Annotated in this window: 46 protein-coding genes and 1 riboswitch (1 of these 47 running past the window's edge); of the genes, 34 read left to right on the top strand and 12 right to left on the bottom strand. The window is 49.3% G+C overall.

The window, feature by feature from the left end; genetic code table 11:
* A protein-coding gene (locus D328_RS0110955) for a hypothetical protein (protein WP_018885050.1) crosses the window boundary here: on the top strand, positions 1–4,268 show its 3' portion. 157 nt of this gene lie to the left of the window's left edge; only the last 4,268 of its 4,425 coding nucleotides appear in the window; the start codon falls outside the window, past its left edge; its stop codon occupies positions 4,266–4,268.
* 10 nt (positions 4,269–4,278) lie between these two features.
* Here D328_RS0110955 and D328_RS0110950 read toward each other — a convergent pair whose 3' ends face one another.
* Positions 4,279–4,971 carry a response regulator transcription factor gene (locus tag D328_RS0110950; protein WP_018885049.1) on the bottom strand — a complete coding sequence of 231 codons (693 nt, stop codon included), beginning with the start codon at positions 4,969–4,971 and terminating at the stop codon, positions 4,279–4,281.
* 158 nt (positions 4,972–5,129) lie between these two features.
* Between D328_RS0110950 and D328_RS0110945 the strand changes: the two genes are divergently transcribed.
* The 5 genes from D328_RS0110945 to D328_RS0110925 all read left to right on the top strand — a co-directional run bounded on the left by D328_RS0110945 (position 5,130) and on the right by D328_RS0110925 (position 12,195).
* On the top strand, positions 5,130–6,473 hold the full coding sequence (locus tag D328_RS0110945) for a sugar phosphate nucleotidyltransferase (RefSeq protein ID WP_051091133.1): 1,344 nt from the start codon (positions 5,130–5,132) through the stop codon (positions 6,471–6,473).
* A 203-nt stretch (positions 6,474–6,676) separates the two neighbouring features.
* Positions 6,677–7,384: a hypothetical protein gene (locus tag D328_RS0110940; RefSeq protein ID WP_018885047.1), complete on the top strand. Its 708-nt coding sequence runs from the start codon at positions 6,677–6,679 to the stop codon at positions 7,382–7,384.
* 267 nt (positions 7,385–7,651) lie between these two features.
* On the top strand, positions 7,652–10,624 hold the full coding sequence (locus tag D328_RS0110935) for an S-layer homology domain-containing protein (protein WP_018885046.1): 2,973 nt from the start codon (positions 7,652–7,654) through the stop codon (positions 10,622–10,624).
* Positions 10,625–10,816: 192 nt separating this feature from the next.
* A complete protein-coding gene (locus D328_RS0110930; protein WP_018885045.1) occupies positions 10,817–11,398 on the top strand; it encodes a LysE family translocator in 582 nt (193 codons plus the stop codon).
* A 20-nt stretch (positions 11,399–11,418) separates the two neighbouring features.
* The gene (locus D328_RS0110925) at positions 11,419–12,195 is read left to right on the top strand and encodes an AraC family transcriptional regulator (RefSeq protein WP_018885044.1); all 777 of its coding nucleotides are present in this window, start codon (positions 11,419–11,421) and stop codon (positions 12,193–12,195) included.
* Positions 12,196–12,301: 106 nt separating this feature from the next.
* On the opposite strand, the gene D328_RS0110920 is transcribed toward D328_RS0110925, so the two are convergent.
* From D328_RS0110920 to D328_RS0110900, 5 genes are all read right to left on the bottom strand, one after another.
* On the bottom strand, positions 12,302–13,078 hold the full coding sequence (locus tag D328_RS0110920; RefSeq protein ID WP_018885043.1) for a hypothetical protein: 777 nt from the start codon (positions 13,076–13,078) through the stop codon (positions 12,302–12,304).
* A gap of 7 nt (positions 13,079–13,085) precedes the next feature.
* A complete protein-coding gene (locus D328_RS0110915) occupies positions 13,086–14,249 on the bottom strand; it encodes an FAD-dependent oxidoreductase (protein ID WP_018885042.1) in 1,164 nt (387 codons plus the stop codon).
* A gap of 78 nt (positions 14,250–14,327) precedes the next feature.
* Positions 14,328–15,050, bottom strand: a complete 723-nt coding sequence (locus D328_RS0110910; RefSeq protein WP_018885041.1) for a methyltransferase domain-containing protein — start codon at positions 15,048–15,050, stop codon at positions 14,328–14,330.
* Complete coding sequence (locus tag D328_RS0110905; protein WP_018885040.1) at positions 15,037–16,197, bottom strand: type III polyketide synthase; 1,161 nt, start codon at positions 16,195–16,197, stop codon at positions 15,037–15,039. Before D328_RS0110905 ends, D328_RS0110910 begins: the two co-directional genes overlap by 14 nt.
* Positions 16,198–16,525: 328 nt before the next feature.
* On the bottom strand, positions 16,526–16,972 hold the full coding sequence (locus D328_RS0110900; RefSeq protein ID WP_018885039.1) for an Lrp/AsnC family transcriptional regulator: 447 nt from the start codon (positions 16,970–16,972) through the stop codon (positions 16,526–16,528).
* A 219-nt stretch (positions 16,973–17,191) separates the two neighbouring features.
* On the opposite strand from D328_RS0110900, the gene D328_RS28895 reads away from it, so the two are divergent.
* From D328_RS28895 to D328_RS0110805, 19 genes are all read left to right on the top strand, one after another.
* Positions 17,192–17,830, top strand: a complete 639-nt coding sequence (locus D328_RS28895; RefSeq protein WP_018885038.1) for a YitT family protein — start codon at positions 17,192–17,194, stop codon at positions 17,828–17,830.
* A gap of 399 nt (positions 17,831–18,229) precedes the next feature.
* Complete coding sequence (locus tag D328_RS0110890; protein ID WP_018885037.1) at positions 18,230–19,021, top strand: sulfite exporter TauE/SafE family protein; 792 nt, start codon at positions 18,230–18,232, stop codon at positions 19,019–19,021.
* 59 nt (positions 19,022–19,080) lie between these two features.
* Positions 19,081–19,184: riboswitch (SAM riboswitch) on the top strand.
* Between the two features lie 206 nt (positions 19,185–19,390).
* Entirely contained in the window at positions 19,391–20,788 is a 1,398-nt protein-coding gene (gene mmuP / locus D328_RS0110885) for an S-methylmethionine permease (RefSeq protein WP_018885036.1), read from the top strand.
* A 67-nt stretch (positions 20,789–20,855) separates the two neighbouring features.
* Complete coding sequence (gene mmuM / locus D328_RS0110880) at positions 20,856–21,794, top strand: homocysteine S-methyltransferase (RefSeq protein ID WP_033412872.1); 939 nt, start codon at positions 20,856–20,858, stop codon at positions 21,792–21,794.
* Positions 21,795–22,194: 400 nt separating this feature from the next.
* On the top strand, positions 22,195–23,424 hold the full coding sequence (locus D328_RS0110875) for a trans-sulfuration enzyme family protein (RefSeq protein ID WP_018885034.1): 1,230 nt from the start codon (positions 22,195–22,197) through the stop codon (positions 23,422–23,424).
* 152 nt (positions 23,425–23,576) lie between these two features.
* Positions 23,577–24,323, top strand: a complete 747-nt coding sequence (locus D328_RS0110870; RefSeq protein ID WP_018885033.1) for a FadR/GntR family transcriptional regulator — start codon at positions 23,577–23,579, stop codon at positions 24,321–24,323.
* On the top strand, positions 24,324–25,535 hold the full coding sequence (locus D328_RS0110865) for a M20 metallopeptidase family protein (RefSeq protein WP_018885032.1): 1,212 nt from the start codon (positions 24,324–24,326) through the stop codon (positions 25,533–25,535).
* Positions 25,532–27,094 (top strand): ABC transporter substrate-binding protein, encoded by a 1,563-nt coding sequence (locus D328_RS0110860; protein WP_018885031.1) that lies wholly within the window; start codon positions 25,532–25,534, stop codon positions 27,092–27,094. Before D328_RS0110865 ends, D328_RS0110860 begins: the two co-directional genes overlap by 4 nt.
* Before the next feature lie 95 nt (positions 27,095–27,189).
* Positions 27,190–28,107 carry an ABC transporter permease gene (locus tag D328_RS0110855; RefSeq protein ID WP_018885030.1) on the top strand — a complete coding sequence of 306 codons (918 nt, stop codon included), beginning with the start codon at positions 27,190–27,192 and terminating at the stop codon, positions 28,105–28,107.
* A 16-nt stretch (positions 28,108–28,123) separates the two neighbouring features.
* Positions 28,124–29,044 carry an ABC transporter permease gene (locus tag D328_RS0110850; protein WP_018885029.1) on the top strand — a complete coding sequence of 307 codons (921 nt, stop codon included), beginning with the start codon at positions 28,124–28,126 and terminating at the stop codon, positions 29,042–29,044.
* Positions 29,045–29,074: 30 nt separating this feature from the next.
* Complete coding sequence (locus D328_RS28890) at positions 29,075–31,837, top strand: S9 family peptidase (protein ID WP_018885028.1); 2,763 nt, start codon at positions 29,075–29,077, stop codon at positions 31,835–31,837.
* A gap of 454 nt (positions 31,838–32,291) precedes the next feature.
* Positions 32,292–32,837: a GNAT family N-acetyltransferase gene (locus D328_RS0110840; protein WP_018885027.1), complete on the top strand. Its 546-nt coding sequence runs from the start codon at positions 32,292–32,294 to the stop codon at positions 32,835–32,837.
* 628 nt (positions 32,838–33,465) lie between these two features.
* The gene (locus D328_RS28885) at positions 33,466–34,026 is read left to right on the top strand and encodes an RDD family protein (RefSeq protein ID WP_018885026.1); all 561 of its coding nucleotides are present in this window, start codon (positions 33,466–33,468) and stop codon (positions 34,024–34,026) included.
* Positions 34,027–34,099: 73 nt separating this feature from the next.
* Positions 34,100–34,690 (top strand): RDD family protein, encoded by a 591-nt coding sequence (locus tag D328_RS28880; RefSeq protein ID WP_018885025.1) that lies wholly within the window; start codon positions 34,100–34,102, stop codon positions 34,688–34,690.
* 264 nt (positions 34,691–34,954) lie between these two features.
* Positions 34,955–36,655: a molecular chaperone HscC gene (locus D328_RS0110825; RefSeq protein WP_018885024.1), complete on the top strand. Its 1,701-nt coding sequence runs from the start codon at positions 34,955–34,957 to the stop codon at positions 36,653–36,655.
* On the top strand, positions 36,655–38,877 hold the full coding sequence (locus D328_RS0110820) for a tetratricopeptide repeat protein (RefSeq protein WP_018885023.1): 2,223 nt from the start codon (positions 36,655–36,657) through the stop codon (positions 38,875–38,877). Before D328_RS0110825 ends, D328_RS0110820 begins: the two co-directional genes overlap by 1 nt.
* A gap of 80 nt (positions 38,878–38,957) precedes the next feature.
* On the top strand, positions 38,958–39,539 hold the full coding sequence (locus tag D328_RS0110815) for a DUF1266 domain-containing protein (RefSeq protein WP_018885022.1): 582 nt from the start codon (positions 38,958–38,960) through the stop codon (positions 39,537–39,539).
* A gap of 37 nt (positions 39,540–39,576) precedes the next feature.
* Entirely contained in the window at positions 39,577–42,024 is a 2,448-nt protein-coding gene (locus D328_RS0110810) for a J domain-containing protein (protein WP_018885021.1), read from the top strand.
* Positions 42,025–42,055: 31 nt separating this feature from the next.
* Positions 42,056–42,709: a DUF1266 domain-containing protein gene (locus D328_RS0110805; protein WP_018885020.1), complete on the top strand. Its 654-nt coding sequence runs from the start codon at positions 42,056–42,058 to the stop codon at positions 42,707–42,709.
* A gap of 158 nt (positions 42,710–42,867) precedes the next feature.
* Here the strand turns inward: D328_RS0110805 and tlp are convergent, their stop codons facing one another.
* Entirely contained in the window at positions 42,868–43,089 is a 222-nt protein-coding gene (gene tlp, locus D328_RS0110800; protein WP_018885019.1) for a small acid-soluble spore protein Tlp, read from the bottom strand.
* 194 nt (positions 43,090–43,283) lie between these two features.
* Between tlp and D328_RS0110795 the strand changes: the two genes are divergently transcribed.
* Positions 43,284–44,114 carry an aldo/keto reductase gene (locus D328_RS0110795; protein ID WP_018885018.1) on the top strand — a complete coding sequence of 277 codons (831 nt, stop codon included), beginning with the start codon at positions 43,284–43,286 and terminating at the stop codon, positions 44,112–44,114.
* Positions 44,115–44,390: 276 nt separating this feature from the next.
* On the opposite strand, the gene D328_RS0110790 is transcribed toward D328_RS0110795, so the two are convergent.
* Positions 44,391–44,648, bottom strand: a complete 258-nt coding sequence (locus tag D328_RS0110790) for a hypothetical protein (protein WP_018885017.1) — start codon at positions 44,646–44,648, stop codon at positions 44,391–44,393.
* Positions 44,649–44,830: 182 nt separating this feature from the next.
* On the opposite strand from D328_RS0110790, the gene D328_RS0110785 reads away from it, so the two are divergent.
* From D328_RS0110785 to D328_RS28875, 3 genes are all read left to right on the top strand, one after another.
* Entirely contained in the window at positions 44,831–45,601 is a 771-nt protein-coding gene (locus D328_RS0110785; RefSeq protein ID WP_018885016.1) for an RNA polymerase sigma factor, read from the top strand.
* Positions 45,602–45,615: 14 nt separating this feature from the next.
* The gene (gene clpP, locus D328_RS0110780; RefSeq protein WP_018885015.1) at positions 45,616–46,197 is read left to right on the top strand and encodes an ATP-dependent Clp endopeptidase proteolytic subunit ClpP; all 582 of its coding nucleotides are present in this window, start codon (positions 45,616–45,618) and stop codon (positions 46,195–46,197) included.
* A gap of 193 nt (positions 46,198–46,390) precedes the next feature.
* On the top strand, positions 46,391–46,588 hold the full coding sequence (locus D328_RS28875; protein ID WP_018885014.1) for a hypothetical protein: 198 nt from the start codon (positions 46,391–46,393) through the stop codon (positions 46,586–46,588).
* Positions 46,589–46,789: 201 nt separating this feature from the next.
* On the opposite strand, the gene D328_RS0110770 is transcribed toward D328_RS28875, so the two are convergent.
* Both D328_RS0110770 and D328_RS0110765 read right to left on the bottom strand, forming a co-directional pair.
* Positions 46,790–47,809 (bottom strand): LLM class flavin-dependent oxidoreductase, encoded by a 1,020-nt coding sequence (locus D328_RS0110770; RefSeq protein WP_018885013.1) that lies wholly within the window; start codon positions 47,807–47,809, stop codon positions 46,790–46,792.
* 47 nt (positions 47,810–47,856) lie between these two features.
* Entirely contained in the window at positions 47,857–48,816 is a 960-nt protein-coding gene (locus D328_RS0110765; RefSeq protein WP_018885012.1) for an acetylxylan esterase, read from the bottom strand.
* Between the two features lie 231 nt (positions 48,817–49,047).
* Here D328_RS0110765 and D328_RS0110760 point away from each other — a divergent pair, with 231 nt between their 5' ends.
* Positions 49,048–49,806 (top strand): S-layer homology domain-containing protein, encoded by a 759-nt coding sequence (locus D328_RS0110760; protein WP_018885011.1) that lies wholly within the window; start codon positions 49,048–49,050, stop codon positions 49,804–49,806.
* Between the two features lie 235 nt (positions 49,807–50,041).
* Here the strand turns inward: D328_RS0110760 and D328_RS0110755 are convergent, their stop codons facing one another.
* Positions 50,042–51,655, bottom strand: a complete 1,614-nt coding sequence (locus tag D328_RS0110755) for an alkaline phosphatase (protein WP_026281121.1) — start codon at positions 51,653–51,655, stop codon at positions 50,042–50,044.
* A gap of 386 nt (positions 51,656–52,041) precedes the next feature.
* Between D328_RS0110755 and D328_RS0110750 the strand changes: the two genes are divergently transcribed.
* A complete protein-coding gene (locus tag D328_RS0110750) occupies positions 52,042–52,299 on the top strand; it encodes a GlsB/YeaQ/YmgE family stress response membrane protein (RefSeq protein WP_018885009.1) in 258 nt (85 codons plus the stop codon).
* A gap of 140 nt (positions 52,300–52,439) precedes the next feature.
* On the opposite strand, the gene D328_RS0110745 is transcribed toward D328_RS0110750, so the two are convergent.
* Complete coding sequence (locus D328_RS0110745) at positions 52,440–53,693, bottom strand: MFS transporter (protein WP_154659029.1); 1,254 nt, start codon at positions 53,691–53,693, stop codon at positions 52,440–52,442.
* Between the two features lie 273 nt (positions 53,694–53,966).
* On the opposite strand from D328_RS0110745, the gene deoB reads away from it, so the two are divergent.
* From deoB to D328_RS0110730, 3 genes are all read left to right on the top strand, one after another.
* Positions 53,967–55,148 (top strand): phosphopentomutase, encoded by a 1,182-nt coding sequence (gene deoB, locus D328_RS0110740; RefSeq protein ID WP_018885007.1) that lies wholly within the window; start codon positions 53,967–53,969, stop codon positions 55,146–55,148.
* 151 nt (positions 55,149–55,299) lie between these two features.
* The gene (gene deoD / locus D328_RS0110735) at positions 55,300–56,007 is read left to right on the top strand and encodes a purine-nucleoside phosphorylase (RefSeq protein ID WP_018885006.1); all 708 of its coding nucleotides are present in this window, start codon (positions 55,300–55,302) and stop codon (positions 56,005–56,007) included.
* A gap of 57 nt (positions 56,008–56,064) precedes the next feature.
* Positions 56,065–57,366 (top strand): pyrimidine-nucleoside phosphorylase, encoded by a 1,302-nt coding sequence (locus D328_RS0110730; RefSeq protein WP_018885005.1) that lies wholly within the window; start codon positions 56,065–56,067, stop codon positions 57,364–57,366.
* Positions 57,367–57,671 lie beyond the last annotated feature (305 nt).

Genomic DNA, 57,671 nt, shown 5'->3' with positions numbered 1-57,671 from the left:
TCATGGGGGTATGGAACGAGCGTTGGTCCACCTCCACCTTGTTCAATGCCCCCCGTATCCTGTATATTTTGCCGTTCTATGGGCTGTCCTTGTTATTTGATGAGAGCGGGCCGGTGCTACTGAAATCCTTCATCACGGGCTTACTTTTTACATCAGCATTTTCGATGTATGCCTTTGCCAAGCGTCTCGTGAGCGTGTATTACTCACCTAGCTTCACGAAGACCCGTATATTTGCTATTATGATCGGCGCATTGTTTTATGCGCTGAATCCCTGGGTTATTTTCCGCATCCAGCACATCTATCTGCTCTGCGGGTATAGCTTGTTTCCGTTAATGCTGCGCTTCTTTTTTAGCGCGTTTGATCCTAAATTTCAAATTCAGCTCATTGCCAACTATAATCCGCACAAGCTGTACCAACGAAACTGGATTGATCTGTTTCTGCTGGCTGCGGTATTCACGGTCAGTGCAGCTGCCATTCACTATTTCTTCTTCGGGATGATCTATCTGGGCTTATTCGTGATGCTGTTGTTGATCAAGCTGACCTGGACGTACCGTAAAGCCGGACGAGCTTACATACAGGCGCTATACGGCAATTTTATACGCAAGGGCCTCATTTTTGGTGTGTTCTTTGGCCTGCTTAGCTTCTATTGGTTGTCCCTCTACGTGGGTAGCATCCTGATGAATGCCCAGGCTTCCCAGCACAATATCAATGTAGTAGATACGTTGTCCTTATTCAGCCGGAACAGCGGTCTGTCGAATGTAGCTTACTTGTTAAGCTATTGGTGGCCCATGTTCTCCTTCTCCTTACTGCCTGCAGTATTTTATATTGGCGGAGGCTTTTTGTTACTGCTAATCGGCTACGCCATGATGACCAGATCGCATAAGAATCCGATCATATTGATCTTCTCACTACTTACGATCTTGTTCTTGATTGCTGCGACCGGGACGACGTTCCCGTCTATTGCAAAGTGGTTTGTTATTCTGGTAACGAAGACACCCGTGATTGGTTCTGTATTCCGTGATCCTAACAAATTCATTGGGCTACTGGCGCTGAACTTTGGGGTATTGCTGACCTTTGGTGTGATTCAGTTCATGGAGTGGTTCGGCTCATCTCCTTTGCAGCGTACATATAAGAGGCTGGCAGTGGTCATTGTTGTCGTATGTCTCGGTGTGTATGTGGCTCCCTTACGTACTCAGTTCATTGAGGGCTACTACAAGCCGGTTCAAGTTCCACAGGAATACAGCCAAATGGCTGACAAGCTGACAGACCCGGAGCGCTTTGACAGCAAGGCATTGTATTTCCCGATTGCCGACAATATGATCCAGAGCTACAACGGAGTAGCCACGCCAAGCTGGAATAAAGGGAAGACGGCTAACGAAAAAGCAACTGGAGATTTTCAGGTGTATTCTTCTCCCAAAAACACAATTTTCCATCATGAAGGGAACGACCCCGGAATCACCTATTATCTGAATTTCCTGCAATATGTAATGGATCATGGTCTAAGCTCCCGCCTCGGCAACCTGTTTTCAGCCTTTGGGATCAACCAGCTTGTCTACCATGACGAATATGTGGGGCAGGAGAAGCGACAGGATTTTCACCTGTCTCAGCTACAGGCTCAGAGCGGATTGAAGAATACCTACAGCAATGATATTTTCTCTATATTTAATCTGGACCAGGCACCTCCATATATGAACATTCTACGGAGTAAAATTGTGACCCCGTACGGGTTCAGTCGACTGGAGAGCTATAGCCATCTACCAGGTTTTGATTTCAGTCGCTTCGGTGTCTTGTTCAGTGCATTAAAGCCAGAGCTGAACACCATTCAGACGGTAGGCAAGGACGACTATGTGGAAGCCATGTCCTTTAATGATCTCCTGCTATCCCAGCTTCCTGCGGAATATTACCTGCGTCCTTTTGATGCGATCGAGGATGGCAATGCTTTTTTGAAATGGTCCAAGACCTTTACCTCGACAGGGGAGTGGCTGTGGTACTTATCGTCGCAGAACATCAAGAACTTTCCATTTGATATGGAGCTGGATGCAGGAGTTGCCGTCACCTTTGCTACCCAGAAGCTGGATGTGGCTCCTTATCAGATGAACAGTATTGAAGGGAAGACCGTTCTGGATTTTGACTCCATGCTGCGAACGGAGACCTTCTTCAAGCCTGATAATCCACAGTTGTTCAGTGTACAAGCTAATCCTCGTGAGGAATTAAATGATGTACCGACGCTGCAGGGCGAGATCATGAAGGGGGACCCGAGCAATATATGGCAGGTAGCCAGATCGGGCTTGCTGGAGGCCGAGGAGAATAATCCCTATCAGTTCAACATTACGGTCTCTGGTCGCGGGACGAACAAGATGCACGTGAAGATGAGGTTTTATGATAAGGATATGCGTGAGCTGGGGGTCAGCTATGTGGTTGCACCCTCGGAGGGATATGATTTTGATAGTGTCAAATTTTATGGAGAATATGTATCGCCGCCCGGCAGCTATTGGATGCGTATGGATCTGCTGACGCTCCAACGTCCACAGCAAAAAAACTATTGGTGGATTCATGACATCCAGCTGCGAGATTTGGGGCAATACAGCAAGCCTAACTCGTTCACGATGCACAAGAAGCTGGATCAGCAGCAGAGCTCACGTGTGTATGCCAGAGTGCTGATGAACAGAGCCGGCGGGAAGCTGCAGGTTACATTACCGGATGGAGTAGTTGAGATTGCTACTCATGATGAAGGCTTGAACCAATTCCAATGGGTAGACCTGGGAGAGCACACCTTCCCCGAGGGGGATTCTTCGATTACGGTATATAATCTGCAAGGCTTTAATGCCGTTAACCAATTTGCGATTGTACCTGTGGACCAGTTGGATATTCTGTCGTTTCCAGTAGAGCAGGCACTGAAGCGTGGCAAGCTCTTCTTCACCCTGGAGGCCGAGAATGATTTTGAGCTGCAGGGGAATGTACAGACACAGCGAGCGCTGCCACGGCTCAGTATGGGACGAGGAATCAGCTTCCAGAAGGGAGTCTTGAGCAGGGACGTGGAGGTCGTCAAATCAGGAACATACTCCACAGCCATCTTGGCCGATTTGCCCTCAGGCTATCAAGGCGAGCTGACGATGGAATGGATGAATAAGGAGACAGGTGAGCTTCTGACCCGAAAGATTCGCACAGATGAGTCGTATAGGCGCTTACCGGCTACCTCTGCATCAGAGCTGCAGGTGATGGAGACTGTGCCTTATCAGGATGGCTTCTCGAAGCAGATCATAGAGGTGCCCGGTGTCTTGAGTAATTATGGACGAATTGAATTCAAGGATCTATTTTTCCCTAAGGGGCAGTACCGATTGTCTCTAAAGCTGGATAGCCAGGTCCCAGCCTTGAGCACCTTTGCAGATATTCACCGCATGGCGGGGCAGGAAGTGAAGTTGATGCCGGGGGGAGATACAGAGGAAGCTGTAGCAACGAATGTAGGCTGTGTACCGGATTTCCGTCCGGGTCAGACAGAGCTGTCTTTGACGGATAAGGAGTTGTCGATCCGCTATGCAGCAAGCTATTCCTGTGACTGGAACATTTATGCATCTCACAAAATCGAGGTGAAGCCTCTTCAAGAGTATTCTGTTCAGTTAGATGCGCGGTCAGAGCAAATTGGCAGTCGGCATATGAAGATCATTTTCCTGAATCAGGAATCTCAGATTCTCCAGACCTCATACATCGACGAGGTAGAGGAGCGGGATAAGGAGCAATGGAATCATTATGATCAGATTGTGACGGCCCCTAAGGGAGCCATTTATATGCAATTTCAAATTTTGGCCAATGCAGACAAGAAGCAATCCGGATTATTTCAAATGAAAAATTATTCTATCATTCCTTATCAAGCGATGATTACCGTAGATCAATTCACCCTGTTTGAGGGGAACGATCTGGATACCTTTCTTGTAGCTCCTAATGCTACCGAGAGCATTCAGACCAGTCGATGGAGTGCCATGGAGTATGGCTTCACCCTCTACAACCCGACGCATCAGGAGGTACTGATCCGTGCAACCCAGTCCCCCAACCCCCTGTGGGAGTTCAGGTTGGAGGGGGAGCAGCAGCGAGCCCGTTTGTCTGTAAATGGGGTGACAAGCGGTTTTCTGACGAACGGTAGTGGCAAAGGTGAGGTGGTCATCATTCTGGCCTCCGCCTACCGATTTGGCTGGATCCTGTTCTTCATCGGGCTACTGGGTGGAGTAGCATGTATGCTTCCTTATCGTTACTGGAGAAAGCGCAAGCGATGATGGTCTCGACCTAGAGCTCATATTTGTAGCCTCTACCCCAGACGGTACGAATGTGCTGCGGATTTTTCGGGTCACACTCGATCTTTTTGCGAAGGCTGGAAATGTGCACATCAATGGTGCGATCCAGGTAGGCTCTTTCTCCCCCTTTGATGCGGTCCATGAGCTCGCTGCGAGTATACACCTTGCCCGGATTGCTGGACATCTCTTTTATAATGTCAAATTCGATCTGAGTCACTCCGATTTCCTGATCATCGACGATCAGACTATGGCGGTAATCGTTCACCCAGACTCTTAGCTTTTTGTGCTTGGGGATTACCGTCTGCGCTTCATTCAGACTGCTGCCAGATCGGCGTAGCAAGGCTCTGATCCGGGCATGTAGCTCTATCAGACTGAAGGGCTTGCATAGATAGTCATCGGCTCCGTCATCCAAAGCCTTGATCCTGATGTTCAATAGATTGTTACTAGAGATGATAAGTATAGGAACCATGGAGCATTGGCGAATCTCGCTAATCAACGAGGACTCGGCCTGTCCAGAGAACATCAGATCGGTCACGATGATATCCGGCTTAAAACGCATCAGGGCAGGAAGAGCTAGCTTGTAGTCAAAAATCAGATCGGTATGATACCCTTCCTCCTGAAGATGGAGGGCGATCATATCTGCCAAATTTTTTTGATCTTCTATGATGAGTATTCTAGTAGGCATAACTAACATCTCCTGTGTGGACAAGTTGAAATACGTTGCACAACTATGTCACTGTTGCGCTGCTTCATACTTATGTATTCGGCAAAAATGTTAAATATAAATAGCTTCACATAAGTAAAAATGATCCAATTATGGGAAAGGTGGTTTCGTCTTTGCGAATGATCTTGTTATCTGGAGGCTCAGGCAAGCGGCTGTGGCCTTTATCCAATGTGAACCGTCCGAAGCAGTTTCTATCTATATTACGTCATCAAGAACGACCGGAAAGCATGCTCCAAAGAATATGGCGCCAACTGGAAGAAGCAGATTTGGCTGCCTCAGCTTATTTCTCAACCAGTGGGACCCAGGCTGAGCTCATTCGAGGGCAAATTGGTGGAGAGGTAGTCGTCATAGAAGAGCCTGCTCAACGTGATACCTTTCCAGCAATAGCGCTTGCTGCGACCTATCTGCATGATGTAGCTGGTGCCTCGCAGGACGAGATCGTATGCGTCATGCCAGTGGATGGCTATGCGGGCGATGATTTTTTTGAGCATCTGCGCAGACTTCCTTCCGTGCTGAAGCAATCCGGGAGCGATCTTGCATTAATGGGCGCTGTTCCGACCGAGCCGTCGGATAAATATGGATATATTATGCCCGTGGCGAATGCTGACCCTGATCAAGCCTTCTATCATGTCAGTTCGTTTGTTGAAAAGCCAGATCTCATCCGCTCTGAGGCTTTAATTCGTGATGGGGCGCTATGGAATTGTGGTGTATTTTCGTTCCGGCTCGGCTTTTTGCTGGACACACTACAGCAGAAGGAATTGCCTACGGATTACGCATCTCTTTCGACAATTTATGCAGAGATTCCAAAAACTAGCTTTGATATTGCGGTTGTGGAGCAGACACGTCAGATCTCGGTGCTTCCATTTACCGGAGAGTGGCGGGATTTGGGGACCTGGGATTCAATGGTACGGGAGATGAGCTCTGAGCTTAGTGGACCTGGATTCATTTCAGAGGCTTCATATGATTCGCATATTATTAATGAATTGGACATTCCAGTGAGCATCTGGAACGTTCCTGGGATTATTGTCGTTGCGGGACCGGATGGCGTATTGGTGACAGATCGACAATCTTCTACAGGCATTAAGGATATGGTGGCGGAGATTGAAATCGGCCCTCGATTTGAAGAACGCTTCTGGGGAAAACAAACGGTATTATCTCATCAGCAGGCGGCAGATGGGTTACAGACGCTGACCAAGCGTGTTGTTATAGCAGAAGGTAGAGCGATCAGCTATCATGAGCACCAATTCCGAAAGGAGATCTGGACCATCGTCTCAGGAACAGGCAGCGTCTGTATAAATGATGTGACACAGCGCGTCAGTCCTGGTGAGCTGATCGTTGTAGAGCCTGGGGTAAAGCATTCCATTATGGCGCTTGAGGGGGACTTGGAATTCATTGAGTCGCAGATCGGACATATCGTGTCAGAGACAGATATTTGCAGATATGAATTTACACATCAGGATTAAATCCATTTTTGTCAACAATAGGACTCATATATTGATTCAAAGGACTGAAAGTGGAAATAGAGGAGAAGAGAGAACTATTTTTTGGCGCATGCCTTTCTTCTAAATTTTAACTGTCAGTATAATTAGTGAATCGCTATAATGCATTGTATAATGCGTCTTAATCGAATTATGCAAATGGTTACGCAGGAGAAGGAGAAGGTATAATGCTGAAGAAATGGCCATTACTATTCCTAATGGGGATAATCGTATTAGCGTCTGCAGGCTGGACCAACGGTGTAGCACATGCAGGCTATTATTACGAATACACTTGGGATAAGTACAAGGGGACTGAGCTCAGGACGTTCAAGCTGACACCTGTGCCTGGAAGAGAAGGCGTCATGGAGCGGACAAAATCTCTTGCTGCTATTAGCAAAAGCGCGAATGTATATGGGGACTTCAACGGCTTCCTGACAGGGGGCAACACGGGAGTGGCAGTTAAGAGTGTAACGGATGGCGTGTATACATATTCAATTACGGATTCTGTATATCATACAGAGCCGCTAATCGTAGATTACGCTAGCCCAACAAACGAAGGTCATACCGGGTGGAACGGGACGGAGTCTATCCAGATTTTTATGAAGGGATCTGAGGCGGCAGCTCTGGCAGAGCAGTTTTATGAGGGGACCGCAACGGAAGGACGCTATCATTTTAATACAGATGAGGTCTATCTGATTCATTTCTGGCCTAGCACGGGACAGTCAACTGCGATTGGGATGACGGCTGAAGCACTCGTGGAGGAAGGCACGGCTACATTGATTAACCGAGTATGGGTCGGTCAAGTCAAAGACAGAGATCCTGCGGCTTTCCCCCAAAATGGGATTTTAGAAGATCACTATTATATCTATAAGGGATCTGAAATTAAAAAAGACTAAAGTCGTGCGGAAATATCTGCAGGTCAGAATGAAATAACAAACGAAATAACATTTGTATTCTTCGAACCACTTGAGGAAACAGGTGTTATTTCTTCTTTTTTACACTCCATATTCAATTCTGGAGAAAAGATTCCGATAACTCAAGTATATACAGTGTGGTGTATGGAAGTTATGAAAATCCGTTCTAACCCAAGAGAATCATTACTATGGAGACTCATGCAGAGCAGCTTAGTGCGAACTCGTAAGGAGGTGCAATGATTCCCAATAATGAGTAGTGAAAAAAAGTTGAAAGAAATGAAGCATTACATGGCTGGGTTACTGGCTGTCTGGCTGCTCTGTATACATAGTGCAACTATTTATGCCGACAGGTCCTTTAACGATATCGAGCATTCCTACGCAGCTGATGCCATTGAGACGATGGCTGCGCAAGGATATGTTACGGGCTATGAGGATGGGAGCTTTCGACCTTTATATTTTATTTCGCGTCAGGAATTTGCCAGCATTTTTGCCAAGACCCTGCAGCGAACATCGAATAACAGCAACGCAGCTTCTTTTCGTGATGTATCCCTCTGGGCTCTGCCTTATGTACAGGCATTGCAGGAAGAGCGTATTACGAAAGGAATAAGTGAACAATTATTTGGTGCCAGGCAGAATTTGACTCGTCAGGATATGGTCGTTTGGTATGCCAGGTATTTTGGCGTCTCTGAAGATACCCAAATGACCAGTATTCCAAGCTTCGTGGATCAATCGGAAATATCAGATTATGCACGAACTAGCGTATGGTTGATGGAGCGTTTGGAATTAATAGAGGGCGATACGAGTAGCTACTTCCATCCGAAGCAATATGTGACTAGGCAGGATGCCACATTGGTCGCTTATCGGATCTGGCTAGGTGGGAATAAGGTGAAGGAACGTGCCCAGCGCTTACTCGCAGGGGATGAGGCTGAAACGACGGATCAGCCTAACAATCCATCGGAGTCGGACACTGGGGCCACCAATGTCAAGCCTCTGAATCCGGACACCGGGAGGTCCAAGGATCGTGACTCTAGGCCAGTGACACCAAGGCCCCCGGTGACACCACCGGGTCCAGATCCAGGACCACCGGTGACACCACCGGGTCCAGATCCAGGGCCACCGGTAACACCACCGGGTTCAGATCCAGGGCCACCGGTGACACCACCGGGTCCAGATCCAGGACCCCCGGTAACACCACCGGGTCCGGATCCAGATCCACCGGTGACGCCGCCGGGTCCAGATCCAGGACCCCCGGTAACACCACCGGGTCCGGATCCAGATCCACCGGATGATGAGGGGGATTTTGTTGTAGATGAGGTTGTCATTAAGGCACCTGAGCTGGTGAACGACACGAATACGTATCCTTCGTATCAGCTGTCATTTGAGCTCTACAATAATGGACAATTGATCAGCATTCCCCCTGACAGTGTCACCAGTGTTACCTACACATTTAGTGATACATTAGGTGTGTTCGATCATCAGGGCAGAATAGCACATGCCAATCATATTCCGTCAGCAGGTAGCGCTATTCCTGTAGAGATGCGTCTAACCATCGGCCAACCTTATCAGGTGCTGGTAGCCCAGACCCTTCTGATTGTGAAGGAGAAGGAGCCTTCACCCGAGCCTCCGAATGTAATCAGGTCGGTATATTTAGATACGTATACCATTGCGGAGGCTGCTAACCTAGATCCTGCTGCCTGGGGGATGTCCTTCGTCTTTCATAATGCTCAAGGAGAGGTTATAGACCCTGGCTCGTTACCATCTGATTTGAAGATTCGGATAGAGGAATCTACGGGCGTGTTTGATGAGAATGGGAAAATCGCCAATCTACATCTCATTCCCCCAGTGAACTCGGTTATTCCGTTCAAAATCAAGGTGGATTCAGCCTCCCAGGGAGTAAGTCTCATAGCGGATGGGGAATTAGCGGTAGTACCTGGAGCAAGCCAAAAGCAGTATTTTGCTGTTTCCATCATGCTACAGGGTAGCGCGACAACGGTAGCACAGATCGAACAAACCCGTCAACTGCTGGCGGATCGCTTTGGTCCCAACATTAAAGTGACATGGGCTATGGAGAATGGCTTTGTGTTTGTAGATGCCAATCGACCACAGCTTAGCAAGGTGTTGGAATATGTAGATCAATTCGACGATGAAGTCGGAATTCTGGACGGGTATCCGAACAATCTATACGAGCTTCCTATCTGGGAAATGCGTATGGGTGAATGGCTGTACATGTATCGGTATAATGCACTCAATAATCTGCATCAGTCCGGGACAATGGGATCGCCATCCGTGTTCGAAAGCATGGACACGGACCAATATCGCAAATATCTGCCAAGATCTCTGACCAGCTTCACGGTCAATCCCGAACAGACCCAATGGCTTAAGGATAACTACAGAATTACTTCTGCCATGGGATGGTCAGCTACACAATATAATGTGAACGGGATGTACGGTGAGGGCTCGCCTTTGATGCCGTACTGGTCCCATGAGAAAAATCCTATGGTTCCTGCACAAGGGATTGGCGATAATAGCGGTACCGTATTTATGAACTCCATCACGATTGATCCCATTGGTTCAAGGTATACAAGTGATTCTTCACGCTGGACGCTTCATCCAGGTGATCCTTACGTGACAGAAACGGATGCAGCACCACAACTGTATATAGCACAGCAATATCTGGATAATCCTTATCAGCGTCTGAATACGTTGAATTACATGTCCATTATTCTTGATATTCATTCGCTAGCGAACAACAACAATATGGCTCAGATTTGGCAAAACTTCGTGCAGCACTTCCCGGCTGACCGCGAGATTGAAATCGTGGGCGTGGATGGGCTCAAACAGGCTTACACCTCATTAGCCGGATCGAATAATAGCCAAACGGAGTTTACTCTTATGTTTAGAGGCTCCGGTATTCAAGCAGCTATGGATTCCAATCATTCCCCGGCGAATCTGCGTTACTTGTGGACTGAAAATGCTTCACAGCGGATCATTTTATCCAAGGAGGATGGGGACACGGCGTGGACGATCATTGATTTTACAGATTATACCCGCAGTCCGGTTCCTGTTACACCGTATAACCTGGATAAAGATGAGGATATAAGCTATGTTACGGGGAGAAATTTCAAGCTACAGCCTACAGCGCCATTAACAGCCGAAGAAATTCAGCGTATCAAGGAACGTTTGCAGGATATCTACTTTGCTGAAGATGTGAATTATCAATAAGCTTACGGGCTACTTACAGTAGACCCTAGTAAGGATAGACAAGAATCGAGAGCGAATTGCTGTCGGTTCTTGTTTTTTTGCATTGTTTTTTGTATGAAGCACTATGAGCAAGAAGCCTATGCTGCAATAATGTACTATAGCCAGTTCTTCGCTTGGCGTAAGATTCGGGTAACATCATAACCGGAGGGTACCATGAATCTTATTTCCTTTATAATCTATTGTATAGTCGTCACTTTCACCCCAGGACCGAGCAACATTGTGATTCTATCCTCAGCCAGACATTATGGGGCAGGTAGAACCATGAATTATGTATGGGGAGCTACGTTGGCCTTTGGCCTCCTGCTTGCTAGCTCGGCGGGGCTAAGTCATTTGCTCCGCGAGAGTCTTCCATATCTATTGGATGGCATGCGTATTGTAGGAAGTATCTATATGGTGTATCTGGCTTATCTCGTCTATAAAATGGGCAATGTCGAAGGGGGCTCAGGGGCGCGCCCCGGCTTTTTTACCGGCTTTATCATGCAATTTGTGAATCCGAAGGTCATTCTGTTCACGTTCACCGTGTTACCTGGATATGTCCTGCCTTACTATGATTCGGTGATCGCTTTGAGCCTGTTCGTGCTGCTTGTTACGGTAATCGGCTTCATGGCCTATACCAGCTGGGCTGTATTCGGGGCTCTGCTAAGACGGATGCTGAATCGACATCTCAAGCTTCTGAACGTGGTAATGGCTGTTTTTCTAGTCTATTCGGCTATTATGGTATCAGGTCTTATCTAGCAGTGGAGGTATACATCGACATGGAAATGTTCAAATACAAAAAATCCGCAGATATTCTCTCGCTGTCTGCCAGCTTTACTGATTTTACCTATAAAAAGCATGCGCACGAGGAATACGCCGTTGGCGTCACGCTACGGGGAATTCAGCAGTATCATCTGGACGGCCATTATCAGGCTTCGCATAGAAGTGGAGTCATGCTGTTCAACCGCGAGCAGTATCACGATGGCAGCTCCTTCGATCGGGAGGGCATTGATTATGTCATGCTGTACATCCACCCTGAATTGTGCTCTGAAATTCTGGGGGCCAAGGAGCTCCGCTTCAGCACACCTATCGTCTATGATATCCGTCTGGCACGTCATATTCTCAACCTGAACCGAGCGATCCATAACGGTAGAGAAGAATCGCTAGTTAGTGAGCTGACGTATCGTCTATTGCATACGTTGTCTGGAGTCGATGGAGAAGCAGTATGGAATCGGGCCAAGGATACGATGTTCGTAAGCCGCGTGAAGGACATGATGCATGCCAATATACATGATGTACTGCATTTGGAGACGGTTAGCCAGGAGTTCGGGATGTCCAAATATCAATTTATCCGCGAGTTCAGGTCGCAGACGGGAATATCCCCCTATCAATTCTTTCTGAACATCAAGGTGGAATATGCCAGGCAGCTCATTGAACGCTCCAGGGATGTGTATACTGCTGTGGCAGGCTGTGGATTCGTGGATCTCACCCATATGAACAAGCATTTTAAACGGATGTTCGGCGTCACAGCCTATGAATATAGCATGCAGCTATAATAATACGAAGTCTGAACACCATGAACGCGAGTGAAAGTAGAGTGAATCAGCATCAGGAAAACAAATGAAGTTAAAGCGCAGCTAATCGGCATGATTCATCTTCATCTTATCGACGTTGTTCTATTCGAACTGTAACGTCACGGGTTATATGCTGTTCATCCTCGAACCAGGATTGCACCGCTTCATAGGATGGACTTGATAGTGAAGCGATCTCGGCTTTGAATTGCTCGTTGTCGACCCATTCATACGATCGTATCGGCCAAGTTACTTCTTCCATCAGTTCTTCGGCATCCTTGGTCAGCACAGGTGAAAGGAACTCCCAGCGCTTAAGGTCAACGGCAAATATGCGATGGCGTGTGACCAGCCCGCCTTCGTGATCAGCGTAACGAAGCAGCAATTGCTCTTGATTGGGGGACAGCCGAGTATCCTGGAAGATACCGTCTGGCATCGGAAGGGTGCGAACCCCATCGCTGCTGATGCTGATGAGTAGCGTGGAGCATGCCTTGTTGCCACAATTATACTTGAGTAGCGCGAAGGTTCCGGTGGACGGAATACCCAGATCAAGGCTAACGAGCGTAGAGCGACTCCATTCCGTCCATGGGTTCTGTTGCTCTGACAAATATTCCTCATAGATAGGCAGATCATGAATATCAATAGACAAGCTGGCACCATCCGGTGTATGCAGCTCCAATGCTCGCGGAGCCGAAGCTACATTTGATGCTGAAGGTACTGAGGATAACGGTGCACCTGCATACGTCTGTTCTTGTGTCTTACGGTTAGCGTTCGTGTCTTGGGCATGCGGCCCTGGAGTAACCTCTCCTGCACAGGCCCCGATCAAGGCTGTAAGCAGCAGGTACAGGCAGGAGATCATAAGCTTTCTCATGTTCTGATTACCTCTTATTCGTGATGGCTCCAACCCGATATCCTTTTTCACTCAGCCGGGTAGCTTTGACGATATGAGTCGCCAAGCTGGGGAGAAGGCGGACAAGGCCTGGATAGAGTCGATTCATGGGGGCAAAAGCTAATTTCTGCATATGGCGTGCTCTTCTTAGCAGCGCGGAGAATTCCAGTTCGGCTTCCTTGGTGTAGCCCTGCTGCCATTCCGTAGCATTAACAGTACCACGCAGATAAGCTTCGGTCCAGTGTGCGCATAGCAGGGCAGAACGTAGCGCGATGGACATTCCATCCCCGCTAAGAGGCGGAATCATCATCAGTGCATCCCCGACGTGCGGAAAGTCTGACCAAGGCTGTGGTTGCACAGAGACGCGGAGAGGGGCCACAGAGACCTGAGTACCGTTGATCGGCACTCCTTGGGCAAGTCGGGCTCCCAGTGAGGCATTACCTTGTGCGGCGGCTGACAGAATGTCTGGCACAGATGTACCGCTTCCTCGAACAGCCTGTAATGGCAGCAATGCAGCAATGTTGACCCGCCCTTCCTCAATCGGAGATATCCCTACATAGCCGCCTCCGTTGAAATATAGCTCCACCCGATCAGGAATATCTATTCCACTGTAATGGGATTTCACTCCTACATAGACGGTTGAATCCCGGAAGGAATCGGAGCCAGAGCAGTTCTTAGGCTGCTTGGTCCCATATGCGCCTATGACTGCCTTTGCCTCATATCGAACCTCCTCCGGGCCTTGTCTGACGGTCACCTCATATCGCTGAGAACCCAATCTGCGAATATTCTGGACCGTCCCTGTTACTATCTCTGCTCCGGCAGCAGACAGCTGTGCGTGCAGAAGGCGGTCCAGATGGTAACGGCTGATCCCGATGGCCTTACCTGGTAAAGGCGCTTCGATCTTTCCGCCGTCTGGTAAAATGATTCTGGCATGACTCATGTGGCTTGGCTCGGGGGCGTGAGCATGAATGTGTACATCCAGATAATCCAGCATTTCTCGTGCTTCTGGTGACAGGAATTCTCCACACGTCTTATGGCGGGGAAACTGTGCACGATCCAGAACCAAGGTCTGAAATCCCTGACGTGCAAGCTGTAGCGCACAGCTGCTCCCCGCGATACCAGCGCCTATTACAATCACTTCTCTGAACACCATCCGCTTGCTCACCTTTCTTTCCAGTGGTATATGCATTTGTGAACGGTCAGCCGCTAGCCTACAAAATACGATTGTATGTCATTTCCGCATGTGTGCAGGAATGACGACAGAGTACCGAAATAGGGGGCGCCACTCGTAGCTCATCGTTTCATGCTGGAGCTGTCTTTGCAGCTTTTCCCAATCCTCAGCTCGGAAGCCTTTCGCTACCGACAGTGGACCATCATGACGAATAAAACGGTTTCTCGATAGGATACGGGTCGTCAGCCAGACTGCTGTGTAGGCTATCGGATGCCGATGAATGTCGTTAATAACAACCCCGTAGCGGGACACCCTCAGCATATGAGCTACCATTGTCAGGAGCTGTTCACCGCCAAAATGATGAATGAACTGCGAGCCTGTTACGATATCCGCAGCCCTGTCTTCAAGCTCGCGTAGGTCGGCTTGGCGTACCGTAATGCGGGGTTCCTCCCGAAATAACATTCGTGCTTCCCCGCAGGCCTCTGCTGTAAGGTCCACCAGTGTAATTTTTAGCATAATATTGTGTCGATCAGCCCACTGCAGCAGCTTGTGATTGACATCACCGGAGCCAGCTCCTACATCCAGAATACTGAGCTTTGGAGGGCGGCCTACGGCATTCCACAGCTTCTGTACACCGACGAGAGTGGGCCCAGGGGCTGCAAAAATACGATTCAGCCTTCTCAAATGACGCAGGGCCTCATGTAGCTCCTCACCCCCCAGTGAGAAATCATCCATCAGCTCCTCTTCCTGAGCTCGTTCAGACAAGCTTCTAAAGAACGGCATGATCCGGCTCCCGTATAGATGGCGTGCTGCTGGGCACATACGTGAAGCGCATCAGCTCAGCTGTTAAGCCCGGACCAAAGGCCATCGCAACGCCAGAGGTTGCATTCTGCTGCAAAGACTTCATCTCTTCACGCATGGACTGTAGCACGAACATAATCGTGGCTGAGGACAGATTGCCAGCAGTTCTCAGAATCTCCCGACTGAATTTGGTCTGGGCTGCAGTCAGTTGGAGGACGTCCTCTACCGCATCCACGATACCTCGTCCTCCCGGATGAATGGCCCACAGCTCAGGCAGGGAATCGCCTTGCAGCAAATTCTGCAGCTCATTCTCCAGATAAGCAGCGAGCAGCTTCGGAATACGTGGAGAGAGGTACAAGTCAAAGCCTGTATTTCCCACCTCCCAGGTCATATCTGAGGTTGAATCTGGCAGCAGGACAGCGTAACCGCTCCCTAGCTCCAGATAATGCTCATGGCGATCACTTGGCGCACCGATGATGCAAGAGGCTGCACCGTCACCAAAGAAGGAAGCAGCGAACAGAGCCTCCCGATTCAGAGCAGGCTGGAAATGAAGGGTGCACAGCTCAACACATACAACCATGACACGAGATTCGGGGTGTCCCTGAACGACATCCCTGGCCATCTGAATGGCTTTCAGCCCAGCTGCACAGCCTTGAAACATTAGAGGTAGACGATTGACGCGTGCTGACAGTCCCAGTTCACGGATCAGCATCACATCGAGCCCAGGCAGATATTGTCCGGTACAGCTGACGGTAATGAGGTGTGTGATCTCAGCGGCTTGATGTCCAGCGTCTGCAAGGGCTTTTACGGCTGCTTCCATCGCAAGTGGTAGTGCTGACTGCTGATATTTTTGCATGCGCTCTGCAGTGGTCGGGACCTGAGACGAATCCTCGGCAGGCAGATAATGACAATGTTGGGCTTCGCCCAGATAGCTGGCATCACAGGTATATCGAGTCTCTACGCCACAGCTTCTGAAGATTCGTCTTGCGAATCGGGCCAGATCAGGACGGTCGTGCAGACTGGAGGCAATTAATTGTGCAATATCCGACTGGGGCACAAGATGGGCTGGCAGGGCTGTGCCTAATCCAAGAATGGCTGTAGCAGGTTTTTCGCTACTCATAACGGTCATAGGGGACCTCCTCATGGACAAAAGATGATGAAGAGCGCGCAGTCAAGACTATGAAGTCATGGGCTACGCGGCTTCAAATAAGCATGTTCCATATTTACCCTCAAGTGTTCTGCGGGAATCTGATCCGTAATGAGAAGGCGCTGTATATCACAATAGGCTGTGTGGAGTGTGATGTATTCCATATCCATATGTAGTGCGAGTCCGATGGAGTTAGAACAAAGGAAGCCCTGAGCTCAGTTTGAGCAAGCAAGAGGGAGGGGAGGGGGATGCAGGAGCGGCAGTGGGCAGAGCTGACGTTATCTGCTGACGCTCGCTGCACCGGTGAGCGTTATTCGGCGGGTGCTTCAGGCAGAATGGCGCGGTGCGGAACAGGGGAGGTTAACACAATGGAGGTGTTGACATAGCTGTAGTTCATAAGACGGTCCACCAGTTGACGTAGCTCGTCCATTCCATGCACGGCTGCCTTGATGATATAACCGATATGACCTGTAACCCGGTGGCACTCGATCACATCCTTTTCCGTGGCGACCATGCTCTCCCATTCTACTGGGGACACCTTCAGGTCACTGATCTGAATGATGAGCAATATTCCTCGCCCAACAGCAGCAGGGGATACCTTCGCCGTGAAGCCTTCAATGACACCTCTTTCCTGCAACCGATGCAGCCGCTCTGTTACACTTGGCCGACTTAGTGCCATTTGCTTGGATAGCTCACTGACTGTCATGCGTCCATCCTCCTGAAGTAATCTCAAAAGCTGCATATCGATGTGATCCATGTGTTAGCTCCTTCAATATGAAATTATTTAAAGTGAAAAACGTACATTTTACCAGGTGAACCTCGCGAAATTCATGCTATTTAGCATGTGTTTTGCTTATTTCGTATTATATCATGTAAATATGAAAATTGAACGGCGTAGCCACGGCAACGGCCAACTGATGGCATACAGCAATCCAATGGGGACTGTTGTGTTCATATGAGGAGTGAAGGATGGAAGATGAAGCTGGATGTGAAAAAATATTTGTACTTGGTATTAGGCTGTGTGCTGGTGAGTGCGGGACTGGTTCTGTTAAGACATTCCCATGTTATGACGGGGGGAACAGCGGGGCTGTCGCTGACGATTAGCTATATCCTGAATGCACCGTTTTCCTGGGTGTTCTTCTTGATCAATCTCCCGTTCTATGGTTTCGCTATCGTTAGAATGGGCTGGAACTTTACCTTGCATACGGTGCTTTCGGTCACGCTGGTGACGCTGCTGTCAGGACTCGACAAATTCCTTCCCGTATTTGAGCTGCCTGTATTCGTCGGCACCGTGGCTGGCAGTATACTATGTGGTCTGGGGCTCTCCGTGCTGTTTATGAATCGGACTTCACTAGGTGGAGTAAGCATTTTTGCTCTCTATATGCAGCAAAAGCGGAATTGGAATCCGGGTGTGATCAATGGGGTGCTGGATACAACGATTGTACTCCTCGGTCTCTATTCTGTAGGGCTGCTAGAGGGAATTCTCTCCGTTCTGTCGGTAGTGATCGTGTCCGCTATTATTAGCTATTTCAAGAAGAATTTCAAGCCGACCACGGCCCCAAAACATCAGCAGCAAGCAGTGCCCTATCGTGGAGGGCGCGAAGCGGAGGCTTGAGGATCAGGTCAAAGGATTATTAACCGTGGCTTAGTAATTTAAGATTAGTGATTCAAGGATTACTTAGGCTTCATTACAATGAATAGGCATAGAGAATCGGGCAGCCGATCCTTTATGCCTATTCGTCTGTTCGTTGTGGCAGGGTTGGTGTCAACAGTGACATTTGCTAGAATGATATCAGGCTAATTTTGGGTACTTCGGTAGCCACGTTAGCTGTGTTAGCTGCGTATAGCTGTACAGCAGAATCGCATTAGACTGACATATCATCCAGTGTTCCATCCAGCGCGTAATCAAGCATGTACTCAAGCATGTGACACGACAAGGAAGCGTAGCCTTTCGGGTGGCTGGTTATATTATAGAAGCTGCAGGAGAAAGCAGAGGAAAAAAGGAGAATCATCAATGGAGAATCTTGTACTGTTTCTAATCGGCATGCTCGCTGCAATTAGCGGAGCAATCGCTGGTCTTGGTGGTGGATTTATTATCGTGCCTGTACTGGCATTCATGTATACCCTGCCTGTATATAATATTTCAGGTACAGCGATGGCGGTGCTGCTCGTGAGTGCAATCTCAAGCACCATCTCTTATGCCAGGCAGAAGCGAATTGATTATCGCAGCGGACTGATCTTTTCCATTGCCATGATCCCTGGCTCAATTCTGGGGGCATGGACTACGGGCGTAGTAGCCAGTCGCGTGTTTTTCATAGCCCTGGGTCTCTTTTTACTGCTGATGGCTGTTATGATTAATTTTAGACCGACCAGTAGTCGAGGAGGCTTCCTGAAGCCTACCACCTCCAGAATATTTGTCGATGCTACTGGACTCGAGCACAGCTATTCCTTCAATATTACCTTTGGATCTGTCGTTGCTTTTTTTGTCGGCTTTCTCTCCAGCCTGTTCGGTATAGGGGGAGGCTCCGTCATGGTGCCGACGATGATTTTGTTCCTGGCTTTTCCGGCTCATATTGCGACAGCGACGTCCATGTTCACGATTCTGTTGTCTTCTCTGGTTGGTACGGTCTCGCATGCTGTATTGGGACATGTATTGTGGGGAACCTTCGTCTGGCTGGCGATTGGGGCCTTGCTGGGAGGTCAGATTGGCGCACGGATCGCTTCCAGAATCCCGGCCAAGCTGATTATTCGGGTGTTGTCTATTTGTCTATTCATTGTAGCGATCCGTTTGATGTTCAAGGGATAGGATGAAGAAAAAAGTTGACACTGCACGTTATGCCCGCTATATTAAAATACAAATTCTTGAACTTATCCAGAGAGGTGGAGGGACTGGCCCGATTAAGCCTCAGCAACAGATCTTTATGATACTGTGCTAATTCCAGCAGACACAAGAGTCTGACAGATAGGAGCGGTTGTGTTAGGGAAATTAATGGCGCACTCCTGTTTTAGGAGTGCTTTTTTGCGTGCTTAGACTATGCTCGGCCCCCCTTGGAAAAAGGATATGAAGAATCGGGGCATCTCTCACAGCGATCGGAGAATGATTCTGACTACATAGTGAATTCGTGCAATAGTATGTAATTCAAATTTACAGATAGATAAACGAAGGGGCGACACAATGAACACGGACAGACCAACTACAGGTAGCTTTCAACGCAAAATGCAGGCGCGGCATGTGGTCATGCTCTCACTTGGCGGCGTCATTGGTACGGGGCTATTTCTTAGCTCAGGCTACACGATTCAGCAGGCAGGTCCCTTGGGCACGATTCTATCCTACCTGATCGGTGCGCTGGTCGTATATCTCGTCATGCTCTGTCTAGGCGAGCTGGCGGTACATATGCCAGAGACCGGAGCTTTCCACAGCTATGCCTCTCGATATATAGGACCAGCTACGGGCTACACGGTGGCTTGGCTGTACTGGCTTACATGGACCGTGGCGCTTGGCTCGGAATTCACAGCGGCCGGCTTACTGATGCAGCGCTGGTTCCCTGAGGTCAGTGTCTGGGTCTGGAGCGGGATATTTGCGCTACTAATTTTTCTTATGAATGCCCTGACTGTCAAAATATTCGCGGAATCTGAATTCTGGTTCTCCTCCGTGAAGGTGCTGACCATCGTACTTTTTATCGTAATTGGTGGTGCAGCGGTAGTAGGGATTGTACCCATGGCAGACTCTTCGTCAGCACCGTGGTTCGGTAATATTACAGCCTCTGGCTGGTTCCCGAACGGAGCTACTGCCATCCTGATGACGATGCTGGCTGTGAATTTTGCGTTCTCAGGCACGGAATTGATCGGTATTGCAGCCGGGGAGACAGCTGATCCGCACAAGACCATTCCAAAGGCGATGCATACTACGCTATGGCGGCTTGTCATTTTCTTCATTGGTACGATTATCATTCTGTCGGCACTGCTCCCAATGGATGATGCAGGTGTGCTGGAGAGCCCCTTCGTAGCCGTAATGGAGCGCATAGGTGTTCCTTATGCCGCAGATATTATGAACTTTGTCATCCTGACAGCCATACTATCTGCTGCGAACTCAGGCCTGTATGCTTCGGCACGAATGCTGTGGTCGCTGGCTGACAAGCAGACGATCTCTCCCTGGTTCGCCAGATTAACCACTCGCGGTGTGCCGCTCAATGCCATGATCTTCAGTATGCTGGGCGGAGGGCTCGCATTGCTGTCCAGCATCATAGCACCAGATACCGTATACATTACCCTTGTGTCCATCTCAGGGCTTGCCGTCGTTGCGGTCTGGATGAGCATCAGCGCTTCTCAGTTCATGTTCCGCAGAGCCTATCTTCGTGAAGGAAGAGCGCTTCAAGACCTGGCGTATCGTACCCCTTGGTACCCGGTAGTACCGATTCTATCTTTCTTGCTCTGTCTGGCATCCTGCATAGGGATCGCATTTGACCCTACCCAGCGGATTGCGCTATATTGCGGAGTTCCATTCATAGCGATCTGCTATGGCGTATATTACGTGCAGCATCGCACGAAGAGGAGAGGACAAGCTAATGACTAATCGTAATCTCGTTGATAACACTAGTACGCAAGCTCAATTGAATTCGGCTGAACCGAATCCGGTTAAAATGAATCCGATTGAAGCCATTCTAAGCCGGTATCCTGTAATTATTCTGGATGGCGCCTTAGCTACGGAGCTGGAGCAGCATGGCTGTAACCTGGATGATCCACTATGGTCTGCCAGAGTATTATTAGAGCAGCCTGAGATTATATACCAGGTACACGCTGAATATTTTCGCGCTGGCGCTGATTGTGCGATTACCTCAAGCTATCAAGCGAGTATCGAGGGCTTCCGTCAAAGAGGGCTTACGGAGGAGGACGCGCTTGCACTGATCAAGAAGACGGTTGAGCTGGCCCGACAAGCGAGGGACGATGTGTGGGCTGAGCTTGATACCGATGCGAAGCACCGCCCCTTCCCATTGGTAGCTGGCTCTGTAGGGCCTTATGGGGCCTTTCTCGCGGATGGCTCTGAATATGTTGGGCATTATCAGGTGTCTGATCAGACGTTAGCTGAATTTCATCGTCCGCGGATGGCTGCATTACTGGAGGCAGGGGCAGATGTATTGGCTTTTGAGACCATTCCTTCCTTGCAGGAAGCGCAGGTTCTCATACAGCTATTGAAGGAATTTCCTCGTGCCTATGCATGGTTGTCCTTCTCACTCCAAGACGGCACAGCGATCAGTGAAGGCACTTCCCTAACGGATTGTGCGAGACTGATGGCGGACGAGCCACAGTTGGTTGCCATAGGCCTGAACTGTGCTCCGATGGAGGTGGTGACGGAAGCTGTGACGCTGTTAAAGCAATCAAGCGACAAGCCAGTCATCATTTATCCGAATTCGGGTGAGACCTATGATGCAACGACCAAGACATGGAGTGGGCATGGTAGCTGTGGCACTATGACCGAGGCTTCCGAAGCGTGGGTAGCTGCCGGGGCGCAGCTAGTTGGTGGCTGCTGCCGGACAACTCCCCTTCAGATCAGCAATCTGGCGAAGAAGTGGCGGACGTAGCGATACGATGATATGAATCAGCATGTTATATGAGATAGCCTTACATGAGTTAGCCTTGCATAAGATAGTCCTTCGTGCTCTCGTCGTACCAGAAATGGACGAGTCAGTACGAAGGATATTTTTATGGGCAGAAACCTATTCAAGAGCTTTGACGACGGGAATGTCAGACGGCCAGTGGGGGAAGGACTATGATGCATGCACCAAGTATTCGCGTATAGATGTCTGTACGACTTGCGAGTCCATTCTTGTCCCCCGATAAAAATGTTTTCTCGCTTTTGACGTTAATATTGTTGACGTGAAAACAGGGCAGATATATAGTATTTAAAAAGTTTGAAATGGTTCATAATATATACCTTTATAAATATAGAATACAGAAATGCAGAAAATGGAGAGATTATAGATGGATAAAAAGTGGAGATTCGACACCGCAGCGGTTCATGTGGGGCAACAGCCTGATGGCAAGACCAGGGCGGTATCCCAGCCTATTGTGCCAGCCGTAGCATATGCTTTTCCTGATACAGATACAGCTGCTGCTGTAGTTGCAGGACAAGCCGAGGGAACCTACTATGGGCGCTATGGCAATCCTACTACCCGTACACTGGAGGAGAAAATAGCGTATCTGGAGAAGGGGGAGGACGCCATTGGTCTCAGCAGTGGGATGGCTGCCATCTCTTCGGCTCTGCTTGCTTTTCTGCAGCAGGGAGATCACGTGGTAGTGACCAAGGACATCTATGGGGGGACCTATAATTTCGTCACACAGATGGGACCACGCTTTGGGATCAGCTATGATTTTGTGGACTGTACGGATCTCGCTCTGATCGAAGCTTCTATCAGACCTAATACAAAAGCAATTTATGTCGAGACGCCTTCCAATCCGCTGCTGACGGTACTGGATCTGCGTAGTATTGCTGATCTTGCCCGTGCGAAGGGGATTCCAGTCATTGTGGACAATACCTTCCTGACGCCATGCCTGCAGCGCCCATTGGAGCTTGGAGCCGATGTGGTTGTGCACAGTGCGACCAAGTATCTCAACGGTCACGGAGATGTAGTGGCAGGCTTTGTTGTAGGCAGGGCAGAGGTCATTGATTTTATACGGAAAAGAATTGCTGGGGATCTTGGTCAGAACCTCAATGCCTGGGAGTCCTTTCTGATTCTCAGGGGCCTCAAAACCTTGGGTTTGCGGGTGCGTACCCATTGCGCGAATGCCCGCATCGTAGCGGAATTTCTGGATTCGCATCCTGGAATCATCGCACTGCATTACCCTGGACTACCAAGCCATCCCCAGCATGAGCTGGCTATGTCCCAGATGGATGACATGGGAGGTATCGTATCCTTTGAAGTCGCTGGAGGCATGGAGGCAGCCAAGTGCTTCATGAACAGTCTGGAGCTGGCGATGATCTCCTTCAGTCTGGGTGATCCGGAGACGCTCGTGCAGCATCCGGCAAGTATGACGCATTGCTCGATTCCGCAGGAGGAACGGCAGAAGTTCGGTATCACGGATGGTCTGATTCGCTTGTCCGTCGGCTTGGAGGACCCAATGGATATCGTGGCTGATCTGGAGCAGGCATTGGAGCAGGTGAAGCAGCAGGGGCTACTATCCAGGCCTGCTGTGAAGGAAGAAGTTAATTGAGGAAGAGCAAGATATTCGTATTTATACGTGCTATTCATTAAAATAATCAAAAATATACAAAAAAACTATTGCATATAAGTTTAGTCGGAATTATATTATGAGTATAAGCCTAATGGTATAAGGTCTAGACATTATACGATCGGAGTGTTTACATGCTTAACCAGCTGCCATTCCAATTTGAGAAAGTATCCTCCATCAAGGTGAGTGAATTCATTCGAGAGCAACTGGAGGAAGCGATCATTCTCAAGGAGATCATGAGTGAGGAGCAGCTTCCATCCGAACGTGAGCTGGCGGAGATATTCAATGCAAGCCGCATCACGGTTCGGGAAGCACTGGCTGTGCTGGAGGCGAAGGGGCTCATCGAGAAGCGGGTTGGAGCCAAGGGCGGTACCTTCGTCCTGCCGATTACCGGCAATGCCCATAGGCGGACGATCGCTGAGATAAAGAGGGATTGGGAGCACATGCTCCAGGTGTTCGAATATAGAACCATCGTGGAGCCTGAGGGCGCTTTTCTGGCCGCTGAGCGGATCACCGCAGGCGAGCTGCAGCAGCTGGAGGATTACATCCAGCAGAGCATCGAACCAGACTGCACCCGCGAGTGGTTCCGGGCGCTCGATGTCAAGTTCCATCTTACGATTGCAAAAGCCTCAGGCAATTCCTATCTGGAATCCGCGGTTCGCCAGATCCGTACCCAGATCAATCCTGCACTCGACTTGATGCCTTACAATGAGCAGATTCGTTCGATCAATTATGGGGTGCATTCGGAAATTCTTGAAGCGCTGAAGGCGCATGACCCTGAGCGGTCACGGGAGCGAATGAAGAACCATATCAAGTTCTCGGCAGAAGCAATCTATGCGAGATTGATCGCCAAGGAATCTCAGGAAGGAGAGGAACACTAGATGGTACATACGCAATTGTTGGAGCTTGGGCAGTCACTCCAGTCACGCCTTACGACGTGGAGAAGAGATTTCCACCAGCATCCGGAGATCGGATATGAGGAGGTGCGAACCTCGGCTATCGTCGCTGAGCATCTGGAGCGTCTCGGGCTGGAAGTGACCCGTAATGTAGGACAGACAGGGGTTGTCGGACTACTACGAGGAGAGAATGACGGACCGACGATTGCCCTGCGGGCTGATATGGACGCGCTGCCGATCCAGGATCAGAAAACGGCTACGTACAGCTCCCAAACGGAGGGCAAAGCACATTTGTGCGGGCACGATGCCCATACCTCCATGCTGATGGGTGCGGCTGAGTTGCTCACGGGATTGGGCAGACCGAAATCCGGCAACATTAAGTTCATATTCCAACCAGCAGAGGAAGGTCTGGCCGGTGCGCGTGCCATGATACAGGATGGCGCTCTACAGAATCCGCAGGTCGATGCAATTGCAGGTCTGCATGTGACACCAGGCATGGATACAGGCACCGTTGGTGTAACCAAAGGAGTAGCCTTTGCCTCGGCAGATCCCTTGGTTATCCGGATATTTGGCAAAGGAGGGCATGCTGCACGGCCGCATGAAGGGATTGATGCGATAGCCGTATCGGCTCAGGTCATTACGGCGCTGCAAAATGTCGCCAGTCGTATGGTAGATCCGCTGGAGCCTGTCGTTGTGACCATCGGCAAGATTACCGGGGGTTACATGGGGACAGCCATTGCTCCAGAGGTCGAGATGATCGGTACGGTGCGTACCCTGTCACCAGGGCTACGTGCGAAGATGCCTGAGCTGATTGAGCAGGTGGTCAGCGGTGTCTGTGCTTCATTTGGAGCAGGACACGAGGTTGTCTATGGGGATGGCTACCCGCCTGTCGTCAATGATGACGGAATGGTGGATTTCCTTACAGACACGATCAACGGTCTGGACTGGGCCAAGGGCTGGAGCAGTATCAAGCCGTCTACAGGCGGTGAGGATTTTGCTTTTTATGGAGAACAGATTCCGGGAGTGTTCTTCCGTCTTGGCTCCGGCAATGATGAGGAACGGACTCGTTATCCGCTTCATCATCCCATGTTCGATCTCGACGAATCGGTCATGCCTTATGGCGTCGGCCTGTTGTCAGCTGTTGCACTAGAGTTTTTGGCAAGACATACCACACCTCAGAAGGAGCGTGCAAAATGAAAAAGAGACAATGGGCAAGCTTATGGTTAACAGTATTGGCATTGGTGGTCGTCCTGAGCGCTTGCGGCGGTCAAACGACAAGCCCTGCTACAGATTCAGCAGCGACGGATTCGGGCAGTAGCGAGACAAGCAAGACGCTGACGATTGCTACCTCAACGGACATTGAGAGCTTCGATCCGCACAACAATAACAACACAGCTAGTGAAGCGGTACTGGTTAACGTTTTTGATTATTTGGTGAAGAACGACAGCGAGCAGAAGAAGGTACCGGGGCTTGCTGAATCCTGGGAGCAAGTGGATGATACTACATGGCGCTTCAAGCTGCGTCAAGGCGTAACCTTCCACAATGGTGATCCGTTCACTTCTGCAGACGTGAAATTCACAATTGAGCGTGTAGCCAAGGACAGCGCTTTGAAGCAGAACAGCTACTTCAAAAATATCGTTGAGGTCAAGGCTGTAGATGAGTACACCGTAGATATCATCACAGACGGACCGGACCCGATCATGCTGAACCGTCTGTCCAAGATGGGCGCAGGCATTTTGCCAGCTAAATATATTGAAGAAAAAGGTATGGACGAATTTCTGAAGCAGCCAGTGGGTACAGGCCCATACAAGTTCAGCAAATGGAACAAGGATGACCGTGTCGAGCTGGTGAAGAATGAGAATTACTTTGGCGATGCGCCTAAATGGGATAGTGTAGTCTTCCGTGTCATTCCTGAAGCATCCACTCGTGTATCTGAATTGCTGGCAGGCGGCGTAGATGTAGCGGCAGGCATTCCGTCCACCGACGTAGCTCGCATCGAAGCCGAAGCAGACAAGAAGATTGTCAAAGCGCCAATCCAGCGTGTATTGCAGTTGATCTTCCGCCAGACCGAAGGAAGCATTACAGCAGATCCTAAAGTACGCGAAGCCATTGAACTGGCAATCGACAAGCAAGGCCTGGTAGACAGCATTGCTGGTGGAGCAGGTATTGTGACCCGTACTTCCGTGACACCAGGTAACTTCGGAGCGGACCCTTCGCTCTACAAGACAACACAATATGATCAGGACAAAGCACGTGCATTGCTGAAGGAAGCAGGCTATGCCGAAGGACAAGCTGAGATGACGATCTCTGTATCTACGGTATACAAGGAGCAAGCTGAGGTTGTAGCAGCCATGCTGGAGCAGGTTGGCTTCAAGATCAATCTGGATGTATTGGAACCAAGTGCTTTCAGTGAGCGTTACAGCTCCAAGTCCTTCAAGGAAATATTCATGATCGGAATCGGTAACTCCCTGTTCGATGCTTCCAATAACTACAACCGTTATATGCTGGAGGAAGCGAAGGGTGAGTCGGATTATAACAACCCTGAGGTAGAGAAGCTGCTGCAATCTGCACTGGTGAATATGGACCCTGCTGCTCGTGAGAAAGAGTACCAGCAAGTACAACAAATTTTCTCCGAAGAGCGTCCAGCAGTCTATTTGTACCAAATGGAAGGTGTGTACGGTACGAACTCCAAAGTGAACTACCAGCCGCGTGTGGATGAAATGTTCTATGCGGACGAGATTACACCTGCACAATAATAGCTTACATTACAATTGCATGAATGGCTGGAACCGGGACATTCCTGTTCCGGCCGTTCCTTTTTTTCTTATGAGGATAGGAGGTGAACCGGTCTTTGGGGAGATATATTGTAAAATCACTGCTACAGGTCATTCCGGTTCTGCTGATCGTATCCCTGATCGTCTTCGTTCTGGTGAGGGTAACAGGTGATCCGGTTGCCTTGATGCTGCCAGAGACAGCTACGGCTGAGGATCGGGCGGTGCTCACTCAGGCGCTGGGGCTGGATCAGCCGTTGCATGTGCAGTATGTCAAATTTCTAGGAGATGCCCTGCAGGGGGACTTCGGACAATCCTTCCGTTATGGTGAGCCTGCTCTTCGCCTGGTGCTGGAGCGTCTGCCAGCCAGCTTTGAGCTTGCGGCGGCGGCGATGGTGCTGGCGGTGATCATGGCAATTCCATTAGGTATTATCTCAGCCGTGAAACGCAACACCTATACGGATTTGTTGATCTCTACTCTGTCGGTCATCGGTAAGGCGATGCCGAATTTCTGGGTCGGGATTATGCTGATTTTATTGCTTTCTGTCATGTGGGGCGTCTTGCCTGTATCTGGCAGGGGTGGCGTATCTCATCTGATTTTGCCCGCGTTCACGCTTGGATTCGGATTGGCTGCGCAGATGACGCGACTTCTACGGTCCAGCATGCTCGAAATTCTGAATCAGGATTATATCCGTATGGCCCGCAGCAAGGGGCTGTCGAACTTCGTGATTATCATGAGACATGCCTTTCGCAATGGACTGGTTCCACTGGTTACCATTATCAGTCTGCAATTCACAAGCTTAATTGGCGGCACGCTGATAACGGAGACTGTATTCTCTTGGCCCGGTCTCGGGCAGCTGCTGGTCGTCGCAGTGAACACGCACGATATGGCGATCGTACAGGCCGCAGTCTTTGTGATTGCCCTGATTGTTGTTCTGACGAATATTTTGACCGATGTGATCTATCGCTTGCTGGATCCACGGATCAAATTCAACTAGAGAAAGGTGGAGTACGATGGCAGCTAATGAATTTACCCGCCTAACCTCGCTGCCGGAAGCTCCTGCAGCCCGCCAGCCTGTACGGGGGTATAGTGTCTGGAAGCAGCTGTGGTCGAGCAAGACGGGGATGCTGGGAGCATGTCTGGTATTTGTGGTCACGCTGATGGCCCTGTTCGCTCCGCTGCTGACCCAATACGACCCGGCCGCAGTAGATCCCTTGAATCGGCTCAAGCCTCCAGCCTGGTTGGATGGCGGCTCTGCAGAGCATTGGCTAGGAACAGATAATCTGGGACGGGATATGTGGAGCCGAATTGTATATGGAGCCAGAGTATCGCTAATCGTCGGAGTTGGTGCCGTACTTGTCTCCGGTGCAATCGGAGCTGTGCTGGGGCTGCTATCCGGCTTTTATGGAAAATGGCTGGATGCCTTGATTATGCGTGTCGGCGATGCTTTTCTTGCTATTCCGACGATTCTGTTCATGCTGGTAGTCATGGCGATCGTCGGACCGGGCATTACGACACTCATCTTCGTCATCGGTGTAACGAACTGGGTGTCGTATACACGGATCGTACGCAGTGAAGTGCTTGGTGTTAAGGAGCTGGACTATGTTCTCGCGGCAAAGGCCATGGGAGCGAATAACTTTCGGCTGATCCTGCGGCATATTATGCCGAACATCCTGTCTTCCTTCATAGTCATCTCTGGAATGAACGTGGCGACGACAATCATTATGGAAGCCTCACTCAGCTTTCTCGGCCTTGGTATCAAGCCTCCGGATGTATCCTGGGGTGGTATGCTTAGCGATGGTCGGCAATACGTAGCTACAAGCTGGTGGGTGGCAACCTTTCCAGGTATCGCTATTACGGTAACGGTACTGGGGGTTATTTTCCTGGGTGATTGGCTGCGTGATCTGCTTGACCCGCGTATGGTCAAAGAATAAAAGCTGCGATAACAGGAAGGAGTGGCAGGAATGAAGAAGCGCCCCATCATGCCGGAGGATCTCTACGGCTATCGTTGGCCAAGCCAGCCGACGGTTGCTGCAGACGGCAGCATTGCCTATATCGAGCAGACGGTGGACAGAGAGAATAATGCCTACGCGACGAATATTCGTCTCATTGATGCGAAGGGTCATGATCAACCGTTGACTGAAGGCGGAAAGGATTCTTCCCCTGCCTGGTCGCCTGATGGTACGAGGCTTGCTTTTCTACGGACGGAAGCAGGAGGAAAAGGTCTGTGGACCCTGACAGTAGATGCATCGGAGGGGCTCAGCACCACTGAACCGACATTACTGATTACACCAGACCATAACATTCAGCAATTCATATGGTCACCTGACGGAAAGTATCTGGCTTTCACACGTAAGGTCGGCTCAGGTCCGGCAGTGACTGCGGAGACAGGTGCTGCTCATGTTGAATCTGCTCAGAGCCCATCTGATCAGGGTCAATCCAGTCAGAGCCAACCCAATCAGGTTCCATCCGATCTGAGTCAATCCAAACAGCAAGAGTCTGCTTATAACGAAGCTGCACAGGCTGATTCGCCAAAAACTGGCGCGGCTCAGCTACTAGGCAAGGTATATGATCGTACTACGCCAAGAGCCGAGGGAAGTGGCTGGTGGGATGGAGAATACACCCATTTGTTCATCTATAAGCTTGAGAGCGGTGAAGTAAAGCGGCTTACCTATGGAGCCTGGAATGCAACCGCGCCAGTCTGGTCACCTGATAGTTATAAGCTCGCTTTCGTGTCAAAGCAAGTGGAAGACACCACACTGGATGCGGATCTGCAGTATTTTACAGATATTTATGAGACTAACCTCGATGGGGAGCAGCCTCGCAAGATAACCGTATCCGAGCTGCTTATTGAGCAGATTGCCTATGCAGGTGACGGGACGCAACTGACACTGCTCGCAAGTGACCGACTCTACGGTAGCGGCAGTCATCTGCGGCTATATATTGTGCCCGTCGCTGGCGGCAGACCGGAGCTGCTGGCACCAGGACTGGATATGCAGCTTGGTAATGCGGCATTAAGTGATATGAAGTCTGCTGCGCCTTCCCGCTCACCGCAGATAGATCCTGCAAGTAAGGAGCTTGCTGTATATGTACCGGGGACCCATGAAGGAACTGTCGACATTTATCGTATTAATAGGGATGGAGTTGTTCGTTCTGTAACCGGGTCCGGGGAAAAGGATATTTACCAATACACCGTATCACCGGACGGCACGCAACTGATCACAGCTGCGTTGACAAACAAGCTGCCTGCAGAGCTCTACCGAACAGATCTGCGTTCTGGTGAAGTGGAGCGATTGACACGGCTAAATGATGATTATTTTGCCGAATTGGAGGTCATTATTCCAGAACGCTTTAGCTTCACAGCCTCGGATGGCTTGACCATTCAGGGCTGGATCATGTGGCCGGAGCAGCCAACTGAGGCAGTAGCGACATCTGAAAGTGCCGGGATACACGGGAAGCTTCCACTAGTCTTGCAAATTCATGGCGGTCCACATGCGATGTACACGGGAACGTTCAGCCATGAATTACAGACACTGGCGGCTCAAGGCTATGCCGTACTGTGGGTGAATCCGCGTGGTAGCATGGGCTACGGGCAGGAATTTGCACGAGCCTGTCGCGGAGATGTATGCGGAGGCGATTATCGGGATTTGATGGAAGCCGTCGATGCTGCCCTTGAGCGCTATCACTTCCTGGATGCGGATCGGTTGGGCGTTGGTGGCGGCAGTTATGGTGGAGTCATGACTAACTGGATTGTGTCACAGACGAATCGCTTCCGGGCGGCTGTGAGTCATCGGTCCATTTCGAACTGGATTACGCTGTATGGTACAAGTGACATTGGTATTTCCTATGTCGAGGGAGTCGTTGGGGGTAATCCTATTGATGACCTGGAGATGCTCTGGTCCAGATCCCCATTGGCGCATGTCCGAAATATCCGAACTCCACTACTGCTACTGCACGGCGAAGCGGACCTGCGTACACCGATTGCTCAGGCTGATGAGCTATATACGGCGCTCAAGCGTCATGGCCGGACGACAAGACTCGTACGCTTCCCAGGGTGCAATCATTCGATGCTCAAGAGTGGCAAGCCATCGCTGCGCGTAGATAATTTTAACCATGTCAATGCTTGGTTCGCACGCTATCTGAATGACGACCCGAATAGTGTGGCGAGTAATAGTGATCATATTAGTAATAACGGAACGAATGCTGCTACGACAAACGAGATAGATACCGGTGTAGGCCATCCATCCAATTCTGAGCGTGTACGTCTTTCTATTCCGGTAGGGCTGCTGATGGAGAACATGCTGTCTAGCGGCGAGCCGGTTGGGGTGATCGTTGCTGCTCTTCGTAGCCGTACACTGGATTCCTTGCTGTCCAAGGTGAAGGAGCCAGAAATGGATGTGCTTGAACGTCTTCAGACAGCGGAGGAGCTGAAAGAGGATTGGGAGCGAGCTCTACGCGAGGGCTACGAGTTCAAGTTCCTTCATATCAATGGTGTCAAACGATTGCTTGATTTTCGCTTTGGGCGGAAGGCAGAACGAGACTATATTCAGGATGAGAACTCCCTACGTCAGCTGTGGCTTCATCCGCAAGAGCTGAACACGCTCCAGGTTATGCTTCAGCGGCAATGGCAAGTGGTTGAGGAAGAGCATGAAGCGTCGATCCAGGATGGAATCTCTAATGATGAGCCTCGGGTATGTGTAACCATCAAGCTGAAAGTCTCCAACTAATGATGCAATAGCAGTATCAGTAGCAGTGGTATAAGTACCTGTACCTGTTTCAAATGGCTTCGTCCGTGTCATGGGCGAGGCCATTTGTCGTAGCAGGGTAGGCGCATGGGCGACACATGAACTACACATGAACTACACATGAACGCATAGTCATTACAAATCGACTACAAATCGACTACTATGGATGAGCAACGTTGATACTTGCAGTATATGTTGATATGTGAGATGTAGGACTCGGATGTAGAAAACACGTATGTAGAAGACGTGTACGCATAAGATACGTATGTACAAGATACGTATGTACAAGACATATATATGGCCGCCTTGCCCATGCGTCTTATTGAATATTCGGAATGAATGATAGATTTATTGAATGAGATATGTTACAGGTCTTATGATATAATTTTTATAATTTCCATAGGTTAACTTGGTATAGGTGAGAGGAGGAAGAGATATGGCAACCACTTTAGTCATTGAGCCTGCGTTAAAGGAGGATTATCCGGCTGTTATCGATGTACTCGTTGCAGGTTATATGCAGTATCAGGAGACATATGAGCAGAAAGAGACATGGGAGCAATACCTCAAAGAGATCAGAGAATCGGTCCATAATCCAGAGATTAAGGAGCTGTGGGTGGCCAAAATCGAGAATCGCATCATTGGAACCGTCCAGCTATTTGAGACGGCAGCGAAGGCTTACGAAGGATTCGAGTCGCCGATACCTTATCCATTCATCCGTCTGCTTGCTGTGCATCCCGACTGGAGGGGGCATGGGGTAGCTCGTGCCTTACTTCAGCAATGCGTTCAATCCTCCCACGTGTGGAAGCAGCCCTATGTATATCTATATACAGGTGAGCGGATGGTCCAGGCCATTGGACTTTATGAGAAGTTTGGTTTTGTGAAGGATGAGTTCTACAGCTTCCTTAACAATGGACATCAGGTGCTATGCTACCGCTACGAGATTGAAGAGGAGCACGCTGTAGCTTCTGTTATGCAGGGATAATGATAAGCATTGCCTAGTATGAACATTTAGCTGAGTATGAACCATAGCTCCGACCATGACCCATGTTAGCCCAGAGCTTACATGACCAATTCTAGCCGTGAGCTGCACAGTAAAATAATAACCAAAACAATAAGATTCCCTGCTTAGCACATGCAACGTAATTGTATGCAACTGGATCTACAGGTAAAGGTACCATTAATTCCGATATTATGGAAAATGGTGCCTGTATATTTGTAGGCAGTTTTTTTAGAAAAGATTGGTTGCCTCTTGTGTTGATATCATAGTCGTTGCTGTTATTTTATTTGACACACAAGGACACGCCTGTTCAGGATTGTGACCGTGATAGTATCCTCTATATGGCTCTACTATGCTTCAGGCAGGCATTGTAAGATTGTGGCTGCTTTCGTGTACGGGGAGCATGACAAATAATCTATAGGCAAGGGTAGCTTGATTCCAATGATTGGATAAAGCTACCTTTTCTTTTTGTGCTAAATCTACTATATTAGTCAATGTGACAGATTTCGCCAGTAAGTCGGTATGGACCTGACATCAAGGTGAAGGTGTTTGAAGCGTTTTTCATGTGGTTGTACAGAACGGTAGCCCGTATTGAATGCCGGAGGTAATTGAAATGTATGCAGGATTTTGGAAACGGCTAGGAGCCTATGTGATAGATTTCATCATCATATATTTTGGAGGCACTGTGGCGGTGTTAGGATTCATGCTTGTCCTGAGCCCTTTGTTTCTAGGGATGATAGGTCTTATTGTTGCATCATTAGAAAAGCTAGGATCAACAGAGTCTGATATGATTGGCGTCTTTATGATGGTCATACTTATTTTACTATCCTCTGTGGCGAATGTCGCCTCGGTATGGCTGTATTATGTCCTGATGGAGTCGTCCAAGGTGCAGGGGACGGTAGGAAAAATGGCCTTGGGCATCGTGGTGGTGGATGCAGAAATGAAGCCAGTTAGCTTTGGCCAAGCTAGCGCCCGCTTCTGGAGTCAGTTCGTGTCTTTACTTACCTTAGGGATCGGATACATTATGGCAGGCTTCACTACGCATAAGCAGGCGCTTCATGATATGATCGCCCATACGTACGTAGTGAACAAGAATGTACTGGCGTATGCCAAGCAGATGGAGGCATCTTCATCAATGGAAGCATCTCCTGGAGGCTCGGAGCATCTGGACTAATGGGGCTCTTTTACGGTGCTATGGCGCTATACTGATAACACGACTACATCATTGAATGCTGGAGGTATGAGCAATGCATGCAGGTTTTTGGAAACGACTAGGAGCTTATGTTATTGATTCTTTTATTATTGGTACTGCAAGTTCTATAATTGGCATGATTATTTCAATTATACTTATTCCGCTGTCGATTATACCCGTAGGGCTAGCTATGGCTATTGATGGTGAAGACCCCGGGGCTGTAAGTGCGCTCCTGGTTTTTTTCAGTATGATGCTCCCTTTTCTTGCTGCGATTCCATTAAGCTTAGGGGTATGGCTCTATTACGCCTTGATGGAGTCGTCTAAGGTTCAAGGAACCGTAGGGAAAATGGCGCTGGGGATTGTGGTTGTGGATGAAGGGATGAATCCGCTGACCTTTGGCCAGGCTAGTGTTCGCTATTGGTGTCGACTGGTTACAGTGGCAACGCTGGGAGTCGGGCATATTATGGCAGGCTTCACTCAGCACAAGCAGGCGCTTCATGATATGATCGCTCGCACCTATGTGGTGAACAAGAATGTATTGGAGTATACGAAGAAAATGCAACAAATGGAGGCCGCTGAGGGATTGGCGCCACAGATGGGATTGGCTCCACAACCCACTTACCCAGATCCCGGTTCCTTCCGTTAAGGCCTACGATAGAATGAAGTGTTCGGATCGGTTATTGTTCAAAAAGCCCTCGCATCAGCATGTGCTGAAATGCGGGGCTTTTTTTTGCGTTGATTGGAAAGCTGTCGTCATGTGGGTTGCTGATTCATACAGGACCTATAGATGCAGATATGCTTACATAATTACGTAGAGGCAGTATAGTAGAATCCGAACTTTATACTCTAGAGTAGTCTTATTCCAATGCTGTAAAATTATATGATTCAACTAGAGAAAAGGTGATATGGTATGACAATGATAGGTATTGATTTGGGTACCACGAATAGTCTTGTGGCCTATTGGACCGAGGAGGGGCCGAAGATCATCCCGAACGCCTTGGATGAGCGGTTAACCCCTTCAGTGGTGAGCGTAGATAATAATGGAGAGATTCTGGTCGGCACCATTGCCAAGGAGCGATTGATTACTCATCCGCATGTGACGGTCTCTACCTTTAAGCGCTATATGGGGACTGAGAAACGTTACAAGCTGGGGAGTCACTCTTTCTCACCCGAAGAGCTGTCCTCGTTCATACTTCAATCCCTCAAAGCTGATGCCGAAGCCTTTCTTGGACAGCAAGTACATGAAGCGGTGATTAGTGTCCCCGCCTATTTTAACGATAGCCAGCGCAAAGCGACCATGCGGGCTGCCGAATTTGCAGGCCTGAAGGTAGAACGGCTAATAAGTGAGCCAACCGCTGCAGCGATCTCATATGGACTGCATATGCGGGATTCCGATACTACCTTCCTCGTATTCGACCTCGGGGGAGGGACTTTTGATGTCTCCATTCTGGAGTTCTTTGATGGCGTCATGGAAGTGAAGTCCATCGCAGGTGATAACTATCTGGGCGGTGAGGACTTTACGCAGCTATTGGTGTCCTATTTTGTAGAGAAGGTCGGTATTGATTATCAGGAGATGGACGAGAAAGGACGAACGGCCCTCTTCAAGCAGGCGGAGCTATGCAAGCGGGGGATCAGCAGTGGAACAGCCGGGGAGATGAGCTTCCTGCACGCCGGTCAGGAGTATCAGATTAGTGTCAGTCGGACGGATTTCGACAAGATCGTGTCTCAATTGATTCTGCGCCTGCGACATCCATTGGAACGTGCGCTTCGCGATGCCTCCCTTACACCGGATGATCTGGATGCGGTCATCATGATCGGTGGGGCGACACGGATGCCGACTGTTCGTTCAGTCGTTAGCAAGATGTTCGGCAAGCTCCCTTATACTCAGATCAATCCTGATGAAGCCGTAGCTATGGGGGCTGCCATACAGGTAGCACTCAAGGAACGTAATGAGATGCTGAAGGAAGTAATTCTTACAGATGTGTGCCCGTTCACACTCGGTATTGACACGACGAAGCGAATGAAGGGGGATCACCTGGATCACGGACATTTCTCACCGATCATCGAGCGTAATACAGCTATTCCAGTCAGTCGTGTAGAGACCTATGTCACGTTGCATGATCAGCAGAAGGAAATCGAGATCAGCATCTATCAAGGCGAGAGCCGCCGGGTCGAGAATAACATCAAAATTGGCGAAATGACTGTCGGAGTACCCACGGACAAGGCAGGCGAACAGGCGATTGATGTACGCTTCACCTATGATATCAACGGTATTCTGGAGGTCGAAGTCACTACGGTCAGCACAGGCAAGGTGAAGAAGCTTGTTATCGAGAAGAATCCTGGACATATGACTCCTGAGGAGATTGAGGAGCGTCTCAAACTACTCAAGGATATTAAGATTCATCCGCGGGATCGGGCGGAGAATCGTCTGCTGCTGGCGCGTGGAGAGCGCTTGTACGAGGAGGCTCTGGGAGAGAAGCGTGGTGAGATTGCTTTCCTGATGGAGCAGTTTGAAGCGTTGATTCATACGCAAAATGATGCAGAGATCAAAAAGGCGGCAGCGACACTCAAGAAACAGCTCGATCATCTTGAGCGTTGGATGGATTTCTAGTGTATCTTCTTGTGAGTGTATGGAGACTGCTCGGTATTGAATCGACAACGGATGTGCGTGCAATCAAGCGGGCATACGCCGGCAAGTTGAAGCAGACGCATCCGGAGGATGACCCGGAAGAGTATCAGCGATTGCGAGAAGCCTACGATCGTGCAATCAAGGAAGCAAAATGGAGTATGCAGCCTGAGGAAGCAGCGGACGCCTCTAGGACAGTAAGCATGGACGAAGCCAGCTCGGACACGGAGTCTAAGTCTACTGCTCCCAAGCATACAGGGATGAGCATCGACGATGGTATTGTACCCGTGGTCAGTGCTCTGGAGAGCAGCTCGGCAGAGGCTTTTCTGCAGAGAATGCAAGAAATCTATACAGATTTTGCCGAGCGCATTAACCCAGAAATATGGGCTGAATGGCTGAATTCCGATATCTTGTGGAGCGACTCCGTGTATGCCGAATTGTCAGAGCAGGTAATGGACTTCTTCAACGAGCATTACTTTTTGCCTCTACCCGTCTGGCGACTGCTGGATCATGCTTTTGGGTGGAAGGATGCGATGCTGACTTCACCGGATGAATTCCAAGCACGCTATTCCCAAATTAGCAAGTATGGCTTTGAGCAGACGTACAACACGGAACAGGGCTATTCTTTATTGTTACCAGTTCCAGGGGAAGAGCGAGAGGCGTATCTTAGACTTCGAGAAGAAATCTATATCTTGCTGGAGCAGCTAACGAGAATTCGTGAAACGCAGGTGAAAAGGTACTTATATATTAAGGAAAGCGAATATATAGCACAGTTCAACAAGCTCAGCACAGAAGCTGAGCCATTGCTTCAGCAGGCTGAAGAGTATCATACGAGTGACCCGGATTTACAACGGATGCAGATTCAGTTCTATCTCTTGAAGAATGAGCAAGAGGCTGTCTTGTTCTATTGTGAGCGGTACCTCACGCGGTGTCCCGATGATGTGGAGATCTTGTTAACCCAGGCGCATAGTCTGCTGAAGCTTGAACGAGTCGCAGAGGCAGAGTCTGTGCTAGAGAGGCTACTTTCTGAAGTTGTAGCCTTAAATGCCGCTGGTATTCAATCCACAGCACAAGAATTACAGTTACAGGTCAAACTGGAAGAAGCGCGAGATCTGTATACGAGGATAGTTCCACAGATGCATCTGAAGCTGTTCTTGCAGCGGATGGAGGACATCTATAATGTCTTTTCGGATCGTGTTTGTCCAGAGGTATGGTCGGAATGGCTGCAGTCCGACATGATGTGGGATGCGTCTCAACAGGAGGAATTGGCTGAGCGGGTGCTCAATTTCTTTAACAAGCATTACTTTTTGCCTCCATCTGTCTGGCGGCTGCTTGACCAGGGCTTTGACTGGTCCACGAGGCAGGAACTGAATCCCGATGAATTCAAGGAGCGTTACCCTAAGCTCGTTGAAGCTGTTTTTCATCCTGGCTACCAAACTGAGCTTGGATATAGTCAATTGACCCGTATTCCTACAGATCAGGTAGACAGGTATTTATTTATTCGGGAAAGTGCTTATCGCGCTTGGCTTAATGGACAGCAAGCCCAGGCCGAACAGAAGCTGGAACAGGCTGAGCGAATTTTTGCCGATGACCCAGATCGATTGCGTATACAGGTGCAGTTCCTATGGCTCAAAGGAGAAGAAGAGGCTGCGCTTACTTATAGCATTAGGTACTTGCGGCTTTGCCCAGAAGATGTGGATGGTGTGCTTATTCGTGCACGTATGCTGTTGAAGCTGGAACGAATAGGAGAAGCAGAGCAAGTGCTGAAAGAGTTGCTTCTCAAGCTTCCAGATCAGCCTGACGGAATCTACTTGCTCGGCCAGTGTAAGCTGCTCCAACACAGCTTCGAGGAGGCCAAACAGGCATTTGAGGAGGCCCATAGGCTGAATCATAAGGATATAGATGCCTTGATGGCCATTCGTGAAGCTAAAATGGGCTTGGTTAAGCAAGGTGGGTGGCTGCATAGAGCGACCTTGAAGAGGAAGCTGTATGGCACGCTGAAGCACCCGTTTGTAATGCTGCTGATCAGTCTGGTCTACAAGACATTACCCGTCTTTGCTGGTGTGCTGGTGCTGGGGTTCATGATCTATTGGCTGAGAGAGTACACCGTAATCACCCGAGTGCTCCTGCTGATCTGGCTCTTTATGTGCGTTAGTTGGTTGAAGCAATGCTATTGTTGCTGGAAGGGCTTCAGATACAGCCTATAGAGACGGGGTGAATTCATATTATTGTAGACATTAAACATGGCTCCAGATCACTGGCGGCATGCAGCGAGGCTCTTGTTGGTATGTTCGATTTTAGTATTATGGGCTACTATCATCAGCAGAATCCCATGCAGCTAATATCAAGTAAACGGGAGCTGCTTCGAGAATTTGGGGCGATGGGAATTGCGGACACTGTCAGCATACAACGTCATATAGAGGGATGTTTCCAATCCGGGATACGGCAAGAATATCAACAGATGTATATGCGACTCGCTTGTATGCCGCGGCAGCAGCAAGAGGGATATATGGAGCGGGTTCCTCCAATGTCAACAGAGTTCTACAGATTAGAAATAGTCCTTAAAATGCTGCATCGCATGCCTAGTGGAGGCATATCCGCCTATGATTATATTCGAGGTATATATGTAGCCTACGGGGGCCACAGACTAGGCTGGCTGACACGGGAGCAAAGAGAGGCCTATTGTATCAAAGCTATGACCGCGATTCGGACTGATTACACGAATTGGCGCGATGTGATTTTGGCTTTTACGATTGGATATGCATTTGATAAGGCACAGGAAAAGAGGGTCTTGGGGTATTATCCACCTCATGTTCACTTGCTCACCTCCCGGTATAGCCTGATTCACAACATGAGCTTGTGGGCGTAAGCCTGCAAATAATCATCTGGAGAGGTGGAGATATAGGATGTACATATGGGAGCTGCTAGGCATAGAGCCAACCTCGGATGTCCGAGCAGTCAAGCGGGCTTATGCCGGCAAGTTGAAGCAGACACATCCTGAGGATGACCCAGAAGGGTACCAACGGCTGCGTGAAGCCTATGATCGTGCTGTGAAGGAAGCAAAATGGCGCCAGCAACATGGAGTTGAGGATGACGAGGATGACGATGAGATCGAAGATGACGTAAAAGGTGATGCGGAAAAGAGAGACCCAGAAGACCCAGTGTATGCGGATGATTCAGGTGAATCTGCGACAGTTGGAACTACTGCCGATGATGAAAGATCATCGGTATCTGAGCAGGATCATCTGGAGGGCATCTCATCCACACATGAGATTGCTGGCGAAGGATCTGGCCCGGACCCAGATTCACAATCAGAGCCGGAGCCTCAGCCTCGGACGGTACCGCGATTCGCAGGGCCACATCAAGAGATTGAAGAGGTATCGCAGTCGGAGGCGGATGCTGAGGATCATAGCGAAGATTACACAGTTCCTCGGCTTATGCAGACTGCTCAGCATGACTATACGAGTGAAGATGCGGACGCTGAATTGGTCGTTCCTCGCTTGATCCGCCACGTCTATGTTTCTCCTGAACCTAATGGTGGGGATGCAGAGGATACTGCTCCAGCAGACGAGGGCTATGACGGACATCAGGAGCGTGAACCGGATGCGTCAGTTGCCGATGCATACATGCATCAAGAACCGATTCAGGATGAAGAGGAAGACGATGAGTATGACAGACGGGAGCGCGCTGATGATCTCAGGAGTTACAGTCCCATTGCTCATACCCTGGAGGCGGACGTTGATGAGAACGTAGAGTCAGACAATATAGACACTGTTGAAGCCTTCATGGAGCATCTGGAGGACATCTATTACACGATGGCAGAGCGTGTGCGGGTAGAGAATTGGGCAGCACTGCTTAGTGCGGATGTCATGTGGAATGCAAGTATTCAGGAGGAGCTATCTGAAGAGGTACTTGATTTTATGGAGGAGCATTATTTCGTGCCGCCTTCGGTGTGGGGCATGCTGGATCAGGCATTCGGCTGGAAGGAAAAAATGCTGATTGACCCTGATATATTTGCCGAGCAGTACACGAATGTACGGCTCTATGCCTTCCATCCCATGTATGAGACTGACCTCGGATACTCCTGTGTAGCGGTGCTTGAAGATGAGCTGGCGGAGCAGTATCTGGAGCTGAGAGAGGAGGCGTACCACGCTCTTCGTTTCGGTCGCAGAGCTCAAGCTGGTATCAAGCTAGAGGAGGCTGAAGCCATCCTGAGTGCGGACCCGGATCTGCTGCGTCTGCGCATTCGGTTCGCTCAGATATCAGGTCAGGAGGAAGAAATACTGGAATACTGCACGAGATATTTGCAGCTTGATCCTACTGAGGAGGAGATTGCGCTTATTCGTGCACGCATATGGATCAGGCTGGGACAAGCAGCAGAGGCAGAAGTGGTTGTAACGGATATACTTCGTCGAAATCCCGATCATAGGGAAGCACTGAATCTACTAGGCCAATGCCAGCAGCAGACCGGACGATATCCTGAAGCTCGCGAGACGTATCAAAGGCTGATGGAGCTTGATCCAGAGGATCTGGAGGCGTGCTTCTCCTATCATGAAGTGAACAAGGCCATGGCGCAGCAAGCTCCATGGTGGAGAAGAAGGTCTGCCCGGCGTAGTCTAGGCTACACAGACTCCATTCCACGGCTTATGTTTTTCCTGTTTGCATCCGTTCGAAATAATGCTACCAGGCTTATCGGCATCGGAATCCTGGCCTTTCTGTTCTCTATCTCCTTTCATGCGGATACCGGTGTGTCTGTATTGAAATACCTCTCTTCTCTACAGAATACTCCGGGTACGGAGAAGGAGTATAGAGAGGTGATCAGTGTCGCAGAGCTGGAACATTCGTCTGGTGCTCCACTCGTCCGAATGACACTTCAGGATGTACGAAAGCTGGATGATCTATATATCGTGACCACAGACAATGGAGCAACACAGTATATGGATCAGACAGACCTGAAGAAGCAAAGACAATCTGCTGCGCACGCGGACCGAATTGTGATAGGTGCACTAGGAAAGCATGCGATTCCCGTTCGGCTGAGCACTCAGCAGGCAGAGTCGATTGTGTCAGGTACCAGTTTTACAGTGGAAGGACAAGTCGTCCCGCTGACGACCGGTGCCCTCAGGTTCGAGCTGGATAAGTGGAGCTATCATTCAGAGAATAATAATTATTTCAAGAGTCATCCACTGGCTGATATGTATCTGGAGGGTGATGCCCTTGCCGAGGCGCAGGCAGCAGAACGTGGACATCCAAGCGCGGTAAGCTGGCTGTTCGGTATCCTTCTCTTCTTGTTCATCAGTTCCATGCTGATGGAGGTCTATCGGCGCTGGAAGCAATATAGATATAAGACTATTTAAAAGGAAAATCCTACAAAGGAGCGAATGTGCGATGAATGTAAAGCTCCAGTACGGTTCCCGATTGGCGGAGGCCTGTAGTCGGGCTCTTGTGGGAATGTGTTCAGTCCATCCGGACGGAGATTATTATCACCAGAGTCCAGAGCGGATGTTCGTAAGTAAAAACGAGCTCAAGGAGCACATGGAAGAGCAATGGGAAGTTACAAATGCGGAGCAGCTAAAGGCGCATATTGAATGGCGTCTTCGAGAGGGATTCCGTCACCAGTTCGAAGAGAATTACTTGAGGATCGCCTGTGTGCCCGAAGCATCCAGAGCAGAGTACATTCGTGATCTGCACGAGGGGTCTCTGGAGCGCTACAGATTCGAGATGATCAGTCGATTCGTGAACCGGATGCCGCCAGCGGGCATTGCGGCCCATGATTATATCTTTTCCCTATATTATGTATATGCAGGTCATAGGCTGAAGTGGCTGACAGATGATGAAAAGAAGCAATACTCGCTTCGTATTCTGCAAGCCCTACAGGCAGTGTACACCAATTGGCGTGATGTGGTGACAGGCTTTTTTGTAGGGGTTGCATTCATGGATAAAGGGGTCTATAGCAGAATGTTCGACAAATACAGTCTGATTGTCGTGAAGCTGTTGACATCCCGCCGCAGCCCTTTTCGCAAAATTAGTCTTTGGTCGTAAATGTCCACCAATGTGATACAAATTGGAAAGCCCGGGTCTGCTGCATATTCTGCATCAGGCCCGGTCTTCGTACTTCAGGTCAACGTAGTTCAAGTCAACTGTTAAAGAAGAATAGGACCGGTCGGCCAGAGCTCTTCATTGCCAGCTATTTGGAGACGTTACTTGCTGTGCCTGGCTTCATCCTTGACCTCAGCTCTGGAGCTGCGAATGCTGGCTTCCCGCCGCTGGTTCTTCTCGTTGATTTGTGTGTATTCCTGAGCATCCATTTCGTCAGCGTGCTCATCCAGATATTGCTCTGCCTCATGTAGATTCTGGATTGTATGCTGGATGTTTTGCTGGAGATGCTGCACATTATCGGCGCGATTATCCGGTTTGGCCATGGTAGTTCCCCTCCTTGTGACAATTTGGTGCGTCTAGGCACCTTACTCAGTGTCTCAAATAGGGCAATGGTCTATGCATTTAGAAATGATAAGGAAGATGCTTGTGTATGGTTGGATGCTCCCTGCTTGAGTTGCCAAGAGCTAACCAAAATATGTATACTAATAACGTGAAAAAATCTGGAGGTGGATGCTTCATGGTGAACAGTCTACAGGATACTACTACTTTACATAATGGTGTGGAGATGCCCCGTCTAGGTCTTGGGGTATGGAAGGTACAGGATGGCAACGAGGTCGTACATGCTGTGAAATCAGCTATTAAGGCGGGTTATAAGAGCATTGATACTGCTGCTGTCTACAAGAATGAAGAAGGCGTTGGACAGGCTATCCGTGAGTCTGGGGCTCCGCGAGACAGCTTATTTATTACAACTAAGGTATGGAACTCCGATCAGGGCTATGAGACGACGTTGGCTGCCTTTGATGAAAGTCTGAGCAAGCTTCAGCTGGATTATACGGATCTTTATCTCATACACTGGCCTGTGGGCGGGAAGTACAAGGAGACTTGGAGAGCAATCGAGAAACTGTATAAGGATGGTCGTGTGCGTGCGATTGGAGTGAGTAATTTCCATCAGCACCACTTGGAGGATCTGCTGGCTGATGCCGAGATTGCTCCAATGGTGAACCAGATCGAGCTTCATCCCCTGCTGTCGCAGGAGCCGTTAAGAGCATACTGTGCTTCCAAGAATATCAAGGTAGAAGCCTGGTCCCCGCTCGGCAATGGAAGACTGCTGACGAACGAACTGGTTCAGGAGATTGCTGGTAAATATAACAAGAGTGTCGCGCAGGTTATTTTGCGCTGGGATCTCCAGCATGATATTATCACCATTCCAAAATCCATTAACGAATCACGGATTATCGAGAATGCGGATATTTTTGATTTTGAGCTGTCTGCCGAGGATATGCAGAAGATCGATAGCCTGAACCGTAATGAGCGGTTTGGCTCCGACCCGGACAACTTTAATTTCTAAATTAAGAAAGCATCATTCTAATAAGAAAATCGTGGATCTTCGTACTTTTACAGAAGACAGACCGCGTTTAGTTGAAGTTTTCCTGTGATAATCGAGTTGTTCAGCTCTGCTGAAAACTTATAAATTCAACTATCTTAAGAAAGTGTCTCAGCCGCCGATAGGGTGGTGAGACACTTTTTTTGGTGCTGTCGATGGATAGGGCCAAGCTTAACCTTCTGTATATGTGACCTTGATCGCGGACAGCTTTAGTTGAACACTATGAGATATTGCTGTACATTATTGTACGATGAAGAAGATCGCAGCGCCCAAGAAGATAAGGCCGTAGATCAATTGCCTTTTTCCGGTTGACTTATAGCGGTTACGCATGCGTTCCAGGAATTGTTCAACCGATTCCTCTTCCTTCTTCTGTTTATGTACGACATCCATGTTGATTTTGTTCGAATCAAATGGCTTACGCGCACTATAGATGGCAGCTCCTCCGATCAGGAAGGACAGGGCCGATACGATTAGCAGGACGATACTGACAGCTGGCATGGTGGCAACTCTCCTCTCTGGTGAACTCATCCTATTATGTCATAGTCTTGACGGTCGGGCTATATCAGCCTGCATTAGGGAGGGAATTTTTCGACATGCGTATCCTTTCAGGTTACTCATACGTCTACCCAATGTATATACGTAATGACAATAAAGGACTAAACAAAGGGGGGCCCCGATTCATGGCCTTTGTGACATCCGAATCCGTAATTCCATACCAACTGCCGACACCAATTGCATGGGAAGAGCTAATTCCCGTACTTCGTAAATATTGCTTGTCACTGACTGGCTCGATGTGGGATGCCGAAGATTTGGTGCAGTCCGCTTGTCTGCAGCTATTGAGGCAGAATGATAATCAGGCTGTAAGCGTTCGGAATCCCGAAGCGTATTTGATTCGGACCGCACGTAACCTGTGGCTGGATCAGCTGCGCAGCAGTGAGACGATAAGAAAGCTGCAAGATAAGCTGCAGGGAATGGCGTTGCCACTTGAAGAGGGACAGCAGCTAGGGCTTGAGATCGAGCATGCGTTGCAGTGTCTGCTTCGCTGGCTGTCTCCGCTTCAGCGGACGGTATTTCTGCTTCGTGAGGTATGGAGCTTCAGGACACCGGAGACTGCCGAGCTGCTAAATATGACGGAGGGAGCAGTCAAGGCTGCATTGAGCCGAGCGAGAAACGCACTGGAGCAGCATAAGCGGTCGAATCCTTATGGTGCCGAGGTTATGGGGAGTGCGCAGGAGGCTATGCTGCTGAAGCAATACTTGGCTGCCTTTCGGACAGGGGACACGCGACGGCTGGTAGAGCTTGGGTTACAGGATGGAATGGACCCGATGGCTGTGGCTGGACAGGTGCTGGAGCAACGTGCTGCTGTAAGATCTTCTATCCGATATGCAAGAGCGGCAAGTGTGCAGGCAAATAAGATTAGTGGTAGTCCCAGAGCAAGGTGTGCGGCGTAGAACAGGAGTCTATTATGAATGCAATTCCGTATGTTGTTGAGCAGACCAGCCGTGGCGAACGCAGCTATGATATCTATTCCCGGCTGTTGAAGGACAGAATCATTATGGTATCCGGTGAGATTGAGGATCATATGGCGAATGTGATCGTGGCACAGCTGCTGCACTTGGCGGCTGAGGACGCCGAGAAGGATATTCATATGTATATCAACTGTCCCGGCGGTTCAGTGTCGGCTGGCTTCGCCATCTATGATACGATGCAGTTCATCAAGCCGGATGTATCTACGATCTGTACGGGGATGGCTGCCAGCTTTGGAGCGATTCTGCTGATTGGTGGAGCCAAAGGCAAGCGTATGGCGTTACCGAACAGCGAGGTTATGATCCACCAGCCGCTTGGCGGAGCGAAGGGCCAGGCATCCGATATTCGTATTTATGCGGATCGTCTGTTGAAGAGCAGAATTAAGCTGAATGGGTTGCTGGCAGAGCTTACGGGTCAGTCTATAGAACGGGTAGAAAAGGACACAGATCGTGATCATTTTATGTCGGCTGAGGAAGCGCTGGAGTATGGGCTGATTGACCAAATTATTAGCCGTAGATAGCTGTCACAAATATGTAAAAATGTGCAATTTGCCCGTGAGACAGGGTCTCGCGGGCAATTCACTTGTTACGAGCGGATTGAAGCGGATGATTCGTATTGTAAATCAGCTGCAACGGGAGTATAATTCGTATCGGTTCAGGTCGTGTGTACTAGCACATGGAGACCTGAAATACAAACAAGTGAGGTTATTACAAATGAAAACATGCTGCAAGATCGAAGTACAAGACGACAGTCTGGTCATTGATCTCTCAGAGAACACGAATGCGTCCATGGAAGCGCTGCTTGGCGATATTGAAAGCTGCGGGGGTGACGTTAATCCCTGGATTACGCTGATGGACAAAGTCACTGCTCATGAAGAGGAAGAAGATCGGGAAGAAGCGGTTGTACGCTGATATTCCAGCAGACCTTATACAACATTACAGTAATTGATCCAGCAATGAACTTTCCAATTATTTTCGTATAATACGCTCTATTCAATTCTTTTCATATGCTAAAAATCACAAAGCAAGCCGGCCTGTCATGGGGAATCTCCTGATGGGTCGGCTTGCTTTGATTTATTATGATAAAGTTGCCATGTCGTCTGTACTGTGCGCTTACATATCAGACGGTAACTCGAAAGCCTCTGCAAGCAGACGGTAGGAACGGATACGACTCTCGAAATCGTGAACGGAGGTCACGATCAGCAGCTCATCGGTCTGATATTGTTCAGCAATACGAATGAGTCGCTCTTTGACCTGTTCAGGAGTACCCACTACCCGCCAGCCACGCGATTGGCGAATCCGCTCGTGATCCCAATCCGTATAAGGATAGGCTGCTGCTGTATCTACGGATGGAAGCGAGCCGAGTTCCCTTCCATTCTGCAGACCAAGGAAGAACAGATCCGAGCTTGAAGCCAACCGCTCTGCTTCTTCTTCTGTATCGGCGCAGACCACCGCTACGGCAGCCATAGAATGAGGACGTTCCTCAAGCACGGATGGCTCATAATGATCATGATAATAGGCTGTGCTCTCGACACCGCCAGGAGTCCCGAAGAATTGAGCAAAAGCAAAGGATACACCCATGCGGGCTGCGAGCCTTGCACTGTCACCACTGGAGCCGAGTAGCCACATCTGTGGCATAGACGGTACAGAAGGAGAAGCCAGAAGACCCGGGAATCGGTGATCTGAGCCATGCGATTCCTGAAAATATCCGATCAGATCGAGGATCTGTTCGGGATAACGATCAACACGCTGCATACTGCTGCCCTCCTGCAGGGCACGGGTTGCCAGCGGTAGACCACCAGGAGCACGGCCCAGGCCAAGGTCGATCCGACCCGGATGTAATGCTTCAAGTAGCCTGAAGTTCTCCGCTACCTTATAAGCACTATAATGGGGCAGCATGATCCCTCCCGAGCCCACTCGAATTCGGCTGGTCTGCGCAGCGAGATGTGCGATCAGGACCTCGGGGCTGGAATGGGCCAGGGCTCTCATGGAATGATGCTCAGATACCCAGTAGCGGCTGTAACCGAGACGATCCGCCTCTTGCGCCAAGGCTGTAGTCTGGGCGAGTGCTTCGGGAGCGGTACCTCCCTCCAATATATGAGATTGGTCTAAAATACCAAGCTTAGTAAGCATATGATTAATCACCTCTATAGCAAATATATCATACACAATTTATTTGGTCAAAATGATAACTTTAGATGCTCCATGATGTACTCTGCACTTTTTCGCTGCTGATAAGCCTCCACAGCATGTCCTGTAAAGGGATAGATTTCGAGTTGCTTAGCAGATGAAATCCGGTTATACACGGGGAATATTGTCTCTGGCATACAGACGGTATCCTTCAGCCCAACAGATATCATGGTAGGAATGGGAATCCACTCTGCCAGATGAAGGAGATCAAAATAGCTCAGTGTTCGCAGTACCTGTTCATAATGCTGGGGAAAGCGATGTACGAACTCCGCAGCCTCTGCCAGCGAGCTGTTCGAATGCAGGATGCCGAAGTCCATGTGGCACATATTCGGAATATTAGCCACACATACTTGCACATGGTCACTTAATGCACTGGTGATCAGAGCCAAGCCACCGCCTTGACTTACACCACAGACAGCAATGCTGCCAGTATCAATATCAGGCTGATTTGCGGCCCAATGAATTGCTGCCAATGCATCCAGTGTAATCGCGTGATAATAAGAGCACTTCGGTTCCAGGATGCCTTGGGTTAGCCAGCCTTTGACTGTCCCGTAGCCAACATTCATATGACTACCCGTCTCACCACCTTGTCCCCGTACATCTACTGCCATAACAGCCACCCCCAGCATCAGCCAGGAAGCATATTGCTCAGGGTAGCCTTTGCCACCGGTATAGCCGTGAAAAAGCACCACACAAGGGAGCTTGTGTCCTTCCATACCAGCGGGACGAATATACCATGCGTACAAGGGAGTGTCGTCCGAGCCCGTGTAGATAACCTGCTGTACCTTCATGCCTGTAAAAGGAGTATTCACCTTAATAACACTAGCCTTTTCCGATTCAAAGCCAACCTGTGCGAGGGAATCACTCCAGAAATTCTCCAGATCCGAGGGGGCTGCCGTATTGGGGGCGTAGTTATACAGTTCTTGTATTCTTTTCTCAATCGTATTCATGCTTCGGATTCCTCCTTTGAGAAAGCAAGATATTAGCCGAGGTACACAGAATTTCGAAATATGATGTTCACAATGTGCCCCAGGCAAAGGTTACTAGCTACATGATAGCAGAAGATCAGAAATTCTCTCCTGCGTAACTTGCAACATATTCATTCTCTCGTGCGTCGGTAAGTTTAGAAAAATGAAAATTCTTCTTGTTATATACCCAATATGATACTAGGAGTGGAAAGTATGAAAAAGAATAAAACTCAGCGCAAAAACCATTTTCTCCCGTTAAGTGCAGCGGTCTCTGCCCTGTCTGTAGCAGTAGCTCTTGTAGTCCCATCGTTGGCATCTGCTGCTTCCTTTACCGACATTGATGCGACACCAGGGAAGGAGAAAATCGTGGCATTGCATGATCAAGGTCTCATTCATGGTTTCTCGGCTGCGGAATTCCGCCCTGATGCCGAATTGAATAGCGCACAAGGTATTCAGATGCTGACAAGTGGACTGGGCCTTAGCTTGGCGGCAATCAGCTTTGAGAAGGGACCATTTGCCGAAGATGTGTTTGACCACGTTAAGGATGGCGTATGGTACACGAATGCCTATCTGTCAGCGCATTATAATGGTGTGGAGCTGCCTAAGGATATTCAGCCCTCCAGCGTGCTGACACGTGAAGAATTTACTTTTTACCTGATTCAAGCTATTGAGGGCACAGGACAAGTACCGTTGATTAATATTGTACCGAAGCCGATCAAGGATGAGGCGGATATGGACATTATGCATCAAGGAGCGATTCAGCGTTCATTGATATGGAATATCGCTTCCTTGGATGATACAGGGGCCTTCCATCCACAGCGTGCCATTACAAGAGCTGAGGCGGCTGTGATGGTGTACAATGCTGCAGAGGTTCTGAAGCGGTATTCCGAAGCTCCGGCTATACCGACAGATATGCCTGCTGAACCTGCAGAAGCTCCAGCAGCGCCAGCAGTAGAAGAAGTTCAGGAGTAATTTCGATGCTGTCTCAGGATTGTGATCAGCAATCTCAGCTGCATGAGTAGCCATCGTAAAAATGAGAAATACGAGCGACAATCGTAGCATTAGCTATTCGATGCATTAGACTTCCAAAAAGAATGGTAGCAACAGATAAGGCCAGCCAGCAGTGCTTCTCCGGATAGGAGTGAACTGCTGGCTGGCCTTTATCTAATCTTTTAATGTGCTGTGATGGGAATGAAGTGCTGTGTTCTTATTTTATCAGATCGATAGCTTGTTGGGATGCGTATACACTAATGCCGTTATACACGATAACCCCTTCAAGCTGTACAGATTGCCCGTTCAGTGAGGCTACGCTAGTGTGGAAAGGAAGCTCCAGCTTATCGCTGCCCTTCGTTACGATCAGCTTACTGTCCTCAATACTGGTCTTGGCTCCTTTGGAAGCAAAGGCTTGCTCAGCATTAACGAACAGACGAGTTGTTGTTGCGTTCAGGTCCAAGCCCAACACGCTAGCCATATACTTAGCGACATCTGTATTCTCGATGACACCAGTCGGACGGTTGTTATCTGGTGCGTAAGTGTACAGAACTACATCGCCGCCAGTATGACCACCTGTTGTCCAGCCGATGTTAGCTCTTTCGCTGATAATAGGTCCTACAGCATAATTCATGCTGCCAGCCTTGGCATCCTTGATGGTCTGAATTTCTTCAGCGCTCAGGTCCGTAATGCCGAGATAAGTAGCAGCTGCTTCCTCAATGTTGCTACGATCGGCGTTCAGCTTGGATTCAAAACCTTCACCGGTAACCTTTGCGTTTTTGAGAGGAGTGATGAAGGAAGCCAGTGGCTCCTTGTCATAGGTGCTGGTAGTTGCCTTGCTGCCGATGGTCAGGCCGCCGTTGCCATGATCCGTAACTGCGATAACCGCAGTGGATTGGTCCTTTTTGGCAAATTGAACGGCTGTGTTCACCGCTTCATCGAATGCAAGAACATCGCTGATCACACCGACTGGATCGTTAGCATGTGCTGCCCAGTCTACCTTACTGCCCTCTACCATCAGGAAGAAGCCCTTGTCGTTCTGTGAGAGGACATCAATAGCCTTACTAGTCATGTCGCTCAGGCTTGGTTGCTTCGCAGGATCGCGATCCATCTCATAGGCCAGAGCCTTACCTCCGAACATACCCCAGATTTTATCCGAGGAAGAAGCCTTGAGCTGTTCAGGTGTTGTTACATATTCGTAGCCACGTTCCTTGATCGTGCTGAGCAGATCATTACCGTCCTTACGTCCTTCAGGAGTAAGATAATTGCTGCCACTGCCCAGGACGACATCCATATCGTTGTAGACCTGCTGCATGCTCAGTGCATCATAATTGGAGCGGTCGGGATAATGGGCAGAGAAATCTGCTGGTGTAGCGTGCATGAACTCGGATGTTGCGATAATGCCAGTGGATTTGCCTGCCAGTCTGGCTGCCTCCAGTACCGAGGCTACAGGCTTGCGCTTGTCATTCTCCGCGATAGCGGCCTGACCCGGCATCGTGGCTTCATCAGGAAGCACGCCTACGAATCCGGTATGGGATTTGTGGCCAGTTGCAAATGCCGTACCTGCAGGTGCGGAATCTGCGATTGGAGCATCAGCGGAGTAGGTACGCACCAATCCGCTCGCGAGCTCATCAAGGGCCAGATCAGAGCCTTTGTACCAGCGAGCAAGCGTCGTTGCATCATTGGCCATGCCATCCGGAATAAGGATAATGACATTCTTGATTGGCGTTGCTGCGGCTACTTCAGCCTGAGGTAAAACTGCGGTACTGGTCGATAGCACACTGGTCGCTATTAAGGTCGCGATGGTCCCCTTTTTAAAACGTTTCCACATAGTCTGCTTCAAGTGCTACATCCTCCTTAAACAAGTCTAAGGAGTAGTCTACGGGTAAATTGTTAACCAAATATTAATTAATATGTGTAGTTGTATCAAAATTTACCAATATGGAAATGTTGACACAGCGCATGTTACCTCAGTTGAGAGTACACACTAGGATTGAAAGTAACCTTTTTAAACATTCAATTGACAGATAACCACATCCATTGATAGTTGTTGAGAGCTGGTTGTCTGGAGTAGGGAAGAGGTTGGCAGCAGTTGTGAAATGCCACGGCTCAAATTGGACTTTGCAGCATCTATGTAATTTCAAGTGTTCAAAACCAAAAGGGTTGGTTAATAATACAACACAGCGATATAACAAATCCAAAACGAGGTGAGAAATCATGAGTTGGTTATGGGCATTAATCGTAGGTGGTATTATTGGATGGTTGGCAGGTCTGATCGTAGGAAGAGATATTCCGGGCGGCGTCATCGGAAATATTATCGCGGGCTTCATCGGAGGATGGCTCGGAAGCGTGCTTCTTGGAGAATGGGGACCGGCCATGGGAGGATTCTACATCGTTCCAGCATTAATCGGGGCCATCATTCTGGTAGCTCTTGCAAGTCTGGTGTTCCGTTCTATGGGACGAAGTCGCGGCTAGATCGCTGTAATGTAGATGTGAAGTATAAGTGTAGCTTCTGGTTACCTTAGGAGGCTCAACGATACAGTTGATTGTGATTAGCAAAAAAGTCCTGAGCTTATGCTCGGGACTTTTTTTGCTTCATTCTTCGGACCAAGACACTAGTCAAAACGCCGAATCTGTGGGACGCACAGCACTAGTATGATAAGCAACATGCCTATGGAGGCAAAGATCTGTATAGCAGCGATACCACCAATGTGATCCGCCAAGCCGCCTACGGCAAGATAACCAATAGGGAGTAAAGCAAACGATCCGAGCATGTCGAGACTGGCTACGCGACCGAAGGCTTCAGGAGGTACCAGCTCCTGAAGGCTGATTTCCCATATGATCATGAACATCATGAGCCCGAAGCCTTCCAGCATCATAATGAAGATCATGCCGGGAATCCATGAGACATAAGCCAGCAGCAGGAGTGCAATTCCGGAGAGCAAAGCGCCACAATAAGCGATTATGCCCCGATGTCTCCATTCTTTTCTGGCTCCATACAGAATAGCTCCGATAATTGCACCTGCCCCGGAACCTGCCATGGCAAGACCATACATTGAGGGGCTATACCCATGATGGATCTTGAACAACCATGGAATAAGCACAGTAATAATGCCGGTATAGCAGATGTTCAGAAACGAAAAGGTAAGAATCGTGATCCACAGCCAAGGAATTCGCTTCAGAACAGCAATCCCTTCGAGAAATTCTTGAAGGAATGAGGCACCAGAAGGAGCTGAAGTTGCCGAAGTTGCTAAGGTTCCCTCTTGAGAAGTCCCGATCCGCTTGCTTAATACCTGTGCCAGAAGCCAAAAGCAAATGAACGACACGAGATACATCAAGGAATCAAGCGCGAAGCCGACGCCGGGTGAGCTTACAGAGACGATGAACCCTCCAAGCGGAGGACCCAGCAGGCGTACGGCCTGAATGCTAATCTGCGTTAAGGCATTGGCGGCATTACGAATGTCAGGTGTAAATACCTGCGCCCGCAAAGCAGAGAACGCTGGGTTGAATATACCGTCGAGCAGACCGTACACCGCTAGTCCAGCAAATAGGATATAGAGATTCATTTGTCCAGTAAGCACCGTCACCGCTGCTCCCAGCATCAGCAGAAATCGCGACCCATTCGTGAACAGAATTAGCCGAGTACGATCCATTCGGTCAACGATCCAGCCAGAGAAGGGTAGGACCAGCACATTGGGCAGCATATATGTTGTCATCGCCAGCCCCATAATGGTGGAGGAGCCTGTAATGGAATAGACAACAAATGGCAGAATAATCAGAGTAATCGTACTACCGAGGACTGCAATCCATTGTCCGAGCCAGAGCAGGGTAAAAGCACGGCTATGCCGAATAGGCTGAAAAAAACGCATCCACGGCGAGTGCTCGACTGAGCTTGCCAAAGTGGATGCCTGAATATCTGACTGCATGATGAAGGCTCCTTTGTGCATTGAACTGCTCATTTTGGAAAGAAAATGAGTTGGTAAAAGCTGTGTTCTATGTATAACACTTGATTATAAGCGAGCAAGACAATACTGTAAATGAGTAAATCTATGGTACACGCCTACACGATTGGCCCAGAAAAGGATATACTGTAGTTATATGAAGAAGGCGGATGCCTTCATCTAAAGATAGGAGCCGTTGATATGAGCACATTTAAAAGAATACATCTAGTCGTTATGGACTCTGTTGGTATCGGAGAAGCGCCGGATGCCGCAGATTTTGGAGATTTTGGGGTGGATACCCTCGGTCATATTGCAAGCGCGCGCGGCGGTCTGCACATGCCTAATATGGCAGCTCTTGGCCTGTCCAATATTCGTGAGATTGAGGGCGTGCCTGTAGCAGAGAAGCCGCTGGCCTATTATGGCAAAATGCAAGAGGCATCACTGGGCAAGGATACGATGACAGGACACTGGGAGATCATGGGACTGTATATTGATACGCCGTTCCGGGTATTCGAGAATGGATTTCCGCAGGAGTTGATCTCACAAATCGAGCAAAAAACAGGCCGTAAGGTCATCGGCAATAAGCCTGCTAGTGGTACGGAGATTATCGACGAGCTCGGCGAGGAGCATGTAAAGACAGGAGCGCTAATCGTCTATACATCGGCTGACTCCGTTCTGCAAATTGCCGCTCATGAGGATGTTGTACCGCTGAAGGAGCTGTACGAGATCTGCGAATACTGCCGTGAGATTACACTGGATGATCCGTACATGCTGGGACGCATCATTGCCCGACCGTTCGTGGGCGAGCCAGGCAGCTTCAAGCGTACACCGAATCGGCATGACTATGCCTTGAAGCCATTCGGTCGCACGGTCATGAATGAGTTGAAGGATGAAGGACTGGAAGTCATCGCAATCGGGAAGATCAACGACATCTATGATGGCGAGGGTGTGACCCGTTCGATTCGTACAGAGTCCAACATGGACGGAATGGACAAGCTGGTACAGGTGCTGGAGGAGTCATTTACAGGGATCAGCTTCCTGAATCTGGTCGATTTCGATGCGCTGTATGGACACCGTCGTGATCCTCAAGGTTATGGAGATGCGCTAGAGCAATATGACGGCCGCTTGCCTGAGGTATTGGAGCGTATGACGGATGACGATCTGCTGATTATTACAGCTGATCACGGGAATGATCCTACCTATAAAGGAACAGATCATACGCGTGAATATGTACCTTTACTCGTGTATTCTCCACGCTTTACGGGCGGTGAAGGAGCCTTGCCACTGCGCCAGACTTTTGCCGATATCGGCGCCACGATTGCAGAGAATTTCGGAGTGAAGCTGCCTGAGCATGGCTCCAGCTTTTTGGGTGCCTTGAAATAGCAGTCTAGGGTCGAGAATGACCAGCTTAACAGCGGTAGACTGGGTTCCCCGCTTGCAGCAGTTCTATGCTCACATGTAATCTGATAAAGTCACTAGTACCACCTATACATTCAATAATTAGGCTACAGCTATTCTGAGGAGGATTAATTTCATGAGTGTTCACATTGCAGCTAAACCAGGAGATATTGCGGAGACGATTCTCCTGCCAGGAGACCCGCTTCGTGCTAAATATATCGCAGAGACCTATTTGCAGGATGTAACCTGCTATAACGAGGTGCGCGGAATGCTGGGCTTCACAGGTACATATCAAGGCAAGCGTATTTCTGTACAGGGGTCTGGCATGGGGATTCCGTCTATCAGCATTTATGCCAATGAACTGATCACCGAGTATGGTGTGAAGAATCTGATCCGTGTCGGCACGTGTGGTGGGATGCAGGAGCATGTTCGGGTCCGTGACGTCATTCTGGCACAGGCGTCCTGTACGGATTCCAGCATGAACCGTCATGTATTCGGCGGTTATGACTATTCACCTATCGCCAGCTTCCCGTTGCTGAAGGCAGCTTATGATCGCGGCACAGCCAAAGGTCTGAAGCTGCATGTGGGCAATATCTTCAGCTCTGACATGTTCTACCGCGATGATAAATCGGTCGTGGAGAAGCTGATGCAGTACGGCATTCTTGGTGTGGAAATGGAGACGACTGCGCTGTATACTTTGGCTGCGAGACATGGTGTGCAGGCACTGACCATTCTGACCGTCAGCGATCATCTGATCACAGGTGAAGAGACGACATCAGAGGAGCGCCAGACGACCTTCAACGAGATGATGGAAGTGGCGCTGGATACGGCGATCTCTTTATAAGGAATATAGAGCAGGCCTGAGTAGGCTTACTTCAATCACGACTAGGAGAATCAGACAATGAGAATGGTCGATATTATTGCAAAAAAGCGGGACGGCAAGGAGCTGACTGCTGAGGAAATTCAATTTTTCATTCAAGGGTACACCAATGGGGACATCCCGGATTATCAGGCCAGCGCACTCGCAATGGCGATCTTCTTCCAGGATATGAATGGACGTGAGCGTGCAGATTTGACGATGGCGATGGTGCATTCGGGTGAGACGATTGATTTGTCAGCAATTGACGGTATCAAGGTTGATAAGCACTCTACAGGTGGTGTCGGTGATACGACGACGCTGGTGCTTGCTCCTCTGGTAGCAGCACTGGATATTCCGGTCGCCAAGATGTCTGGACGAGGACTCGGGCATACGGGAGGAACGATTGACAAGCTGGAGGCAATCGAGGGCTTCCATGTTGAAATCTCCAAGGAGGAGTTCGTCAAGCTGGTCAACGAGCACAAGATTGCAGTAATCGGTCAGAGTGGCAACCTGACTCCAGCGGACAAGAAGCTGTATGCACTCCGTGATGTCACAGGAACCGTCAACTCCATTCCATTGATTGCCAGTTCCATCATGAGCAAGAAGATTGCAGCAGGCTCGGATGCAATCGTACTGGATGTCAAGACAGGTGCAGGTGCCTTCATGAAGACGGTCGAGGAGGCCAAGGAGCTGGCCCAGGCTATGGTAAGCATCGGGAATAGTGTAGGCCGCAAGACGATGGCTGTGATCTCGGATATGAGCCAGCCTCTCGGTTACGCTATTGGCAATGCGCTGGAGGTTCGCGAGGCGATTGACACTTTGCAGGGCAAGGGACCTGCCGATCTCGAGGAGCTGTGTCTGGCTCTGGGAAGCCAGATGGTCTATTTGGCAGGCAAGGCAACGTCGCTGGAGGAAGCCGAGGAGAAGCTGCGTGAGGTTATGCGCAGTGGCAAGGCTTTGGATAAGTTCAAGGAATTCATCCGCAATCAAGGCGGCAATGAGCAGGTGGTGGATCGTCCTGAGCTGCTGCCACAAGCAGCCTATCAGATCGAAGTACCAGCTGATCAGGATGGCGTCGTCGCTGCTATAACCGCAGATGAGATTGGTACTGCGGCCATGAAGCTTGGAGCCGGACGGGCGACCAAGGAATCAGATATTGATCTGGCTGTAGGTCTCATGCTGAACAAGAAGATCGGGGATACGGTGCGTAAAGGTGAGTCGCTCGTCACGATTCACGCTAACCGCGAAGAGGTCGATGAGGTCATTCGTATGATTCGGGAGCACATTCAGATTGCTGATCACGCGGTAGCGCCGCAGCTTGTGTACGATGTAGTAACAGGCTAAATGAATGTGACATCACATCATAGTCGGATTACCGAGCAAACAAAGATGACGAGTTCGCAAAGTTAACAAGTAAACAAAACTCTTGTAATCAAGAAAGCGTTCCGAGTCCTTTCAAGGCTCAGGAACGTTTTTTTGTGCTGGTACGTGGGCTACCATGAAAGTGAATAATCTATTTCTCTCAGGAAAAGCTATTGTAGCTTAGGGATTTCTCAAGGCTACTGATAGCTCCTGAAATAGAGATTGTATAGATTATTTTAAAATATATTAAATTCATCGGAATTATCATATTTTTTAATTGACGCTTT

The sequence above is a fragment of the Paenibacillus massiliensis 2301065 = DSM 16942 genome, assembly GCF_000377505.1.
Classification (GTDB): domain Bacteria; phylum Bacillota; class Bacilli; order Paenibacillales; family Paenibacillaceae; genus Paenibacillus; species Paenibacillus massiliensis.
Note: the sequence above shows the minus strand (reverse complement) of the source record. Positions and strands in the feature narration are given on the sequence as shown.

Bases quoted from the DNA above. Each gene is read 5' to 3' on its own strand.
- D328_RS0110950 (WP_018885049.1), bottom strand. From the start codon at position 4,971: ATGCCTACTAGAATACTCATCATAGAAGATCAAAAAAATTTGGCAGAT.
- D328_RS0110945 (WP_051091133.1), top strand. From the start codon at position 5,130: ATGATCTTGTTATCTGGAGGCTCAGGCAAGCGGCTGTGGCCTTTATCC.
- D328_RS0110940 (WP_018885047.1), top strand. From the start codon at position 6,677: ATGCTGAAGAAATGGCCATTACTATTCCTAATGGGGATAATCGTATTA.
- D328_RS0110935 (WP_018885046.1), top strand. From the start codon at position 7,652: ATGAGTAGTGAAAAAAAGTTGAAAGAAATGAAGCATTACATGGCTGGG.
- D328_RS0110930 (WP_018885045.1), top strand. From the start codon at position 10,817: ATGAATCTTATTTCCTTTATAATCTATTGTATAGTCGTCACTTTCACC.
- D328_RS0110925 (WP_018885044.1), top strand. From the start codon at position 11,419: ATGGAAATGTTCAAATACAAAAAATCCGCAGATATTCTCTCGCTGTCT.
- D328_RS0110920 (WP_018885043.1), bottom strand. From the start codon at position 13,078: ATGAGAAAGCTTATGATCTCCTGCCTGTACCTGCTGCTTACAGCCTTG.
- D328_RS0110915 (WP_018885042.1), bottom strand. From the start codon at position 14,249: ATGGTGTTCAGAGAAGTGATTGTAATAGGCGCTGGTATCGCGGGGAGC.
- D328_RS0110910 (WP_018885041.1), bottom strand. From the start codon at position 15,050: ATGCCGTTCTTTAGAAGCTTGTCTGAACGAGCTCAGGAAGAGGAGCTG.
- D328_RS0110905 (WP_018885040.1), bottom strand. From the start codon at position 16,197: ATGACCGTTATGAGTAGCGAAAAACCTGCTACAGCCATTCTTGGATTA.
- D328_RS0110900 (WP_018885039.1), bottom strand. From the start codon at position 16,972: ATGGATCACATCGATATGCAGCTTTTGAGATTACTTCAGGAGGATGGA.
- D328_RS28895 (WP_018885038.1), top strand. From the start codon at position 17,192: ATGAAGCTGGATGTGAAAAAATATTTGTACTTGGTATTAGGCTGTGTG.
- D328_RS0110890 (WP_018885037.1), top strand. From the start codon at position 18,230: ATGGAGAATCTTGTACTGTTTCTAATCGGCATGCTCGCTGCAATTAGC.
- mmuP (WP_018885036.1), top strand. From the start codon at position 19,391: ATGAACACGGACAGACCAACTACAGGTAGCTTTCAACGCAAAATGCAG.
- mmuM (WP_033412872.1), top strand. From the start codon at position 20,856: ATGAATCCGATTGAAGCCATTCTAAGCCGGTATCCTGTAATTATTCTG.
- D328_RS0110875 (WP_018885034.1), top strand. From the start codon at position 22,195: ATGGATAAAAAGTGGAGATTCGACACCGCAGCGGTTCATGTGGGGCAA.
- D328_RS0110870 (WP_018885033.1), top strand. From the start codon at position 23,577: ATGCTTAACCAGCTGCCATTCCAATTTGAGAAAGTATCCTCCATCAAG.
- D328_RS0110865 (WP_018885032.1), top strand. From the start codon at position 24,324: ATGGTACATACGCAATTGTTGGAGCTTGGGCAGTCACTCCAGTCACGC.
- D328_RS0110860 (WP_018885031.1), top strand. From the start codon at position 25,532: ATGAAAAAGAGACAATGGGCAAGCTTATGGTTAACAGTATTGGCATTG.
- D328_RS0110850 (WP_018885029.1), top strand. From the start codon at position 28,124: ATGGCAGCTAATGAATTTACCCGCCTAACCTCGCTGCCGGAAGCTCCT.
- D328_RS28890 (WP_018885028.1), top strand. From the start codon at position 29,075: ATGAAGAAGCGCCCCATCATGCCGGAGGATCTCTACGGCTATCGTTGG.
- D328_RS0110840 (WP_018885027.1), top strand. From the start codon at position 32,292: ATGGCAACCACTTTAGTCATTGAGCCTGCGTTAAAGGAGGATTATCCG.
- D328_RS28885 (WP_018885026.1), top strand. From the start codon at position 33,466: ATGTATGCAGGATTTTGGAAACGGCTAGGAGCCTATGTGATAGATTTC.
- D328_RS28880 (WP_018885025.1), top strand. From the start codon at position 34,100: ATGCATGCAGGTTTTTGGAAACGACTAGGAGCTTATGTTATTGATTCT.
- D328_RS0110825 (WP_018885024.1), top strand. From the start codon at position 34,955: ATGACAATGATAGGTATTGATTTGGGTACCACGAATAGTCTTGTGGCC.
- D328_RS0110815 (WP_018885022.1), top strand. From the start codon at position 38,958: ATGTTCGATTTTAGTATTATGGGCTACTATCATCAGCAGAATCCCATG.
- D328_RS0110810 (WP_018885021.1), top strand. From the start codon at position 39,577: ATGTACATATGGGAGCTGCTAGGCATAGAGCCAACCTCGGATGTCCGA.
- D328_RS0110805 (WP_018885020.1), top strand. From the start codon at position 42,056: ATGAATGTAAAGCTCCAGTACGGTTCCCGATTGGCGGAGGCCTGTAGT.
- tlp (WP_018885019.1), bottom strand. From the start codon at position 43,089: ATGGCCAAACCGGATAATCGCGCCGATAATGTGCAGCATCTCCAGCAA.
- D328_RS0110795 (WP_018885018.1), top strand. From the start codon at position 43,284: ATGGTGAACAGTCTACAGGATACTACTACTTTACATAATGGTGTGGAG.
- D328_RS0110790 (WP_018885017.1), bottom strand. From the start codon at position 44,648: ATGCCAGCTGTCAGTATCGTCCTGCTAATCGTATCGGCCCTGTCCTTC.
- D328_RS0110785 (WP_018885016.1), top strand. From the start codon at position 44,831: ATGGCCTTTGTGACATCCGAATCCGTAATTCCATACCAACTGCCGACA.
- clpP (WP_018885015.1), top strand. From the start codon at position 45,616: ATGAATGCAATTCCGTATGTTGTTGAGCAGACCAGCCGTGGCGAACGC.
- D328_RS28875 (WP_018885014.1), top strand. From the start codon at position 46,391: ATGAAAACATGCTGCAAGATCGAAGTACAAGACGACAGTCTGGTCATT.
- D328_RS0110770 (WP_018885013.1), bottom strand. From the start codon at position 47,809: ATGCTTACTAAGCTTGGTATTTTAGACCAATCTCATATATTGGAGGGA.
- D328_RS0110765 (WP_018885012.1), bottom strand. From the start codon at position 48,816: ATGAATACGATTGAGAAAAGAATACAAGAACTGTATAACTACGCCCCC.
- D328_RS0110760 (WP_018885011.1), top strand. From the start codon at position 49,048: ATGAAAAAGAATAAAACTCAGCGCAAAAACCATTTTCTCCCGTTAAGT.
- D328_RS0110755 (WP_026281121.1), bottom strand. From the start codon at position 51,655: ATGTGGAAACGTTTTAAAAAGGGGACCATCGCGACCTTAATAGCGACC.
- D328_RS0110750 (WP_018885009.1), top strand. From the start codon at position 52,042: ATGAGTTGGTTATGGGCATTAATCGTAGGTGGTATTATTGGATGGTTG.
- D328_RS0110745 (WP_154659029.1), bottom strand. From the start codon at position 53,693: ATGCGTTTTTTTCAGCCTATTCGGCATAGCCGTGCTTTTACCCTGCTC.
- deoB (WP_018885007.1), top strand. From the start codon at position 53,967: ATGAGCACATTTAAAAGAATACATCTAGTCGTTATGGACTCTGTTGGT.
- deoD (WP_018885006.1), top strand. From the start codon at position 55,300: ATGAGTGTTCACATTGCAGCTAAACCAGGAGATATTGCGGAGACGATT.
- D328_RS0110730 (WP_018885005.1), top strand. From the start codon at position 56,065: ATGAGAATGGTCGATATTATTGCAAAAAAGCGGGACGGCAAGGAGCTG.